Here is a 53,536-nt window from a genome sequence, read left to right as displayed (position 1 = left end):
CCCCGCGGGCCCGCCCGCCGCGCAGTTCCCGCCGCCGCCCGCGGCGACGCCGCCGGCTCCCCCGGCGGCCGCGCCCGGCGCCGGCAAGATCAGCCTCGACAAGGGCCGGGTGAACCTGCAGAAGAACCAGTCGGTCTCGCTGGTCAAGGCGGGCCGCCCGGTGCTGTCGACGGTCAAGATGGGGCTGGGCTGGGAGCCCGCGTTCGGCGGCCGGGCCATCGACCTGGACGCCTCGGTCATCGTCTACGGGCCGCAGCGCGAGCACCTCGCCACCTGCTACTTCGGCAAGTTGAGCGTCCTGGGCGGCGCGGTCCAGCACGCCGGGGACAACCTGACCGGCGCCGGCTCCGGCGACGACGAGGTCATCTCCATCAACCTCGGCGCGCTCCCGGCGAACGCCACCGGCCTGGTCTTCACCGTCAACTCCTACAGCGGGCAGAAGTTCAACAAGGTCGCGAAGGCGTACTGCCGGCTCTTCGACGCCGTCACCGGCGAGGAGATGGTGCGCTTCGACCTCACCCACGGGGAGGCGCGGCGCGGGGTGCTGATGGCCAAGATGGTCAAGCAGAACTCCGGCGAGTGGGAGATGACGGCGCTCGGCACCTTCGCGGACGGCCGCACCGCGAAGGCGATGGTCGAGCCGGGCGCGGCCGCGCTCTAGCAGCACGACGGGAGGGGCGCCGGCCGCGCGCCCCGACCCCGGATCGGCTGCCGCAACTCCGCGGCAGGGCCCTGGCGTTCGAACACACGGCCCGGTTCCCGTACGGAACCGGGCCGTTTCCATGCCGTCAGCGAACAAAATGTCATGGTCACCTAAAATTTACCGACGGCTGTCTACCCGCATAGACCGGAGACCGGGACGCTGGAGGGGCAACTCCCCCGCACCTTCCGACCCTCTAGTCACGGGAGCGCTCAGCCATGCCCAAAACCCGTCTCCTGCGCGGCATTTGCGCGTCAGCCGGGGCCGTCGTGCTCGCGGCCACGATCCTCCTCACCGGCAGCGGCACGGCGCAGGCCGCGCTGCCGACGCCCATCGCCGCCTCCACGGCGCGCACGTACCTCTCCGAGATGACCGCGACGCCCGAGACGCACGCGTCGACGTACGACCGCAGCCTCTTCCCGACCTGGATCACGATCTCCGGGACCTGCGACACCCGGGAGTACGTCATCAAGCGGGACGGCTCCGGCGTCGTGACCGACAGCGCCTGCAAGGCCACTTCCGGCAGTTGGACCAGCCCGTACGACGGTGTCACGACCACCGATCCGTCGACCTTCGACATCGACCACCTCGTGCCGCTCTCCGAGGCGTGGGACTCCGGCGCGTGGGCGTGGACCACCGCGCAGCGCCAGGCGTTCGCCAACGACACCACCCGCCCCCAACTCGTCGCGGTCTCCGCGCACTCCAACCGCTCCAAGGGTGACGACGACCCGGCGGAGTGGCTGCCCCAGGCGTCCTACCAGTGCACCTACCTGCGCGCGTACGTGCAGGTCAAGCACTACTACGGCCTGTCCGTGGACAGCGCGGAGAAGTCCGCGATCAGCTCGGTCCTGAACGGCTGCTAGCCGTAACGTTCCGCCTCGGCGGCGGCCGACCGGAACGTTCCGCCTCCCTCACCACGGGGGGAGGGAGGCGGAAGCCCGGGGGCGGGGTCCCGCGGGGCGGGCGCGACGCGGGCCCCGCCCCGGTCGCCCCCGGCCTGGACGGCTCGCGCCCGGTCAGGACAGGTCGCGCCCGGTCAGGACAGGTCGGTGATGACCACGCGCGCGGTCGTGCCGTCCTTCAGCGCCTCGTAGCCCTCCTCGATGTCGGCCAGGCCGATCTCCTTGGAGACCAGGTCGTCGAGGTTCATCCGGCCCTGGAGGTACATCGAGGCGTAGAACGGGATGTCCCGCTTGAGGTGGGAGGACCCCATGTAGACGCCCTGCACCTTCTGCGAGCCGCCCAGCGCCGCCATCGTGGAGACCTCGACGCCCGCGTCGTTGCCGGCGACACCGATGAGGTAGAGGCCGCCGCCGCTGCCGAGCATCCGCAGGCCCTGCGCCGTCACCGGGCGGGCGCCGACGAAGTCGAACACGTGGTGGGCGCCCCCGCCGGTGATGTCGCGGACCGCCTCGACCGGGTCCGTCTCGCGGGAGTTGACGACGTGCGTGGCGCCGAAGGCCCTGGCGCGCGCCAGCTTGCCGTCCTCGATGTCGGTCACGATGATCTTCCCGGCGCCGGCGAGTCGGGCGCCGCTGACCGCGTTCATGCCGACGCCGCCGGCGCCCATCACCACGACGGTCTCGCCGTGCTGGACGTTCGCGCTGTTCAGCACGGCGCCGGCGCCGGTGAGCACGCCGCAGCCGATGAGCGCGGCGGGCGCCCAGGGCATCTCGTCGGGTATGACGGCGAGTTGGTTCTCGTGGACGAGCGTCTCCTGGGCGAAGCCGCCGAGGCCCATGCCCTGCGCGACCGGAGCGCCGTTCCAGGACAGCCGGGGCGCCTCTTCGGGGGCGCGCAGCGTGTACTCGGGGTGCAGGCAGATGTGCGTACGACCGCTGAGGCAGTTCACGCAGGAGCCGCAGTACTGGATCAGGCTGCCGACGACATGGTCGCCGGTCTTCACCTGCGTGACGTCCGGACCGGTCGCGGTGACGACGCCCGCCACCTCGTGGCCGAGCACGACGGGGAACTCGCCGCCGATGAAGGTGGCGACGCTGAGGTCGGAGTGGCACAGGCCGGAGGCCCGTACCTGGACGCGGACCTCGTACCCGATCGGGGCGGCGAGCTCGACCTCCTCGACGACGAAACCCTGCCCCAGGCCCTTGGTGACGGATGCCTTCATGATGGTGCTTCTTTCGTGTGCGGACCGTCGGAGCCGCCGGGTGGGCGGCACCGGGAAGTAGGCCGCGCGGGGCCGGTGGGCTCGGCGAGTGTCGGCGCGGACGCGGTCGATGGGGCGCCCCCGCGAAGTGGTCGCAGGCAGCGCCGCCATGTTCGAAGTGTGGCACCGATGAGCCGAAAAGAAAAGAGACACCTGTCGATCAGCGCTTGTCAGGTACGGTACGGGCTACACTCCTGGTATGCCGGAGCCCTTGCCGCACACGCCGTCGCAGCCGTCGCAGCCGCCGCGAGCCTCGGAGTCCTCGCAGCGCCCTCGACCCTCGGCGTCCTCGCCGCCCGGCGCCGAAAGCCCCGCCCCCGAGGGTTCCGCCGCCGCGGGCCCGGCCGCGGATACCGTCGCCGCGGATACCGTCGACGTCCGGGTGCTGCGGACCCGGCAGCGGCTGCGCGAGGCCGTGCTGCTGCTGGCGTCGCGGCAACCGGTGGAGGAGATCGCGGTGGCGGACCTGGTGCGCGCCGCGCGGGTCAACCGCACCACCTTCTACAAGCACGCCGCGAGCCCCGCGCACGTCCTCGAGGAGGTGCTGTACGCGGAGCTGGACCGCATCCGGGCGAACTGGATCGCCGACACCGTCGCCGCCCGGCTGCCCGCGGACGAGATCTGGGAGCGCGCGTCCAACGAACTGGCCGACCACCTGGAGCGCCACGACGCCCTGTACACCGCGGGGCTCGCCGGGCAGCGCAGCGCGATCCTGTACCGCCTGCTCGTCGATCACTTCACCGCGTCCGTGCACGCCCTCCTCGCACGCGACCCGCATCTCCTGCCCGACGGCGAGGGGTCCGTCGCCTGGCGCACCGAGGCCCACAGCCGCTTCGTGGCCCACGGCGAGGCCGGCGTCGTCGAGGCGTGGATCTCCCTGCCCGCGCCCCGCGACCGCCGGCTGTTCGTCTCGGCGGTCGCCGCCGCACTGCCCGCCTGGCTCGTACCCGGCGCACCCGCCTCCCGGCCCGGGGCGCGCACCCCGGAGCCAGGGACCGAAAAGCCCTAGTTCCGGGAGCGGGAGCGGGCCTTGAAGGCTGCCTTGCGGGAGGCTTTGGCGGTGGGGCGGTCGGGGTGGAGGCGGCCGATCGCTTCGAGGACGGCGGCGGTGGCGGGGTGCTCGACCCGCCAGGCGTCGGCGAAGAACTCCTCGTGCCGGGCGACGAGTTCGGTGATGAGGGCGGCGAGTTCGTCGGAGTCGCCGTCGGCGGCGAGCTGGGCCGCGACGGTGTCGATGGTGAGCCAGTAGACCATGTCGGTGGTGGGCGAGGGGACGTCGGGCGCGTGCCGCTCGGTGAGCCAGACCCGGGCGAGCCCGCCGAGGTGCGGGTCGTCGAGGACGTCGCGGACCGCCGGTTCGGCCTCGGCGCCGAGCACCGCGAGCACCTGCTGGCAGACCAGCCGCCGGGTGGGCCCGTCCGCGCCGTCCCCCTTCGCGGCGGCGAGCAACTCCGCTGCCGCGGCGGCCGGTTCGCGCCGGGCGAGCCACGCCTCCGCCTCGATCCGCACCGCGTGGTCCGGGTAGGAGCCGAGCGCGCCCAGCAGCTCGTCCGCGCCGGCCTCCGCGAGGTCACCGAGCACGGGCGCGTACGCCCCCGCGTCGGCGAGCCGCTCGCGCACGCCGTACACGCCGAGCGGGGTCAGCCGGACCGCGCCGTAGCGGGCGATCTCGTCGTCGTCCGGCTCGCCGAGCGCCGCGGCGCCCTCGTCGTCGGCCTCCTCGATCAGCGCCTCGTCCATCGGCGTGTACGCCACCAGGCCGGTGGCCTCCAGCAGCCGGAAGTGCTCGTCCAGCCGCAGCATGACGGCGGTGACCTCTTCGAGGACGGCCTCGCTGGGCTGCTCCATCTCGTCGGGGAGCACCAAGGAGGCCGCGAGCACGGGCAGCGGCACGGCCCGGCCGTCCCGCGCACCGTCCCCGTCCGCACCTGCGGGCTCCGCGCTCGCTCCCCCGGTCTCCGCGTCCGCCACATCCAGCGCCGACAGCGCGTACAGGTTGACCAGTGCCGCGTCGAGGAGTTCGGCCTCCTCCTCGGCCTCCCGGTCGGCCTCCTCCGGGCTGATCGCCTCGCCGTCGCCGTCCGGGTCCCCGAGCAGGTTGTCGTAGTCGGGCGCGGTGGTCTCGGCCAGCGCGCACTCCACCGCGCCGAGCCACAGGTCGAGCACGTCGTACGGGTCCGCGCCGTCCGCCGCGCCACCCTGGCCGATCCGCGCGTACACCTCACCGGGCACCGCCTGCCCGGCCGCCTCGCCGGGCGGGGTGGACTCCTCGGCCTCCTCCTCGATCTCCAGCACGAGCAGCCCGGTGTCCACGGCAACACCCCACGCCTGCAAGGCGTCGAGCGGTCCCTCGTCACCGGTCAGGCCCAACGCCTGCACGGCGGAGGTGAGTTCGTCGTCCAGCAGTTCACCCATGCCGTCGACACGGCGCTGCTCCCCGGCCCACCGGGTCAGCCGCAGCGCGCGGTCCAGCAGCGGCGCGGCCAGCGCCTGCCGGGCGAGCACGTCCGCGGGCAGCAGCCGTACCGGTGGCAGGGCAAGGGGACTTGCGGACATCGTGCGGGCTCCCATTCGGCTGAGAGGGCGAGGATACGGGCAACGCGGCGGCGCGGCGCACCGCCGCGGCGGCCCGCGCCGGCGGCCACCCGGGCCCGGCAGGTTCGGCTGCGGCTCGGAACGGCCGCGCGGGACCAGCGTATTGCGACGGCGCCGCATCCCCGTACCCGCGAGTCGGCGGATCGTCGACGGCCCGCAGTATTCATCCATCCGCGGGACACCGTTCACCGCGCCTCCGGTGACCCGGGCCCGTACGCCGCCGCCCGGCACCGCACCTTACGGCCGTCAGGACCGCTCGCCGGCCCGCTGTCTCCGGGCCGGCCACCGGCCCGCCTCGCGTACGCTACGTGCCGCCCGGGGGTAGGAGTCCGCACGGAGTGCGGGACCGGACTCCGGGACGGGACCGCGGGACCGGGAAGCGGAACCGGACGGCGGGCGAGGCGCGAGGCGGGCGGCATGGGCGACGCGGGTGGCATGGTCGACACGGGCGGGGGCGGCGCGACGGGCGGCACGGGCCGTACCGGCGGGATCGGTCTCGAGGTGGCGGCGTACGGCGTGGGGCAGCGGGTGCGCGGCGGGCGGGAGACGCTGAGCGGGGTGCACCTGGCGGTCGCGCCCGGCGAGGTGCTGGCGCTGGCCGGCGGCAGCGGGTCGGGCAAGACCACCCTGCTGGAGATCCTGGCCGGCATCCGGCTGCCCTCGCGCGGCCGGGTGCTGCACGACGGCGCCGACCCGGCGGGACTGCGGCCCGCGCTGGGCTACCTGCCGCACGGCAACGTCATGCACGAGGACCTTCCGCTGGTGCGGGCGCTGTCCTACGCGGCGCGGCTGCGGATGCCGGCGGCGGCCGGCGCGGAGCGGCGTGCCGCGGCGGTGGACGGCGCGATGGCCGCGGTCGGGCTGTCCGCGCGGGCCACCCAGCGGGTGCGGACGCTGAGCGAGGGCGAGCGGCGCAGGGCCTGTATCGCGGTGGAGTTGCTGACCCGGCCGCGGGTGCTGTTCCTGGACGAGCCGACCACCGGGCTCGACCCGGCGACCGGCGCCGAACTCATGCGGACCCTGCGGGACTTGGCCGGCGAGGGGGTGACGGTCGTGCTGACCACGCACGCACCCGCCGACCTCGCCCGCTGCGACCGGGTGCTCTTCCTCACCCCCGACGGCCACCCCGGCTACCTGGGTCGCCCGCAGGACCTGACGCAGGCGTTCGCGGTGCCCACGGTCGAGGAGGTGTACGCGGCGGTGGCCCGCCGGGGCGCGCGGGAGCTGCCGGAGCTGCCCGAACCCGGCTTTGTGGCAAGGGAGTTGCCGGCCCAGTCCGCCGGCCGAACGTCCCCGGGCCTGGCCACGGACCCGGACCTGAACCCGGACCCGCACCACAACCCGAAGCTCAGCTTGGACCTCAGCCCGCACCCGGACCCGGATCGGCCCCTCGGCGCGGTCGGCCAGTGGTGGCTGCTGACCCGCCGCAGCACCGAGTTGATGCTGCGCAGCCGGTTGACCGCCGCCGTCGTGGTGGGTTCACCGGTGGTGATCGCCGCGATGTTCGCGCTGCTCTTCCGCCCGGGCGCCTTCGACCCGGCCGCGCCCAGCCCGGGTTCCGCGGCGATGATCCTGTTCTGGATCGCGTTCGGCGGCTTCTTCTTCGGGCTGACCTACGGCCTGCTCCAGGTCAGTACGGAACTGCCGGTGGTGCGCAGGGAGCGGCTCACCGCGCTGCGGCTGGGCCCGTACCTGCTGTCGAAGGCCGCGCTGCTGATGCCGGTGCTGGCCGGGGCGGACGCGCTGCTGCTCGCGGTGCTGCGCGGCCTCGACCGGCTGCCGGCGGCCGGCTGGGGCACGTACGGCTCGCTGTTCACCACGGTGCTGCTGGCGTCGGCCGCCGCGCTGGCGCTCGGGCTGCTGGCGTCGGCGTCGGTGGCCGAGCCGCAGCAGGCGACGCTGATGCTGCCGCTGCTGTGCTTCCCGCAGGTGCTGTTCTCCGGCGCCTTCGTACCGGTACCGCAAATGGCGTGGGCCGGGCGGGTGTTGAGCGCGGCGATGACCAACCGGTGGGCGTTCGAGGGGCTGGGCGGCGGCATCGGGCTGCCGGGGCTGTGGGCGCACGGCTCCTCGCCGCTGGGCCCGCCGCTGCTGGCGTCGTACGGGAACTCGTTCGGGCGCGCGGTGTGGGTGGACTGGCTGCTGCTGGCGGGGTTCACCGCGCTGTTCCTGGCCGGCGCGTGGGCGGTGCTGGCCGGCCGGTGCCGTACCGTCGGCCGGCCGGCGCCCCGGGCGGCCCCGGTGCCCGCGGTCGCGCTCAGCACACCAGCCGGGGGCTGAGTCCGCCCGGGTCCGGGGTGCGGTCGCGATAGCCGGTGGCCACGAAGTCCAGGAATGCCTCGACGTCCGTGCGGCTGGAGGACAGGCCGAGGGAGACCCGGACCGCGCCGCCTGAGGGCAGGCCGAGCCGGCCGAGGTAGTCGTCGATGGTGCCGGTGGCGGTGCGCACCGCGCCGCCCAGGGTGTGCCGGTCGATCGCGAACGCGGCCTCCCCGGTGCCGGGGTTGCAGAAGCAGCCGGTGCGCAGCGAGATCCGGCGGGCGGCGCTGTCACGGGCGACGATCCGCTCGTCGACGACCGTCCCGGCCGGGTCGAGCAGGTTGAGTGCCACGGTGCCGCCGCGGTCCTCGGTGTCGGGCGGGCCGTAGACGCGGGCCAGCGGTCCGCCGCCGGAGTGCCGCAGCGCGGCCAGCCCGGTCAGCAACTCCGCGGTGAGCGCGGTGACATGGCGGTGGATCGTGTCGGTGCCGATCGCGCGTACCCAGTCCAGGCCGAACTCGATGTCCGGAATGCTCAGGTAGTTGACGGTGCCGTCCTCGAACGCGGCCTCCCCGTCGGCCATGTGGTGCCACTGGCCCTGCGCGCTCGCGACGTGGATGGTGCCACCGGAGAACCAGGGGCGGCGCAGCCGGGCGAGCGCGTCCCGGCGGGCGAGCAGGCAGCCGACGCCGGTCGGGTAGCCGAAGACCTTGTACCAGCTCACCGCGACGAAGTCCGGGTGCACCGCGGACAGGTCCAGGTGGTTGGTCGGCACGTAGGCGGCCGCGTCGAGCAGCACGTCCCAACCCGCCGCCTTCGCCCGGGTGACCCACTCCAGCGAGTGCCGTACGCCGCTGAAGTTGCTCTGCGCCGGGTACGCCAGCAGGCCGCCGCCCGGCGGCGGGGTGGCCAGCACCGCGTCCATCGCCTCCGCGTCCACGCCGAGGCGAGGTGCCCGCAGCGGTACGTAGACCGTGTCGGCGCCGCGGCTTCTGGCGTACTCCCGCAGGCCGTTGACCGAGTTGTGGTTGTCCAGCGTCAGCACCAACCGGGTGCCCGGTGCGAACGGGTACGCCTCGCCGACGAGCCGGCACGCCCCGGTCGCGTTCGCCGTGAACACGACCGCGTACTCGGACGGGTCCGCGTCGAAGTGGGCCAGCACCCTGCGTCTCGCGCGCTCCACGAGTTCGCCCGAGGCCGCGGAGGCCGGGCTGACGGAGTGGGGGTTGCCGTAGCAGCCGGTCGTGATGCGTTCCGCGTGGGCCCACAGTTGGGCCCGCGCGGGCAGGCCCGCACCCGTGTGGTCCAGGTACACGTGGCCGCCCTCGTCCAGGTAGCGGTATCCGTCGGCCGCGGTGCGCAAAGCGTCGATCGAGTACATCCCCCGACCACCGTCCTTCCCCTCAGGGTTCCCTTTCCACGATGACGGCCCGACGAACACGGGTGGCTTGCCGCCGGGCTGAACCGGGCGACGCGCCGTGGTGGCGGACCCCCGCGGGTCGTGCGCGGCACGGCGCGCTCAGCGCCACCGGCCGGTGGTCCGGCGACTCCGCCGCGGGGGCCTGGCCGGCGGCCCGGCTCAGCCCGGCACGTGGCTGAGCGCGCAGTTCCCCGCGCCCCTGGGTCGGTGCGGGTCTCCCGCGGAATGCCCGCACCCCCAAACGGTGCGAGGGCGGCGGCGTGGACGATTTCACGTTCATTCGTGTGGTAATCACGCCGCGAATATCACCGAGGGGCCGTGCTTCACAAGGGTGCGCCGCTTACGTGGTGGCGCCGGTCGAAGGGGTGCGGGTGAGGGGTGGGTCACGGAAAGGGGGCGGTTGGTCGGGGGTCCGACGGGACTCTTGACACCCCTCGCGAGGGGCTCATAGTCTCCACGCCACAGAATCGACGTTAGTTTTCACATTCACGGATGATCATCTTCACGCCGTAGATGGTGTGAGAGGAGGACGTGCCTGTGCCCGCACTGCGGCCGTACGCCCTGCGGTGCGACCACCGCACCACCCCCATCGGCATCGACGAACCCGCCCCGCTGCTGTCGTGGCGGCTGGCGTCCGACCTGCGGGGCGACGCGCCCGCCGCCTACCGGGTCCGCGTCGCCGAACGGCCCGAAGCACTGGCCGAGGGCGGTCGACTCCTGTGGGACAGCGGCCGGGTGGAGGACCCCTCGGCGATCGGCGCCGGCTACGCGGGACCCGCCCTGCGCCCGAGGACCCGCTACCACTGGCGGGTCGAGGTGTGGTCGCAGGCAGCGGCAGCCGGCGAGGAACCCGCCGGCGCGGTCTCCTGGTTCGAGACCGGGATGACGGTGCCGTCGCGGTCGGCGGACCGCAGCGGCCCCGCCGAACCGGCGTGGCGGGCTTCGTGGATCACCCACGACCCGAACCCGATCGCCGTGATGGACGCCCCGACCGAGGGCGAACTCGCCCTGGACGACCACGGTCTGGCCCCCTGCCCGCTGCTGCGGCGGGCCTTTCCGGGCACGGCGCACCCCGCGGACTCCCCCGCCGCGTCCCCCTTGGTCCGCGCCAGGCTCTACGTCAGCGCGCGCGGCCTGTACGAGGTACGCCTCAACGGCACCCGCGTCGGCGACGCCGAACTCGCCCCGGGCTGGACCGACTACACCCGCCGCGTGCAGTACCAGACCTACGACGTCACGGAGTTGGTCGGCCCGGGCGAGAACGTGCTGGCCGCGACGCTCGCCGACGGCTGGTGGAGCGGCTTCGTCGGCTTCGAACCGCGCCGGGCGGGCGCGCACTACGGCACGTTCCCGCAGTTCCTCGCCGAACTGCACCTCACCCACGCCGACGGCAGCGTCCGCACCGTCGTCACCGACGACACCTGGGTCACCCGCACCGGGGCGATCCGGTACGCCGATCTGCTGAGGGGCGAGTGCCACGACCTGCGGCAGGCCGTCGACGGCTGGGAGTCGCCCGGATACGACGACGACGGCTGGTCACCGGCCCTGGTCGTGGACGCCGACCACCGGCTGCTGGTGGCGTCCGTCGACGAACCCGTGCGGGCGATGGCCGAGATCCGGCCGGTGTCCGTCACCCGCGTCTCCCCCGGCACGCACCTCGTCGACTTCGGCCAGAACCTCGCCGGGCGGATACGCCTCCGGGTCGACGACCTCGCCGCAGGCGCCCGGGTGGTGGTCCGGCACGCCGAGGTGCTGGACGACAAGCAGCGCCTGTACACGGCCAACCTGCGCACGGCCGCGGCCACCGACGTACTGATCGGCGACGGGCGCCGACACCGCACGTTCGAGCCGCGGTTCACCTACCACGGCTTCCGCTACGCGGAGATCAGCGGCATACCGGAGCTGCGCTCGGACGCCGTGCTGGCCGTCGCCCTGCACAGCGACACCGCGTGGACGGGCTCCTTCGACTGCTCGGACCCGGACATCCGCCGGCTGCACGCCTGCGTGGAGTGGGGCCAGCGCTCCAACTTCGTGAGCGTGCCCACCGATTGCCCGCAGCGTGACGAGCGGCTCGGCTGGCTGGCCGACGCGCAGGTCTTCCTCCCCACGGCGGCGCTCAACGCGGACGTGGCGGCCTTCTTCACCAAGTGGCTGCGCGACATCGACGACGCGAGGACGCCCGACGGCGGCTTCACCAACGTCGCGCCGCGGCTGGCCGGCGTCGCCGACGAGGGGGCGCCCGGCTGGGCCGACGCGGGGGTGGTCGTGCCGTGGCACCTGTACCGCACCTACGGCGACCCGCGGTTCCTCTCCCGCGCGCTGGACGGGATGCGCGCCTGGGTCGCCCTGATCCACCGGCACAACCCCGACCTGATCTGGCGGCACCGGGTGGGCCCGCACTTCTCGGACTGGCTCGCCCCCGGCGTCCCCACCCCGCGCGAGGTCATCGCCACCGCGTACTTCGCGCACAGCACCCGGCTCACCGCGCTGGCCGCCGAGGCACTGGGCCACCACGACGTGGCGCAGGAGCACCACCGGCTGGCGGCCGCCATCAGAGCGGCGTTCGTGGCACGTTTCGTCACCACCGGGGACGCCGATGGCGTCGAGCGAGCCGCGGATGCCGGGAGCACCGCACCAGCCGGGCGGACCGGGCGGACCGAACCCGCCGAGGACACCCCGCGCCCCGCCGGGCAGGTACGGCTGGCGGGCGACACCCAGACCGGCTATCTGGTCGCGCTCGCCTTCGGCCTGCTGCCCGAGCACCTGGCGGACGGCGCGGCCCGCCGGCTCGCCGAACTCGTCGAGGCGGCCGGGCCCGCCCTGCAGACCGGCTTCGTCGGGGTGGCACTCGCCGCCCCCGTACTCGACGCGTACGGGCGCGCCGATCTGGCCCACGCGCTGCTGCGCCGCACCGAAGTGCCGTCGTGGCTCTTCCCGTTGCGGCACGGCGCCACCACCATCTGGGAGCGCTGGGACGGCTGGACGCCCGAAGGCGGCTTCCGGGCCCCGGCGATGAACTCCTTCAACCACTACGCGCTCGGCTCCATCGGCGAATGGCTCTACCGGGGCGTCGCCGGTGTGGACCAGGACGCGGACTCCGTCGCCTACCGGCGGCTGCGCGTCCGGCCCCGCCCCGGCGCGCTCGGCCACGCGAGCGCCCGCTACGAGTCGGCGCGGGGCACAGTCGCCGCCGCCTGGCGGCGCGAGGGCGAGCGCCTGACCCTGCGCGTGCAGGTGCCGCCCGGCGCCACCGCCGAGGTCTTCGTACCCACCACCGATCCGCGCTCGGTCCGCGAACTCGCCGCGGCGCCCGAGGACGGCGCCCACTCCACGCTGATCGACACCGGCCCCGGCCACGCCCGCTACCAAGTGGCCTCGGGTTCCTACCACTTCACCGCAGCATTCTCTCCGGCGGCGCCCACGTCCGCCGGTCCCCAGGAGGAGGACACACCATGAGCACGGGTTCCCGCAGTCAGCCCGACCGGGGCACGGTGAGCCGCCGAGGACTGCTCCGCGTCGGCGGTGGGGTCGCGGCCGCGGCCGCGCTCCCTTCGGTCCTCACGGCGTGCTCGGGTTCGGGCGGCTCCGGCGGCAAGATACGGGTGGTCGGTGTCGCCGACGAGCAGAAGCCGATCACGGACCTGATCGCCGCCTACCGCAAGGGCCACACCGGCGTCTCGTTCAGCACCTCCTTCGCGCCCACCGACCAGGTGCAGACGGTGGTCCGCACCCAGCTCGCCGGCGGCAACGCCCCCGACGTGCACGTGCTCTACCCCGGCAGCGGCAGCGCGATGTCCATGGTCGAGCTGGCGAAGGCCGACCTGCTGACCGACCTCGACGACCAGGCGTGGACCAAGACCATCCCGAAGAGCTTCGACGCCGCCTACCGCCACGACGGCAAGACCTATCTGTACTCCGCGGGCAGCAGCGTCATCGGCACCATCTACAACAAGAAGGTGTTCGCCGACGCCGGGGTGACCCCGCCCAAGACCTGGGCCGAACTGCTCGACGTGTGCGGCACGTTGAAGTCCAAGGGTGTCGTGCCGCTGGCGCTCGGCGCGCAGACGCCCTGGGTCACCCAGCTGATCACCTACGCGCTGGTCCCCAACGCGGTCTACGCCAAGGACCCCACCTTCGACGACCAGATGGCGTCGGGGAAGGCGACGTTCGTCGGCTCGGGCTGGGCCGACGCGATGGGCAAGTACCAGGACCTGCAGAAGCGGGGCTTCTTCAACGACCACCCCGACGGCACCACGTTCGAGCAGCAGACCTCGATGGTCGCCACCGGCAAGGCGGCCATGGCCGTACAGGTGTCCTCGGTGCTGGCCAACTTCCGGCAGGCCGCCAAGTCCCCTGACGACCTGGGCATGTTCCCCTTCCCCGGCGGGGACGACGCGGCGAACCTGTGGATTCCGGCGGGCATCGTGGTGGGCCTGGGGGTGTCGGCGCGGGCGAAGAACGCGGCCAAGGGCAAGGCGTTCATCGAGTTCCTCGGCAAGCAGGAGAACATCAACGCCTGGGCGGCGGACGTCTCCGCCATCCCCTTCTCCCGCGACTCCAGCACCAAGATCGACCCGGTGCTCTCGGAGTTCCTGCCGATCATCGACGCCAACCACGCCGTGCCGTTCATGGACCAGCGCTGGCCCAACGCCGAAGTGCAGCCGGCCCACTTCGCCGCCGTGCAGGACCTGCTCGCCGGCAAGACCGACGTCAAGGGCGCACTGGCGCAGATGGACAAGGCCTACGGGAAGAAGTCGTGAAGGCACCGCGCGTCGCACTGCCCCGGCCCGGCCGCCGCGACCCGACCGTACCGCCGTGGATCTTCGTCGTGCCCGCGCTGGCCGTGTACGCGCTCGTGGTGCTCTACCCGAGCATCGCGGGCGTGGTCTACGCGTTCACCGACTGGTCAGGCATCGGGTCGTTCTCGTTCGTCGGCCTCGCCAACTTCCACACCCTGCTCGGCGACGACCGCGCCCTTCAGTCCATCAGCAACACGCTGCTGCTCACCGTCGCGATCGTCGTCGTGCAGAACCTCATCGGGCTGCTGCTGGCGCTCGGCGTGAACGCCAACATCAGGTCCAGGACGCTGCTGCGGGTGATCTTCTTCGCGCCCGCCGTGGTCAGCCCGGTGATGGTGGCGTTCCTGTGGAAGTACGTCTACAACCCCGACAACGGCGCGGGCCTCAACGGCATCCTCGGCGCGGTCGGCCTCGGCGGCCTGCGCCAGGACTGGCTGGGCAACCCGTCGATCACGCTGTGGTCGGTGGCCGCGATGGTGGTGTGGCAGTACGCCGGCTACTCGATGGTGATCTTCCTGGCCGGGCTCCAGGACGTGCCGGCCGAACTCCTGGAGGCGGCGCGGATCGACGGCGCGAGCAGCTGGCAGCGGTTCCGCTACGTCACCTGGCCGCTGCTGGCGCCCGCGCTGACCGTCAACCTGATGCTGTCGACCATCGGCGGCCTGAAGCTCTTCGACCAGGTGTACGCCGCGACCAACGGCGGACCCGGCACGTCGAGCGAGACGCTCTCCACGGTGCTCTACAAGGAAGCGTTCGTGTACGGGAAGTTCGGCTACAGCACGGCGGTGGCGCTGGTCCTCGCGCTGTTCGTGGCCGCCGTCTCGCTGGTCCAACTCCGCTATCTGCGCGCCCGGGAGGTCACCGCGTGAGTACCGTCACGGCCGGCGGGGTCAGTACCGGGGCCGAGCGCCCCGCCACCGCGCGCCGCAAACGGCGCCCCGGCTACGGGCGCTACCTGCTGGAGCTGGTGATGATCGCGGCCGCGGTCGTCTTCCTGTTCCCGGTGTACGCCCTGCTCACGCTCGCCCTGAAGAGCCCGTCGCAGATCGCCGACTCCCCGCTGTCGCCGCCGACTTCGCCGACCTTCCACAACTTCGACAACGCCTGGTCGTCGGCGTCCCTCGGGTCCGCCCTGGTGAACAGCGCGATCATCACCGCCGTCAGCCTGCTGCTGCTCATCGTGATCGGATCGACCGGCGCGTACTACCTGGCGCGGTGCGCGAGCGGCCTCGGCTACGGGCTGTACGTCCTGTTCCTGCTGGGGATCATCCTCCCGTTCCAGCTCGGCATGATCCCGCTGTACAAGCTGGTCGACGACCTCGGCTGGCTCGGCACCTACCAGGGCATGATCCTCTTCTACACCGGCATCCAGATGCCGTTCACCGTCTTCCTCTACACCGGGTTCATCCGGGCGCTGCCGCGGGACTACGCGCAGGCCGCGCTGATCGACGGCTGCGACCACCGGCAGGCGTTCACCCGGATCGTCTTCCCGCTGCTGCGGCCGATCACCGGCACCGTGATCATCCTGAACGCGGTCTTCATCTGGAACGACTTCTTCACCCCGCTGCTGTACCTGGGCGGCTCCGGCAAGGAGACCGTGCCGGTGGCGATCTTCTCGTTCGTGGGGCAGTACGTCTCCGACTACGGCCTGGTCTTCGCCGGTCTGGTGCTCGCCGCGCTGCCGATCCTCGTCATCTTCCTCTTCCTCCAGCGCTACGTGATCAAGGGGTTCGCAGGTGGCCTCAAGGGCTGACGCTCTCCCGGCGGACATCGCCGCGATCCTCGCCGAGCCCCCCAGGGCCTTCTCGCCCACCGCCATCTGGTGGTGGAGCGGGGAGCGGCTGGACCGGTCCCGGTTGCGGGCGCAGCTCCAACGCTTCGCCGAGGGCGGGGTGTTCAACCTGGTCATCCTCAACCTGGCGCCCTCGGGGCCGCTGTTCGGGTCCGACGCCGACGACCCGGCGTTCATGACCGACGCCTGGTGGGCGCTGCTCGACGGCGTCTGCGCGGACGCGGCCGAACTGGGCGTGTTCCTCTGGTTCTACGACCAGTTGGGCTTCTCCGGCGCCGATCTGCAGGCGCGTCTCGTCGACGAGCAGCCGCGCTACGCCGGGCGCGCGCTGGAGCGGGTACGCGCGGTCGTCGACAGCGATGGCGAGCTGGGCTGCCCGCCGCAAGGGCAGCCGGTCGGCGGCCACGCGGAACCGCTGGACGAGGCAGGCGAGATGACCGGCCCCACCGTCCCGCTCGCCGTCGACGGCCGGACCATCCGCCCGCCGGGGCCCGGCCGCTGGCGGCTGACGCTCCACCACCATGTGGCGCGCGGCTTCGACTACCTCGGCACCGAGGCGTGCGCCGCGCTGCTCGACCGGGTGCACGGCGCCTTCGAGCGGCGGCTGGGCGACCGGCTCGGCACGGTGGTCGTCGGCTCATTCCAGGACGAACTGCCGTCCCTGCCGACCTGGTCGGCCGGGTTCGCCGCGGACTTCCGGCGGCGGCGCGGCTACGACCTCGTACCGCACCTGGACGCGCTGTACGCGGACAGCGCGCGCCCGGACGCCGGTCGGATACGGCGCGACTACCAGCTGACCCGGGCGGAGGCGGCCGAGGAGGCGTTCTTCCGGCCGCTGGCCGGCTGGCACCAGCGGCACGGGCTGCTCGTCGGCTGCGACCAGCAGGACCCCGCCCGCGCCGGACACCCGGTCGGCGGGGTCGAGTTGTACGCCGACTACGCCAGGACCCACCGCTGGTTCTCCGCGCCGGGCTCCGACCACCACGGCGACGCCCGTATCCACTCCTCGCTCGCCCACCTGTACGGGGGCCGGCGCACCTGGATCGAGGCGTTCCACTCCACCGGGTGGGGCGGCACGCTGGAGGAGACGTTCGACTGGCTGCTGCCGTGGCTGCGCGCCGGCGCGACCCTCTACAACCCGCACGCGGTGTACTACACGACCAAGGGCGGCTGGTGGGAGTGGGCGCCGCCGGGCACCGACTGGCGCCAGCCGTACTGGCGCCACCACCGGGTCTTCGCCGACGCGGTGACCCGGCTCTGCGCGATCCTGAGCCTCGGCCACCACCTGTGCGACGTCGCGGTGCTGCTGCCCACCACGACCGCGCAGGCCGGCAGCGCCCTGGACGGCGTCTCGGCCGCCGCGGCCCGCGCGCAGGCGACGTACCTCGAACTCGTCGGCGACATGACCTGGTTCCGCACCAGGCCGGGGCTGCTCGACCGGCTCGGCCGCGACGCCGACGTCATCGACGACTCCTCCCTCGCGCGGGCGACGGTACGCGGCGGCGAGCCGGACGGCACCCGGTTGTGCGTCGCCGAGGAGCGGTACGCGACGCTCCTGCTGCCCGCGTGCACCGTCCTCGAAGCGGACACGGCACGGAAGTTGGTGGAGTTCGCGGCGGCCGGCGGGCGGCTGGTCGCGGTCGGTGCGGTGCCCGAGGAGGTGGTCGGCGCGGGCGCCGATGCCGCGCTCGACGCGCTGCGGGCGTGCTTCGCGGACGGCCGCGCGGTGTGCGTGCCCGCGGCGGACCGGCTGGCCGATCTGCCGCACGGGCCGGGTCCGGTCGTCGAGGCGACGGTCCCCGCGCTCGCCCGCCAAGTGGCGGACGCGACCGTGGTGTTCCTGACGGCGGCCGCTCCGCGCGCGACCATGGCCGCCGTCGCCGCGCCCGACGCGCGCGGAGCCGCGCTGGGCTGGCTCGACGCGCGCTACGACTTCGACCCCGGCCGCTACGCGCGCACCGCACGGGTCCGGGTCCGGCTGCGCGAACCGGCTGAACTCGCCCTGCTGGTCGACCCGTTCGGCGGTTCGCCCCGCGCCCTGCCGGTCACGGCGGTCCCCCGCGAGCCGGGCTGCCACGAGGTCGAGGTGCCCTTCGACGCCGGGCCGGCCGCGGTGCTGGTCCTCCCCGCCGGTCGCGCGCTCCGGCACCTGCCGCGGGAGGAGGCGGTGGCTGCCGATGCCACCGCGCGGGGCGGTGAGGTGCTCGTGATCCCCGACGACGCGGACTGGGACATGCGGCTCGTGCCGACGGCCGACAACACCTGGGGAGACTTCGACCGCCCCGCGGCCCGGCCGGACGGCCCGGCCCGCACCGAACTGCGCACCTTCCGCCACCGGGTGGAAGGACCCGGCGAGGACGGCGTGCGCGACGGGTGGGCGGTGCCGGGGAGCGCCGCGGTGCCGGCCGAGCCGTCCGCGCACGCCACGTTCGGGCCGCACGCCGTCCTGCGCGGCGCCGACGGGCAGACCGTCCGGACCCTGGAGTGGTCCGACTCCCGCGGCATCCACAAGGACCCGGTGCACCGCGAGGTGCTGGGCCCCAAGGGCCACGTGCCCGAGGAGTTCCTCCACCTCGGCCCGACGCCCGCGGGGGCGACCCGGCGGGTGGCCGTCGACCTGCTGCTCGCCGACGCCTTCGACGGCCACCTCGCGATCGGCGCCGCCGCCGCGAAGTCGGCCCGGCTGGCAGGACGCCCCGTCGCCCTGGACGACGGCGGCCATCTCGCCCTGGGCCGCGTGCGGTTGGAGCCCGGCCGGCAGCTCCTGGAGCTGTATCTGACACCGGATCAGGACACGGATCTGCGGGCGCACGTGGCGCTCGTACGGGACGCTGCACGCTACCGGCGACCCGAGTGGATCGCCGCGACTGCCGCCCCCGGCACGGCGGTCGAGGGCGACGCGGGCACGGCGGCGGGCGCGCCTGCAACGGCGGGCACAGGTACGGGCACGGCGGCGGGAGCGGGTACGGCTGCTGGCGCGGGTACGGGCACGGCGGCGGGTGCGGGTACGGCTGCTGGCGCTCCTGCAACGGCGGACACGGGCACGGGCACGGGCACGGGCACGGGCACGGGTACGGGCACGGGTACGGGCACGGGTACGGGTGCAGCGTCGGGTGCGCCTGCGACGGCGGGCACGGGTACGGCGGCGGGCACGGTTACGGCTGCTGGCGCGCCTGCGACGGCGGGCACGGGTACGGGCACGGCGGCGGGAGCGGGTGCGGGTGGCGCGGGCTCGGGCATCGTACGGGTCGGCACGACGCTGTCGCTGTCCCGGTCGCCCGCGCGCGCCGTGGTGCAGGTCGCCGCGCGGGGCCGGTGCGTGCTGCGGGTCAACGGTCGGGTGGTGGGCCGGCAGGGCGGTTTCGACCCGTACGCCGAGCACGCCGTGCCGCGCGTGCGGCGCCATGACGTGGCCGCGGCCCTGCGCGCGGGCGACAACGAGATCGTGGTGGAGAGCGCGGGCGGCGACGACCTCGCCGTCCTGGTGGACGCGGCCTGCCACGACGACGCCTCGGCCCTCGTCGCGACCGCGCACAGCGATGCCACCTGGTGGGCGGAACGCGACGGCGAGCGGGTGCCGTCGGTGGTACGCCGTGCGCCGGCGGGCGACCCCGCGGCCCTGTACCTGCGCCGCAGGCCCCACCCGCTGCCCGGTGCCGCCTGGCTGGACCCGGACGCCGACGACGGCACCGTGGTACCCGTCGGGTTCGCGGTGCCGGGCGGCCGGCCGTCGGTGGAGTGGCTGTGGTGCGAACTGCCGCCCGGCGCCACCCGGTTGACGGTGGAGGTGCACGGCGGCGGCACCGTGTTCGTGGACGGCGAGGAGCGCGGCAGCACCGCGGGCGGCGCGGGCCCGCACACCCTGACCGTCCACCTGGCCGGCGGCGAGGCCCCCACGGGCGTACGCTGCGCCGCCCTGCGGCTGGAGCCGGACCCGGGCCACGCAGGCGGGGCCGCCCTCGCCGGGCCGCTGCGCTGCGAGGTCGGCGCCGGCCGGATCAGGGCCGGCGACTGGGAGTCCCACGGCCTCGCCGAGTACAGCGGCGGCGTCCGCTACCGCCGCACCGTGCACCTGCCACCCGATGCCGCGGGCGGCCCGGTCACCCTCGACCTCGGCCGCGTGCGCGGCACCGCGGAGGTGTCCGTCGACGGCGTCCCCGCCGGCGTACGGATCTGCTCCCCTTACGTCTTCGACCTGACCGCCCTGACGGCGGCCCCGGGCCCCCACACCCTGGAGGTCACCGTGTTCGGCACCCTCGCCCCCCACCTCGACGCCTCAGGTCCCACCCACTTCGTCTTCCCCGGCCAACGCGTCTCCGGCCTCCTGGGCCCCGTCCGCCTCCTCACCGGCCTCGGGGGGTGCCGGGCCGATCAGGACTCGCCGGCGTGACAGCCGCGCCTGAAGGCGGTTCCCGAAGGGTGGAGACGGTTGCCCATGACGCGCGAGACGGCCGTCGCGTGGGTACGGAAGGTGATGGACACCGAGTGCGGCGACGATGGCCTTCCGAACGTGTTGGACCGGATCGACAGGGTGCTCGGCTGCCCGAGTGGCTACGTCTCCGGCTCGATCTTCTGGCCTGAGGGGCCCGGGCCGACCGCGGCACAGGGGGGCGACCGGGCACCGGCCCACCGACCTCTCGCGCGGTGAGGGCACCGCTCGGCAGCCCCGCTCGACGGCCCCACCCGACCGCGCGCGGGCGGGGCCGTACGACCGGACGGGCGTTCAGGGGCGGCCGGCTCCCCTGGCGTCGGCCGGGCCGGCCCAGCGGTTGCGGGCGCTCTCGACGCGGAACAGGTAGTCGGCGTAGGCGTGTTCGTAGTAGGCGACGCCCGCCGGGTCCGGGTCGATCACCGCTTCGGGGGCCGTCCACCGTGCCACGTCCAACTGCCGCCCGAGGGTGTCCCCGTGGGCGGCGACACCCGCCAACACCGCGCCGCGCGCGCCCGGTTCGGGACCCCGCGCGACCCGCAGCGGGCGGCCCAGCACGTCGGCGAACAGGCGCAGCCACGCGGGGTTGCGGGCACCGCCGCCGCAGACCGCCAACCGGCCGGTCAGGCCGGCCGCTTCGAGGCAGTGCCGGGCGGCGAAGGCGATCGCCTCGCACATGGCACGGACCAGGTCCGCGCGGGTGGCCCGCAGGTCGAGACCGGTGAACTCGGCGCGGGCGGCGGGGTCGACGAAGGGCACGCGTTCGCCCGACGGCGACAGGTAGGGCAGCGCGGCGACGCCCCGGGCGCCGCGCGGGGTGGCGTCGAGCAGTTCGGAGAGCTGGTCGTGGGTCGTGCCGGTGAGGCCGAGCACCCAGTCGAGCGCGACGGTGCCGGTCATCGCCGGCAGCGCCCGCATGTGGCGGTCCGGCCGGGCCGTGGCGAGGTGGAAGCCGACCGGGTCCTCGTCGAGGGCGACGCGCTCGACGACGACCTGGCAGGCCAGGGTCGTGCCGACGATGAGCAGCCCGTCCCCCGGCTCGGTCACCCCGGCGCCCGTCGCCGAGGCCGGCAGGTCGTAGGGGCCGCCGGTGACGGGGGTGCCGTCCGGCAGGCCCGCGATGTGCCCGCGCGCCTGCCCGTACGGCAGGGTCGCGGCGATCGGCGGCAGCAGGCCGGCCCGGTGGCCGAGGCCGAGGTCGGCGAGCGCTTCGGGGGCGTAGGTGCGGGTGCGCGGGTCCAGGAAGGGCACCGACGCGTCGGACAGGTCGGTGCCGCGCTCACCGGTCAGCCGCAGATGGACGACGTCCTTGCAGCAGGCGGCGGTGGTGGCCGCGTCGAGGGACTGCGGTTCGTGGCGGTCGAGCCAGGCCAGCAGCGGCCCGGGCGAGCCGGGGAAGAGCACGTTGCCGGTGCGCCGGTAGAGCCGCTCCGCGGTGCCGTCCGCCATCCAGCCGGCCACCAGCCCGCCGGCCCGGCCGTCCATCCAGGACATGGCGGGGCGTACGGCGCGGCCCCCGGCGTCCACCAGCCACAGCCCGTCGCCCTGGCCGGTGATGGCGACGAGCGCGGGCGCCTGCCCTTCGCTGACCGCGGCGAGGACACCCGTGGCGGCGCGCACCACCTCCTCGACGTCCTGCTCGACGTGTTCCCCCTGCCCGCCGAGCGAGATCGGCATCGATTCGACGCGCAGGGTCGCGCCGTCATCGGCGAAGGCCGCCGCTTTGACGACGGAGGTTCCCATGTCCAGTCCGACGAACACCGTGCGTTCCTTCCCTCGACTGAAAGACCTTCGGCTGAAACACCTTCAGGGGACGAGAACTTGAAGTGGCGAGGACTTCAAGCAGCGCAAGCTTCAAGCGACGCGAGCATCGAACGACGCGAACGACGCGAACGGCGAGCGAGGCAAGCGCGGCAAGCGCGGCAAGCAAGGCCAGCGGCCGAAGGCAGGGAGCCGAAGCCCGCGGCCCGCGCGTCACGCGACAGGAGCCACTCCGCCGCATCCCCGCCGCGAGCGCCTCACACGACGCGGTGCGCGAGCGGCTCGCCGCGCAGGAACCGCCCCACCTCCGCGGCCGCGATCCTCGCCGCGTTGTGCGCGACGGAGGTGTTGGCGCCGGCCAGGTGGGGCGTCATGACCAGCCGGGGCGCGGTCCGCAGCCGCGAGTCCGGCGGCGGGGGCTCCACCGCGAACACGTCGAGCCCCGCCGCCGCCAGCCGCCCCGACTCCAGGGCGTCGCAGAGCGCGTCCTCGTCCAGCAGCGCGCCCCGCGCGCAGTTGACGACGACCGCGCCCTCCGGCAGCAGCGCCAGCTCGCGCGCGCCGAGCAGCCCGCGGGTCTCCGGTGTCAGCCGCGCGTGCAGCGACACCACGTCGGAGCCGCGCAGCAGGTCGTCCAGGTCGGCGACGGGCTCACCGGACTCGCGCAGCACCCGCTCGTCGGCGTACGGGTCGTACAGCCGCACCCGCGCGCCGAGCGCGGTCAGGGCGCGCGCCACCCGGCTGCCGACGGCTCCGCACCCGATGAGCCCGACGGTCGCACCGTCGAGCCCCGGCCCGCAGTTGTCGTACGTGTAGAACTCGCCGGCCCAGCGCCCGGCGGCGAGCGCGGCGGACGTCTCGGGGATGCGGCGCATCGCCGCGAGCATCATCCCGACGGTGTACTCGGCGGTGGCGGCCGCGTTGCGCCCGGGGGTGTTGCAGACCTGGACGCCGTGCTCCTTCGCCGCTTCGAGGTTGACGTTCACCGGGCCGCCCCTGCCGATCACCACCAGCCGCAGATCGGGGGCGCCTTCGAGGATCTTCCGGGTCACCGGCGCCATCTGGGTGACGCACACCTGCGCCCCGCGCAACGCGGTGACCATGGTGTCCTCGTCACCCGACGCCTCGTCGACCTCGGCGACCCGGCCGAAGGGGGTGAGCGGCCACGGCAGCCGCAGTTCGGCGATGGAGTGACCGGTGCCGATCTCGGCGGTCAGCTCCCGGGTGAACAGGTCGGGAGCGACGAAGTGGTCGCCCGCTGCGAGGATTCTCATGGCCGAGGTCTCCTTCATGCCGGGGTCGGAGCGGTCTCGTAGGGGACGCCGCTGTCGTCGAGGGAACGCAGGACGTCGGGCGGGGTGCGGTCGTCGATCAGGATGAGGTCGAAGGTGGTCAGCGGGGCCAGCCGGTGCAGCGCGGTGCGCCCCAGCTTGGAGTGGTCGATCATCAGCACGCTGCGGTTGGCCGCCTTGAGCATCGCGCGCTTGACCGCCACGATCCGCTGCTCCTGGTGGAAGGCGTAGTCGCCGTACACCGACGAGGTGGAGACGAAGCACAGGTCCACCCGCAGTGCCTCGACCGCCTCCACGCAGGGCACGCCGAGGAACGAGTCGTGCAGCCGGTCGTAGTCGCCGCCGAGCGCCATCAGGTGCAGCCCGCGTTCGTCGGCGAGCAGGTTGAGCGCTTCGAGGAAGTTGGTGACCACGGTCAGCGGCTCTATGCCGGGCAGCAGCCGGGCGAGTTCCAGCGCGGTGGTGGAGTCGTCGATCATGACGGACATGCCGGGCTCGATCAGCGTCGCCGCCTTCGCCGCGACCGCCGCCTTCTCGGCCCGCATCGTCTTCTTGCGGAACGCCACGTTGCTCTCGAAGACGCCGGACGGCTGGACCGTGACCCCGCCGCGGAACTTGCGCAGGATGCCTTCCCGCTCCAGCTCGTCGATGTCGCGGTAGATGGTCATCAGACTCACCCCGAACCGCTCGGCCAGATCGGACGCGGAGACCGAGCCCTCGGCCAGCACATGGTCCGACAGCTCGCGGCGCCGCTGCGACGGCCCCCGGCGGTTCTTGTCCTGTGACATCCCTCGGCCCTGTTCCGATCCGTCGACCCGACAATAACAGTCTGCACTGTGGATATAACATTCAATGCTGATGTAACGTTCGGCAGTGTTCACTACCGGCGGCCGTCAGGTCAACCCGTCGAGTGACCCACCCGGCGGTCTCTCACCAGGTGAGAGCCGAGATGGGAACCCGCCGGCACCCCGCGGGCAGGCACCCGACCGGGGCTGTGGTCACGGTGTGAAAAAGCGCCCCCCGCCACCGCACGACGAACGAGAGGACCGGAGCCCGTGACGGACACACCCGACCAGGACCTGTGGCTGGGGATCGACCTCGGGACGCAGGGCGTACGGGCCCTCGCCGTGACGGGCGACGGCCGGGTGCTCGGCCGGGGCTCCGCCCCGCTCATCGGCACCCGGGACGGCGACCGCCACGAACAGCTCCCCTCCGACTGGTGGGACGGCGTCGGCGCGGCGGTCCGCGCGACGCTGCGCCCGCTGGAGCCCGCGCGGGTACGGGGCCTGGCGGTGTGCGGCACCTCCGGCACCGTGCTGCTCACGGACTCCCGCGGCACCCCGGTGACCGCCGCGCTGATGTACGACGACAGCCGGGCCGCCGCCGAGGCGCGCCACGCCCAGGAGACCGCCGCCGACGTGTGGGACACCCTCGGCTACCGCATCCAGCCGAGCTGGGCGCTGGCGAAGCTGCTCTGGCTCGTCCGCCAGGACGGCGGCGACCCGGCGCCGCTCCGGGGCGCCCGGGTCTGCCACCAGGCGGACTTCGTCACCACCCGGCTGGTCGGGCACCCGGTGCCGACCGACTCCAGCCACGCCCTCAAGACCGGATACGACCTGCACGGCCGCCGCTGGCCCCGTGCGGTCCACGAGCAACTGGGCCTGTCCGGGCTGGACTTCCCGCCGGTGGTGGCGCCCGGCACCGTGCTCGGCACCGTCTGCGCCGAGGCGGCCGACCTGACCGGACTCGCCGAGGGCACCCCGGTCGTGGCCGGCATGACGGACGGCTGCGCGGCCCAACTCGGCTCGGGCGCCTGGGACATCGGGCAGTGGAACATCGTTCTCGGCACCACCCTCGTCATCAAGGGCGTCACGGCGCGCCCGCTCGCCGACCCGGCCGGCGTGCTCTACAACCACCGCTCGGCGGACGGCAACTGGCTCCCGGGCGGCGCCTCCAGCGTCGGTGCCGGCGCGCTGGCCCGGGCGTTCCCCGGGGCCGACCTGGCCCGGCTGGACCGGGCCGCCACCGCGCACGAGCCGGCGAGCGTGCTCTCCTACCCCCTCGTCTCGCACGGCGAGCGCTTCCCGTTCCTGGCGCCCGACGCCGAGCCCTTCACCCTGGGCACCCCCGCCGACGACGGCGACCTGCACGCCTCCCTCCTCCAGGGCGTGGCGTTCGTGGAACGCCTGTGCCTCTCCTACGTACGGCAGTTGGGCGCCCGGATCGAGGGGCCGGTCGCCTTCACCGGGGGCGCCACCGGTAGCGCGTACTGGAACCAGTTGCGCGCCGATGTGCTCGGCCGGCCGGCCACCATTCCCGAACAGGCCGACTCGGCCCTCGGGATGGCCGTGCTCGCCGCGCACGGCGTCCGATCCGCGGGCGGCTCCGAGCCGGCGGCGTGGTCGGACCTGCGGCCGATGGTGCGGCTGCGTACGACACTTGAACCGCGGCCCGAGGTGAGCCGGCGGTTCGACGAGCCCTTCGTGGCGCTCGTGGACGAATGGGAACGCCGCGGCTGGCTTCCCACGGAGACGGCCGCCTACGCACGGGAGCACGGATGACCACCGCCGCCACGACCCTTTTCCTCACCCGGCACGGTGAGACCGTCTGGCACGAGGAGAACCGCTACACCGGGGTCAGCGACATCGCGCTCACCCCGCGCGGGCTCGAACAGGCCGAGGCGCTCGGGGCCTGGGCGGCGGGCGCCGGGCTCGACGCCATCGTCACGTCCCCGCTGTCCCGTGCCCGGCGCACCGCCGAGCCCGCGGCGCGGGCCACCGGAATCGCTCCCGTCGTCGAACCGGACCTGCTGGAGGTCGACTTCGGCGTCGCCGAGGGCCGTACCCTGGGCGAGCTCCGCGCCTCCCACCCCCGCGAGGTCGACGCCTTCCTCGACGATCCCGCCGCCCACCCCTTCCCTTCCGGCGAGGACCCCCGCTCCGCCGCGGCCCGCGGCGCCGCCGCGCTTCTGCGCATCCCCCGTGACCACCCGGGGCAGCGTGTCCTCGTCGTCGCCCACAACACCCTCTTCCGCCTGGTCCTCTGCCGCCTCCTCGGCCTCCCCGAAAGCACCTACCGCCGGGTCTTCCCCGGCCTCCACAACTGCGCCCTCACCGAACTCCGCCTCACCCCTGCCGGCGCGTCCCTGATCACCCTCAACGTCCCCACCTGGCCGCTACCGCCTGCCTGAGCCCGCACGGCCCACCACCACGGACGACGTTCACCATCCAGGGGCGCGACAAGCCGCCCACCGGCCGGTGGTCCGGCGAACTCGGCGCAGGGGCAGGGCCCGCGGGCCGGTTGCGTGAGCGGGGAGCGGGGGGCGACGCTGTGGGGGTGAGCGAGTCGGGGGGCTGGAACGAAGAGTTGACGCGTGCGTTCGTGGCGGCGGAGGGCACCCGGCAGACGCTGGCGGTGCTGCTGCCGGTGCGGTTGACGGCGGACCCGCCGTGGCCGAAGGGCCCCCTTCCGATCGCGGACCACGGCGCGGCCGCCGAAGAAGCCGCGCGCCGACGGCTGTTCACGGCCTCGGCCGGCCGCGCGCTGTACGACCGCCGGTGGCACACCCGTACGGACCCGGCCCCCGTCCAGGGCCAGATGCGCCTGGACGGGATGGAGCTGCTCCGCACCCCCAGCTCCCGCTCCCCCGAACAGGCCCTGGCCGTACTGCACTTCACGGTGACCGGCGCGCCCCTGCTGCCGCTGCTGCGCGCCCTCGGCAGGAGGCGCGGGGAGACCGCCCCGGACCCGCTGCAAGGACCGTTCGCCCCGGCGACGCTCCTCGCGGGCGTCGCCGACCCGGAGGTCCCGGCCGGACCGTTCGCACTGGCCCGCCCGTACACCGTCGCGTTCCTGACGCCGCCCGCCGACCTCAGCCGGGTGATGCGGGACCCCGGCACCGCCGAACTGCCCCTCGCGGCGGACCTGTTGCTGCACGCGCTCGCGTCACGCGCCACCCCGACGGATCTGCCGCCGGCACCGGAGTCGCTGCCCGCCATGCGGGCGGAGGTGAACCGGATCTCCGCGGACTGGAGCGCGCTGGTGCTGCGCCAGGGCGCCGCGTTCCTGGGGCACCGCCCGGACACCGGCCCGGGTGACTTCTACGAGTACGCGCTCGGCAACGCCCGCGGCACCTACCTCGACGCGCTGCTGCTGGGCACCGCCCAGCGCAACCACATCGACGAGTTGACCGACGACCTCTCCGCGGTGTTCGGCGATGCGGGCCTGGCCCGCCGCGTCACCGACCTGGAACGCCGTATCGCGGTCTTCCGGAGCACCTACTGGCGCCAGCACCTCAGCGCGCACGGCCCGGCCAACCACCTGCTGCTCGCGTTCCACGCCAGGTACCGGCTGCCGGAGCGCTTCACGCAGATCCTCGCCGAAGCCGCGGACTACGCGCGGCTCGCGCAGAACCAGGAGAGCCAGCAGATCGCCGGGGCGCTCGGCGTCCTGACGGTGCTGGGCCTCCCGGTGTCCACCGCGCTGGCCATCCTCCAGGTGCTCGGCGACACCAGCGCCACCGATCTGGTGGTGGCGCTGGCCGCCTCGCTCGCCGCGACGGCGGCCGCGCTCACCACCCGCTACGGCCGCCTGGTCCTGTCGTCCCTGCGCGGCAGCCGCTCATGAACGGCTCGGCCGGGAGAGCCGCTTGACGGTCCGTCAGTTGTGGCTGTGCAGGGCCGCGTTGAGGCCGCCCCAGGAGCCGGTGCGCTGGAGGACCTCGACCTTGCCGGTGGTGGAGTTGCGGCGGAAGAGGACGTTGTCGGCGCCGGACAGCTCGACGGCCTTGACGATCTGGCCGTCGGGAAGGGTGACGCGGGTGCCCGCGGTGACGTAGAGGCCGGCCTCGACCACGCAGTCGTCGCCGAGCGCGATGCCGAGCCCGGACTCGGCGCCGAGCAGGCAGCGTTCGCCGACCGAGACGCGCTGGGTGCCGCCGCCGGAGAGGGTGCCCATGATCGACGCGCCACCGCCGACGTCGGAGCCGTCGCCGATCACCACGCCCTGCGAGATGCGGCCCTCGACCATGGAGGTGCCGAGCGTCCCGGCGTTGAAGTTGCAGAAGCCCTCGTGCATGACGGTGGTGCCGGCCGCGAGGTGCGCGCCGAGCCGGACCCGCCCGGCGTCCGCGATCCGTACGCCGGCGGGCGCCACGTAGTCCGTCATCCGCGGGAACTTGTCCACGCCGAAGACCGTCAGGTGGGTGCCCTCGGCCCGCGCGGCGAGCCGGGCGTCCTCCAGGCCCGCCACCGGCACCGGGCCGAGCGAGGTCCACGCTACGTTCGCGAGCAGGCCGAAGATGCCGTCCAGGTTCTGCTCGTTCGGCCGGACCAGGCGGTGGCTGAGCAGGTGCAGCCGGAGGTACGCGTCGTGCGCGTCGAGCGGCTTGTCGTCCAGCGAGCCGATCACCGTACGGACCGCGACGACCCGCACCCCCCGGCGCGGGTCGGGGCCGAGGGCTTTCGGCGCGGCCGCGCCCAGCAGTTCCGCCGCGCGCTCGGCGGTCAGGTGCTCGGTCCCTGCCGGGCCGGGCTGCTCGGCCAGCTCCGGGGCGGGGTACCAGGTGTCGAGGACGGTGCCGTCGTCAGCGACGGTGGCAAGGCCGACGGCTACGGCGCCGGGACGGGTATCAGTCATGATCAGCACGCTAGTCGCTCGCCGCGAGCTGAGCGAACCCGCCCGGGGGGTGCCGGACCGCCCGGGTACGTGGCGCCGTCGACCCCGGGACCGGTGGGGGCTGCCGGCGCGGTTCCCCGCGCCCCTGGGCTGGTGCGGCTCGCCCATGCCCCTGGCGGGGGCGTGAGGTTTTCCGCGAACGGCAAGCACAGCAGGGGCGCGGGGAACCGCGCGACAGGCCACCCACCGGGCGCGAGGTCCCTCGAACCAGGGGACGGGGCGGCCGGGCGGGTCCGGCACCGTCAGGGAGCCAGTTCCACCACGCGGGAGAAGCTGTTCTGCGCGGAGGTGATGACGATGCGGAGCTGCGTGGTGGTGACGGGGGTGTCGAAGGGTATCCAGCGGCTGACCGCGGAGTTCCCCGAGACGGTGGCCCGGGTGGCCCATTGGGAGCCGTCCCAGGTCTGGACGGTGAAGTCGGTGGGGACGCCGTCGGGATGGGAGACGAAGGAGACGCCGTCGAGGGTCACGGCGGAGGGCGTGGTGATCGTGAGGGTGTCGGGATAGACGTCCTGCGTGTCGTCGTTCCAGAAGGTGGCGGGGTCACCGTCGATGGCGTTCCCGGGCACGTAGGTGCGGGTGGCGCCGTCGACGACGTTGGGCGCGTGGAAGCTGGAGGCGGCCGCGGTGGTGCCGGCCGGCCAGCTGCCGAAGACGGAGACCTGCACGGTGCTGGTGGCGAGCGTGCCGTCGGGCGCGCGTACCTGGATCGGCACCGCGTGCACCCCGCTGGCCGCGTCGGCGGGCACGGTGAGCTTGACGGTGGCGAGCGTGACCGTGGCGGCGGGGGTGATCGGGATGGCGGCCGGGGTCGCGGTCGCGGTCCACCCGGCGGGCACCTGGGCGCCGACCACGGCGGAGCCGGACTTCGTGCCGGCCGCGGAGACGACCACGCTGATGTCGCCGCTCGCGCCGGCCTTGACGGGCGCGGCGGCGGTCGCGGTGACGGACAGGTGGGTGACCGAGGTGCTCGGCGGGGTGACGGTGAAGGTGTAGTCGCCGGAGCCGGCGGTCAGCGTCAGGGTCTGTCCGGTGGCCTTGCCGACGGTCAGCCCGGGGTCGGACTGTCCGGCGCGGCCCGCGGTGTAGAGGGTGCGGCCGCTCTCGCGGACCGTGGAGGCAGTACCTCCCAGCAGCGGCAGCCGGATGGTGGCGGTGGCGCCGACCGGGACGACCGCGTGGTAGGTGAGCTTGCTGCCGTCGCGCTGCCAGGAGCTCTCGACGGTGCCGCGGACGGTGTGCTGGGTGGCCGAGACGTGGGTGAGGTCCCCGACGACGCTGGGTGCGAGCGTGAGCCGGCCGTATCCGGCGCCGGCGGCCGAGTCGCCGGGCTGGATGCCGGCGAGCTGCTGGTAGAACCACTGGCCGATGGAGCCGCCGAGACCGATGTGGTCCTTGGACGACGTGCCGTCGGGGGCCGAGGAGTTCGGCCACTTCTCCCAGATGGTGCCGGGGCCCTGGTCGACCATGTAGCCGAAGCTCGGGTAGTCCTCGCGTTCGGCGAGGGCGAGGGCGACGTCGTTGCGGCCGTAGGCACCGAGCGCCTGGTAGACGTAGGTGGTGCCGACGAATCCGGTGGTGACGTGGTCGCCGTGGGCGGCGATGTCCTGCACCAGCCGGTCGAGGCTGGTCTGCTCGTGGCCGGCCGGGACCAGGCCGAGCGCGAGCGGCATCGCGTAGGACAGCTGCGAGCCGTTGCCGAAGACGCCGGTGGCGGCGTCGAAGTAGCGCTTGAGGAAGCCCGCCTTCACCTGGTCGGCGACGGCGCTGTAGTGGGTCGCGTCGGCGGTCTTGCCGAGCACGGTCGCCATCTTCGCGAGCAGGGTCGCGTCGAGGTAGGAGAAGGCGGTCTGGAAGTAGTCGTGCGGGGTGCTGACGGTGGCCAGCCAGTCGTCTCCCCACGAGGTCGGGGAGTCCACCACCACGTGGTCGGCGTCGCTGATCGTGCCGAGGTAGTCGACCCACGCCTTGACCTGCGAGTAGTTGGCGGTGATGGGCTGCTTGTCGCCGTACTGCGTGTAGGTGTCCCAGATGATCTGCGGGTAGGCGGTGCCCCAGGCCGGGTCGGTGGCCCAGGAGCCCTGACCGCCGTTGGCGGGTGCCACGGACGGGATGCTGCCGTCGGCGTTGGCGCTGGTAGCGATGTCACCGAGCCACTTGGCGTAGAACGCCTGCATGTCGTAGTTGCTCATCGCCTCCTGGTCGGTGTCGCCCGCGTCGCCGAGCCAGCCGTGCCGCTCGCGGGTCGGGCAGTCCATCGGGATGGACTCCAGGTCGTTGAGCTGGGTCTGGGCGACCGCGTCCTGGATCTTGTCGAGCAGCGGGTTCGACGTGCTGAACTGCCCGGTGGTGGGGACGTCGGAGTGGACGACCTGCGCGGTCACGGTGACCTGGGCGTCGTCGGGCAGGCCGGTCAGCTCCGCGTAGCGGAAGCCGGCGTAGGTGAAGTGCGGGGCGTACGTCTCGGTGCCGGTGCCGGCGAAGGTGTAGCGGTTGGTCTGCCGGGGCGGGTCGGAGGCGGAGAAGCTGATGTTGGAGGTCGTCACCTGGCCGCTCGCGTCCAGGATCTCGCCCTGGGTGAGGGTCGCGGTGGTGCCCGCGGGCTGGGCGGCCTTGATGGTGACCCAACCGGTGCGGTTCTGGCCGAAGTCGTAGACGCGCTCGCCCGCCGCGGGGCGGGTCTCCTTGACCGGGGTGACGGTCTGTACGACGCGGGTCGGGGGTGTCACGTCGGCCCGGAGCGCGGTCATGGCGTCGTAGCCGGTCGCGGGGTGGGCGCCGTAGACGCCGAGTTCGGCCAGCCGGAAGGTGCAACCGGCCGCGTTGCAGGGCAACTTGGTGGCGGTGACCCGGACGTAGCGGGCGGTGGTGTCGGTACTGAGGGTGACCGGCGAGGTGCCGGGGTTGGCCTGGTCGGCGCCGGTGCGGTCGGCGACGGTGGTCGCCGTGGCGAAGGTCGGGTCGTCGCTGACCTCGACCTTGTAGCGGACCGGGAAACCCGCGCCGACCAGGTCGCCGGCCGTGTCGTTGGTGGGACGGGCCGGGAAGAGGGTGAGGGTGCGCAGCCGCTGCTCGGAACCGAGGTCGGTCTGCACCCACTTGGTGGTGTCGGCGGTCGTCTCGATCTTCGAGTGGTAGCCCTCGGAGGCGTCGACGGAGTTGTCGATCCCGTCGGTGAGGGCGGCCGGTGACCAGCCGGCGGTGGTCGTGGTGTCCAGCGCGGTGACCGGCTTGCCCTGGGCCAGGCTCACCGGGTGCGCGACCGGGAAGAGCGCGTGCGCGGCCGTCCAGCCGCTGTCGTCGTGGCCGGGCGCGTCCCAACCGGGCGCGGCCTTGCGGGCGTCGTAGGTCTCGCCGTACCAGAAGTCGTCACCGGTCACCGGGCCCGCGGTGCTCTGCCATGACGGGCTGGTGCCGAAGGTGGCGGTGGAGCCGTCGGTGTAGGTGAGGTCGAGTTGGGCGACGAAGACCGGCCGGCCGCTGAACTGGCCCTTGCCCGCCATGAATCCGAGGGTGTTGGCGCCCTGGCGCAGTTGCCTGGTGACGTCGAGGTCGCGGTAGAGCACGCGTGAGCTGTAGTCGGTGACCGAGGAGTCGAGGACCTCGGAGGGTTGCACGCGGGCGCCGTTGAGGTGCGGTTCCACGATGCCCTGCGCGCCGAAGTACAGCCGGGCCCGGGCGACCGGCTTGGCCACCGTGAAGTCGCCGCGGGTCAGCGCGCCGTCGTCGGTGCGCAGCCACCAGGCCGACCAGTCGGTGGCGTTCAGCAGCCCGGTGTCGAAGGAGGCGGGGGCCGACCAGGGGGACGCGGCGCCCTCCTTGTTCCAGGTCCTGACCGTCCAGGTGTACGTCCGGTCGGCGGCGAGCGCGGGACCGGCGTAGGAGACGGCGGTGGAGTCGGCGGACCTGACCCGGCCGGAGTCCCAACTCCCTCCCGCCGCGGGCTTTCCGCCGTTCCGGGCGGGCGCGACCCGGAGTTCGTAGCCGGTCTGGGCCTCGGCCCGGCCGGTGTCACGCACCGTCCAGGCGAACGACGGGTGGGCGGCGTCGGTCAGCGCGTCCGACGCCTGGCCGTCGGCGCGCAGCCCGACCGGAGCGAGCGGCCCGCCGGAGCCGTGCCCGGACGAGGGTCCGCCCGACTGCCCGCCCGGCGCTCGCGCCGACGCGGCGGTGGGTACGGCCAGCGCGGTCGCGACGAGTGCGGCGAGCACCGCCGCCCGTCTCCTGTGGCCTCTTCGACGTCCGAACACGGTCATGCGGTGTCTCCCCACTGGGACCACTCTGGGAACCATAACGTTTCATGCGCGAGGCCACGTCCTACCGGTAATCCCGCCCCAGGGACAAGGGTGCGGACACGGATCGGTACGGGGCGAGGAAACCCGGCGATCGGATTCAGGCGGTATTGCGGCAGTAAGTTCCCTGCCGATCCCGCGAGTTGTCCGAAAACTGGTCGCCGCACGACTGTTGCCGTGCCGGTGCACCGTGGATAGCGTGTCCACCGATCAGAGCTGAATCATTTCAATCCGGTGCGTCGATCGCGGACCGCGACCGCATCCGGGACCCCCTCGGGCCACCTCAGCGCCCCGACAGGAGCGAACCATGTCGAACAGCACGGAACCGGGCGCCGGGCCGAAGCGGAGGATGCTCCTCCGCGCGGGCGCCGCCTCGGTGGTCGCCGCCGCGGCGATGCGCGGCGTGCCGGCCGAGGCGGCGGCGCCCGAAGCCGCGGCCGGCACAACCCCCGCGGGCGGCAACGGCGTTGTGCCGGCCAGCGCGTCGTCGGCCACCGCGTCCGCGGCCGGCGGCAAGGCGTCCGGCGTGCACGCCGCTCCGAGCGGCCGGTGGGACGCCTTCAAGCTCTCCCCCGCGACCCGCACCGTCTCCCCGGTCGCGGTGCACGCCACCACCGGAACCGTCGGCAACGCCAAGGACCTGGTGCGCAAGGCCGGTTCGGCCGCCACAAGGCTCAGCGGCGCGGGCTCCTCGGTCACCCTCGACTTCGGCAAGGAGGTCGGCGGCTACGTCACCCTCACCCTCGGCGCCGGCTCGGACGCCGACCAGAAGGTGGGCCTGACCTACAGCGAGTTGTCCACCTACGTCAGCACCACGTCGAGCGACGGCTCCAACGGCGGCTCCAACAACGAGCCCCCGGTGTGCTACACCGCGCAGCCCGCCGGCCGGATCAGCACCCAGACCTCCGTGCCCGTCTCCGGCACCGACGCCGCCGACAACCCGGCCGGCCAGCTGCGCGGCGGCTTCCGCTACCTGACGATCGTCAACCAGACCGCCGGCGCCGTGGAGCTGACCGGGGTCAGCGTGGAGATCGCCTTCGCCCCCAACGCGGCCGACCTGCGCGCCTACCCCAACTACTTCTCCTGCGACGACGACCTGCTCACCCGCATCTGGTACGCGGGCGCCTACACCGTGCAGACCAACATCGTGGCGAACAACCAGGGCCGGGTGTGGGGCCCGCCCGCGGTCGGCTGGAACAACGGCGCCCGGATCGGGGAGTCCGGCGACACCGTGCTCGTCGACGGCGCCAAGCGCGACCGTACCGTGTGGCCCGGCGACCTCGGCATCTCCGTGCTGACCGACTACGTCTCGCTCGGCGACATGCGGACCGTGCGCGACTCCCTCCAGACGCTCTACAACCACCAGGCCGCGAACGGCGCCCTCCCCTACGCGGGCCCGGCCGTCGACTTCATCGGCAACTCCGACGCGTACCACCTGTGGACGCTCATCGGCACCGCCTCCTACCTGCAGTTCACCGGTGACACCGGTTGGGCGACCGGGATCTACCCCAAGTACAAGGCCGCGCTGGACTACATCACCGCCAAGATCGACAGCGACGGGCTGCTCGACGTCACGGCGAGCGCCGACTGGGCGCGGACCGACTCCGACGGCAAGAACATCGAGGCCAACGCCATCATGTACCGCGCGCTGGTCACCGCGGGACCGTTCGCCCGGGCGGCCGGCGACACCGCGACCGCGGCCGGCAGCGCCGCGACCGCCGCGAAGCTCAAGTCCGCGGTGGAGGCGGCCGGTTACTGGGACGGCGGCGCGGGTCTCTACCGCGACAAGCCCGGCTCCACGCTCTACCCGCAGGACGGCAACGCGCTGGCCGTGTGGTTCGAGCTGGTGCCGGACGCGGACCGGGCGAGCGCGGTCAGCAAGGCGCTCGGCGCGCGCTGGACGCCGGTCGGCGCGCTCACCCCGGAGAAGAGCGCCGAGGCGGTGCACCCCTTCCCCGGCGGCATGGAGGTGCACGCGCACTTCGCGGCCGGCCGCGACAGCACCGCGCTCGACCTGATCCGCCGCGAGTGGGGCTACATGCTCAACGCGCCCCAGGGCACGGCCAGTACGTTCTGGGAGGGCTACCGCACCGACGGCAGCTCGGACTACTCCGGCTCCTACATGAGCGCCGCCCACGGCTGGTCCACCGGGCCGACCTCGGCGCTGACCTTCCGGCTGCTGGGCATCGCACCCGCCGACGACGGCGGCACCGCCGGCTACCGCGTCGCCCCGCACCCGGGCGGAGTCGGCCGCGCGGAGGGGCAGTTGACCACTCCGGCCGGCGTGATCGGGGTGTCCTGGCGGGACCGCGGCCGCGGCGAGTTCGACCTGACCGTCACCGCCGCGAGCGGCGCCGTCGGCGAGATCGCGGTGCCGGTGCCGGCCGACGGGTCCTACATCGTGAAGGTGGACGGCAAGACCGCGTGGGACCGCGCACCGCGCCTCTACTCCGCCCGCAGGGAGGGGAGTTACGTCCTGCTGACCGGCGTGCCGGCGGGCAGCAGGACGGTCACGGTCCGGCGCGGCTGAGCGGGGCCGAACCGCCGAACGCCAAACCGCCCGAACGCGAACCGCCGACCGGCCGAACCGCCGACCGGACAGCGCGGGGCCCGTCGAGCCGGAATGCTCGACGGGCCCCGACACACGCCGCGGGCAAGGGGGTTCGTACGCCTCGCCGCTCGGCGTCAGACGACGGCCGGCGGCACCGGCCCCTCCCATGCCGCCGCGCCCCGGGCCCCGGCGCCCAGCACCGCGCAGCGCAACCAGTGCTCGCCCGGCTCCAACCGGCCGGTGAGCGTGGGCAACGCGGTGCGGCGGGCCAGCAGGTTGGTGCCCGGCAGCGTGTGGATGACCTGCCCGGTGCGGGCCTCTCCGTCGCCGAGGTCGCGCAGCCCGCTGAGGTCGCCCGCGGTGGACACCGCCACCGCGCTGCCCGCCGCGCCCTCGGACCGCACCAGCCCGGCGTCGCGGTCGACGGCGAACCCGCCTTCCGCGGTGTGCAGCGGCCGGGCGGTGCGGATGCGGTGGGTGCGCAGATGCCAGGGTGCGGCGGCGCTCAGCCAGGTGGTGATCTCGACGTCGGGCCAGGGGTGCCAGGTGCTGGACACGGTGCCGTCGGCCGCGGTCCGCGGCTCCGCGTTCCCCTCGCGGACCCGGAAGTGCGTCGGCTCGGCGTCCGGGTCGTCGTCGCTGACCGCGAGCACCGAGTCGTACGCCCCGTGGATCAGGCCGAGTTCACCGGACGGGACGCTGAAGCCGAAGCGGGTGGAGTAGGCGAACTTGGCGTACTTCGCCGAGCCGGCGCGCGCCCAGGTGCCCTGCTGGAGCCCGCTGAGCAGGGTCACGTCGCCGCCCGAGCGCAGCAGGACCGCGCCGGCGTGCGGCTGCGTGGACGCCTCCGGCGCGGCGGCCTGCCCGCTCGGCTCGGCCGACCCGGTGGACACCTCGGCCGCGTGCGGCTCCTCCCCCGCCGTCCAGAAGTCGTGCTCGGCCGGCAGCGCGAGCGGCAGGAACGCCTTCATCGCCCAGTACGGCGACCCGGGCGCGTTGTACTGCTCGGCCATCAGCGGGTGCGGGTAGGCGTAGCCGACCGAGAGCACCCCGCCGGGCGCGATGTCCGCCTGCCGGGCCCGCCACCAGCGCAGGTGCCGCAGCAGCAGGCCCTTCACCTCGCCGTACGACAGCGCGTCCACCCCCGCGTACGGCAGCGCGCCCCAGAAGGAGCCCTGCGCGAAGCGGTAGGTGAGGCTGCGGCCGAAGGGCACCGCGGCGCCGTCGTCGGCGAACCAGTGCCGGAAGTCCGCGGCGAAGGAGGCCGCGCGCTGCCGGAAGCGCTCCGCCCTGGCCGGGTCCTCCTGACCGCCGAGCGCCGCGTAGATCAGGCCGTAGAAGTGCATCGCCCACGGGATGTAGTAGTCGCGCTGCGGGGTGGGTCCGTCGCTGTACCAGCCCTCGCCGAGGGCGTACGTCTCCAGGGCGTCCAGGCGGGCGTGCCGGGCGTCGCGGTCGTGGGCGTAACCGACCCGGTCCAGGCCGAGGCTCACCATGACCGGGAAGAAGTTCCAGTTGTTCGGCGGGGTGGCGCGGTCCAGCGACCCGGCCAGCCAGCGGCCGACCCGGTCGCGCGCCTTGCCGTCGAGCGGGTCCCACAGGCGCTCGGGGGCCAGCGCGAGCGCGAAGCCGAGCGCGGCGGTCTCCACCTGGCGCTGGTCGAAGCCGCCGATGTCGCCCCAGTACTCGGGGTGTTCGGGGTCGGTGCCGGCGGCCAGCCCGCGGGCCCACAGCTCCCAGTGCGCGAAGTCGCCGCCGCCCGCGGCCAGCGGCGCCAGCCCCCACAGCGGCCGGGCGAACCCCTCCAGGCCGGCGGCCTCGTCGCCGTAGGCCGCGACGTTCACCCCGGGCACGATCCGCGCGCCTCCCGGGCTCGCGTGCGGCACCAGCGCCGCGGCCAGTTCCCCGACGTACGCCTGAAGGTCCGCGCGTGCCTGCGCGCCGTGGCCGATCCCGCTGGTCATGGATACCGCCTCCACAGTGAAGTTGCGATAATTTTCGCAACTCTTTCGAGGGCCGTCAACGGCATTCGTCCCGCGGGCGACTCCTCCCCGGCGGGTGACCACGGGCGACGTGGTGGTCCTGCACGACCCGCAGACGCTCGGGCTGGCCCCGGCGGTCAAAGCCGCGGGCGCGCGGGTGGTCTGGCACTGCCACATCGGGGCCGAGGTCGCGCCCGAGCGCGGCCCCGGCGCGGTGTGGCGGGCGTTCGCGGCCGAACTCGCCGCGGTGGACGCCGTCGTGACCACGATGCCCGGGTTCGCCCCGCCGCGCACGCGCGCGCTGTTCATGGTCCCGCCCGCGGTCGACCCGGCGGCGACGAAGAACCGCGAACTCACCGGGGACGAGGTCGCCGCGGTGCTCGCCGGGACCGGCCTCACCACCGGCCGGGCCGGGGCCGGCGTGACGGTCCGGCAGGACCGGCCGCTGCCGGCCGGCGCGCGGGTCGTGCTGCAGGTGTCGCGCTGGGACCCGCTCAAGGACATGCCCGGGGTGGTGCGCTGCGTCGTGGGCCTCCCGAAGGACGTGCACGTCGTGCTCGCGGGCACCGAGCCGGCGGAGATCGCCGACGACCCCGAGGGCCTCGCCGTCCTCGCCGAGGTGACCTCCGTGCTGAACGGGCTGCCGGACGAGGACCGCGCACGGGTGCACCTGGTGTGCATCTCGCTCAGGGACCCGGAGCGCAACGCGCTCGTGGTGAACGCCTTGCAGCGCAGGGCCGACGTGGTCCTGCAGAAGAGCCTGGAGGAGGGCTTCGGGCTCACCGTGACCGAGGCGATGGTCAAGGGCCGCCCGGTGGTCGCGTCCGACGTGGGCGGGCTGCGGTTGCAGGTCACGCACGGGCACAACGGCCTGCTCGTCGATCCGGCCGACCTCGCGGGCGTGCGTACCGCGCTCACCCGGCTGCTCGACGACCCGGCGCTGTGCCGGGAGCTCGGCAGGCGCGCCAGGACCGGCGCGCTGGAGCGCTACACGATGCGACGGTTCGCCGCGGACTACCTGAAGGTGCTCCACCGGGCGCCGTGACGGGCCGGCCCGCCGGACCGCGCCGGGCGCACGTCGTACGTCGTACGGACGGGCGGCGGGCAGCGGCGGCGGGCCGGGCCGGGGCCGTCAGCTCGGCAGGGTCCAGCTCTGCGCGGCGGTTCCGTTGCAGTCCCAGATCCGCAACTGCGTCCCGTCGGCCGTCGAACTGTTCGGGTCGTCCAGGCAGCGCCCGGACTCCGGGTTGACCAGCGAGCCGTTCGCCCCGGCCAGCCAGCGCTGCGCACCGCTGCCGTTGCACTGCCACCACTGCACCAGCGTGCCGGCGACGGTACCGCTCCCGCTCACGTCCAGGCAGCCGCCCAGCGCGCGCAACGTGCCGCCCTCGCCCGGCACGACCGTCCAGTTCTGCGCGCCGGTGCCGTTGCAGCCCCACAGCTGCACGTGCGTGCCGTCGGTGGTCCCGGAGTTGGCGACATCCACGCACTTGCCCGGGATGCCGGAGGTGACGGGGCCGGTACGGGTCTGCCCGCCGGACGCCAGCGCGGACTCCACCAGCGCGGCCGCGCCGCTCATCCCGGCCTCGTTCGGGTGGTACTGCGAGCGGCCCGCCGCGGGCGTGTACGTCTCCACCCACGGGACGGCCGCACACGCGTCGTGGCCGTGACTCGCGGCGGCGAGGTCCACCAGCGTCGCGCCCGTCGCGGTCGCCGCGGTGCTCGTCGCGTCGACCAGCCGGGAGGCGATGCTGCGCTCGTACGCGGCCTGGTCGGCGGTGAGCGGCACCCCGGTGCAGACACCGGAGTCCGGCAGGATGGTGAAGTAGTCGACCAGCAGCACCTTCGCCTGGGGCGCGGTGGCGTGCACCGCGTCGACCACGTTCTCGATCCGCCCGGCCAGCACCCCGAAGGTCTGGTCGATCGAACCCTGGTCCACGCTCCCGCAGTTCGACCCGCCGCTGGTCTGGCAGGAGTACGCGTCGATGCTGCCCAGGTAGTCCACGTCATTGCCGCCGATGGTGACGGTGACGAGCTGGGTGGCGCTGGTGACCGCGTCGATCTGCGGCGGCTGCCCGGCCTGGCCGGTGGTCAGCACGTTCGCGGTCGTCGCGCCGCTGCACGAGGCGTCGGTGAGGTTCGCGCCGATGTCCCGGGCCAGCACGCTCGCGTAGTTGTTCTGCGACCGGGCGCAGGCGGCCGCTCCCGTGCCGGTCTGGGCCGGCGGGATGCCCGGCCCGGCGGCGAAGGAGCTGCCCATGGCCACGTAGTTCAGCCCGGCGTCGTCCGCCGCGGCGGCGGCCGTCGTGCCCGCCGCCGTTGTACCCGAGGGCGTCGCCGGCGCTGCGGCGACCGCCGCGGGGGCCAGGAACACCGCCACCGCCGCGACCGCCGCCGCGATCCCGACGGGCAGCAGCGCCCGCCGCCGCCCGACCGCCGGCCTCCCGCTCCCGCTCCCGCTCCCGCTCCCGCTCCCGCTCCCGCTTTCGCTTTCGCTGATCCTGCGCGACATTCCCACGCCACCTCCCACCGTAGGGAGCCGCACCGCGGCTCCAAGGACCCTGCGCGCTGTGCTCTGTTGGGCTGACTCGCCGCGCACCGGGGCCTGACGCACCCGGTGCGCGGGAGAACGGGTGGGCGGCCGTCAACCGCCGAGGGTGATCTCCACCGTGTGGTGGCCGGTGGCGCCGGCCGGCACGAGCGGCGCCGCGCGGCGGCCGTCCACGGTGCACGCGCGCACGCGGGTACCGGCCCCCTTGAGCGTGATGTCGACGGTCGCGCCGCGGTACGGCAGCCCGCCGAGCGTCACCGGCCCCCAGCCGTCCGGCAGGGTCGGGGACAGCCGCAGGCCCTGCTCGGTGCAGTCCACCCCGAACAGCCCGGCGAGGATCATCCGCAGGTATCCCGTCGCCGACCACGCCTGGTCGGGTTGCGAGGTGAAGTGGGAGGCGGTGCCGTCGCCACCGGTCTGCCAGCCGCCGTCCACCGCGCCCGACAGCGAGTCGTACAGCTCGTAGAAGCTGTTGTCGCTGCCCCGCACCAGCGCGGCCAGCTCCCCCACCGCCCGGGCGAACAGGTCCGCCCGCCCCACGGCGGCCGCGGCGTGGCCGAACATCGAGTGGACCATGGGCCACACGAGGACGTTGTGCCGTCCGGGCTTGTCGTCGCTGAACCGCTCGAAGTGCGGCCACACGTTCACGATGCCGTGCGGCTGCCAGTGCGCGGCCCCCACCACCCGGCGCGCACGGTCGGCGTCGGCCACCCCGAGCAGCACCGCGAACGCCAGGCCCGCGCCCTCCTGGGAGGTGTCCAGCCGGCCCGCCGAAGCGTCCTGGCCGTGCACGAAGTAGCCGTACGTCCCGGCGTCCTCGCGCCACAGGTGCGTGTCGATCGCCTCCCGCACGGCCTGGGCGGCGGCGCGGTGGGCGGCGGCGTCCGCCGGGTGCCCCAGCGTCTGCGCCATCTCCCCGGCCGCCCGGTAGGCCCCGTAGTAGAGGCAGTTGGTGGACAGGCACATCAACTCGTCGGTGTGCGGATAGTCCAGCACGAACGACGAGTCGACCCCGGTGGTCCACGGCGGCGCCGGGTAGCCGGCGATGCCGTCGTTCATGAACGATGGGCCCTGGTAGAGGCCGAAGTCGGCGTTGAGGTTCTTCGCCTTGCGGGCGGCCAGGGTGTGCGCGGCCGTGGCGTACGCGTCGGCCAGGAACTCCCGGTCGCCGGTGACCAGGTAGTGGTTCCAGGCGCCGAGCACCCAGACCACCTGGTCCCACCACTGGTTGTCCTGCTGCACGATGAGGCCGGCGTCCGCCCGCTCCACCACGGACCACAGGGTGTTGCGGCCGATCACCGGACCGAGCAGGCTCGCCGCGTTCCACGCGTTGACCGCCGCGTCGCGCGTCCACCGCTGCGGCAGCGGATACCCGCCGCCGGCCCGGATGAACGAACCGCTGGGATACGTCACCAGCCCGGCCGCGTCATACGTCCCGGGGTCCGCGTAGGCGGTGTTGATGCCGAACAGGTCGGTCAGCGCCGACTCGTAGGCGGTGCCGACCAGTTGCTGGGTCGAGGAGTCGCCGAAGGTCAGGGTCGGCAGGGTGTAGCCGATCCGCGCGCCGCCCGTCCCCGAAGCCGGGGACCCCGAACCGCCGCCCTGCGCAGGGGAGTCGGCGTGTGCCTCGACCGTCCCCAGACCGCCCAGGCCGGCAGCGGCGAGCGTGCCCGCCACGATGCCGGTGCCGGCGGTCCCCAGGACGCCGCGTCTGGTGAGGCGCCGCGCCTGCCGCCCCGCTTCCCGTCCCGGCTCTTCCGCGGCCGCACCCGAGTCCATGGCGTCCACTCCCTTCACGCCCGCGCGCCACCACCGCGCGGCACGCTGCACGGAACGCTGCCGCCCACCGCCGTCCGGCATCCCGGGCACGCCGGATCGACGCACCGACGGTGCCGTGACGCATGATGGCAACGTTGTCAAAGTGTCAACGTGGAAGCTAGCAGCCCGCGTTGACACCGCCAAGGGGTCCGACCACACCTCCTCGCCCGGCGGATGGAGCCGCCACGGCGGCTACTTGTTGCCGTGCACCGCGCCGACCCGCAGGTTCTGGATCGAGGAGCCGACGCACTCCTGCCGGTTCCAGGGGATGTTGAGGGACTCCTTCTGGTTCGGCGGGTAGACCCGCAGGGTCGGCACCGTGGTCAGGTCGCACTGCGCGGCGGAGTAGCCGCTCTGGCCGTTGACACTCAGCGCGTCGGCGTACGCGTGGGCGCCGGGGATCAGCGTGACCCTGGTGGCGGGGGTGTCGCTCGTGCGCGCGGCCGCCTTGCCGAGCTGGATGTTGTGGATCTTCACGAAGGAGACACCGGGGTAGCCGGAGAGGGTGCACGGCGAGGAGCCGGTGTTCTGGAAGACGATCTGGAAGCCGGCGGTCCCGGCGCCGGCCGAGAAGTCGCCGACGGTGGCCGACAGCTGGTTGGTGGTGCAGTCGGGCACGGAGGTGCCGGCCGACGCGGTGCTGCCGGACCCGCCCGACCCGCCGGACCCCGATGACGTGCCGCCGACGGTGGCCGGGTTCGCCGTCTCGCCGCCCGCCGAGTCGTCGCCGGGCGCGGACGACGTACCGGACGACGTCCCGGACGGCGCCGAGGTGGCGGAGGACGACGAGGCCGAGGAGGAGTCGGACGCGTTGCTGTCGTCCGGTCCGCACGCCGCGAGCGCGAGGCCGGCGGTGGCGAGCATGACGACGAGTGTTCCGGTCCGGACGGTCCTGGTACGCATAGTCCTTGCCTTTCCTGTGCGATCACTGAGGCGGGTGATGCGCCTTCGATGATCGTGTACCCACAGAACCGGCGATGTCAGCGGTCGTCGGCGAGCCGTTACTCCCCGGGGACACAACGGGTCATCCGCCGCGACATTCACCCGACAATCATCACGGAAGTGGCTGGTCCGGCGTCCGCTCCATGGCCGCTCCGGTGCCCCGCCGCAACGCCGACGGGCGGCCACCGCGTGCTCACGCGGTGGCCGCCCGTCGGCGGCGGAGATCCGGAACGGCGGTCCCTCGGCTCAGACGTTGAAGCCCAGGGCGCGCAACTGCTCGCGGCCGTCGTCGGTGATCTTGTCCGGGCCCCACGGCGGCATCCAGACCCAGTTGATCTTCAGCTCGCGCACGATGCCCTCGGTGGCGGTCTGCGCCTGCTCCTCGATGACGTCGGTCAGCGGACAGGCCGCCGAGGTGAGGGTCATGTCGAGGGTGGCGGTGTTGGTGTCGTCGATGTGGATGCCGTAGATCAGGCCGAGGTTGACCACGTCGATGCCCAGTTCGGGGTCGACGACGTCGTAGAGCGCCTCGCGCACCTCCTCCTCGGAGGCCGGGGTGGTGCTCAGGCCGTTGGGCACGGTGTTGTTCGTCATACGGGCTTCCCTTCGGCCAGCGCCTGGGCGGTGGCGTCCTTCCAGGCCATCCAGCTCAGCAGGGCGCACTTCACGCGCGCCGGGTACTTGGAGACGCCGGCGAACGCGACCGCGTCCTCCAGCACCTCCTCCATCGCGTCGTCGGGCTCGATCCGGCCGCGGGACTGCATCAGCTCCAGGAAGGTCTCCTGGATCTTCTGCGCCTCGGCCAGCTCCTTGCCGACCAGCAGCTCGTTGAGCACCGAGGCGCTGGCCTGGCTGATCGAGCAGCCCTGGCCCTCGTAGGAGACATCGCCGATGACACTGCCGTCCAGCCGCACCCGCAGCGTGATCTCGTCGCCGCAGGTGGGGTTGACGTGGTGCACCTCGGCCTGGCCGTCGCGCAGACCGCGGCCGTGCGGGTGCTTGTAGTGGTCCAGGATCACGTCCTGGTACATCGAGTCGAGTTTCACAGCAGCACCACCATCAGCCGAAGAAGTTCCGGACCTGCTCCAACCCCTCGACCAGGGCGTCGACCTCGGCCGGAGTGGAGTACAGATAGAACGACGCTCGGGTGGTCGCGGGAATTCCGTACCGCAGGCACACCGGGCGGGCGCAGTGGTGGCCGACCCGGACCGCGATGCCCTGTTCGTCCAGCACCTGACCGACGTCGTGCGGGTGGATGTCGCCGAGCGTGAAGGAGATCGCCGCGCCGCGGTCCTCGCCGGTGGTCGGGCCGATGATCCGCAGATCGGGCACGTCCAGCAGCCGGGTCAGGGCGTACTCGGTGATCGCGTGCTCGTGCGCGGCGACGTTCTCCATGCCGAGCGCGCTGAGGTAGTCCACGGCCGCGCCGAGGCCGACCGCCTGGGCGATCGGCGGGGTGCCGGCCTCGAACTTGTGCGGCGCGGGCGCGTAGGTGGAGGAGTGCATCGAGACGGTCTCGATCATCTCGCCGCCGCCGAGGAAGGGCGGCAGGTCCTCCAGCAGCTCCTGGCGGCCCCACAGCACGCCGATGCCGGTCGGGCCGAGCATCTTGTGGCCGGTGAAGGCGACGAAGTCCGCGCCGAGCGCCTGGACGTCCAGCGGCATGTGCGGGGCGGCCTGGGAGGCGTCGATCAGGACGAGCGCGCCGACCTGCTGGGCGCGGCGCACGATCGCCTCGACCGGGTTGACGGTGCCGAGGATGTTGGAGACCAGCACGAAGGAGACGATCTTCGTCTTCTCGGTGATCACCTGCTCGATGTCGGACAGGTCGAGCCGGCCGTCGTCGGTGAGGCCGAACCACTTCAGCTTGGCGCCGGTGCGCTGCGAGAGCAGCTGCCACGGCACGATGTTGGAGTGGTGCTCCATCTCCGTGATGACGATCTCGGTGTCGCCGTCCACCCGGTAGGGCTCGTCGGCCCATCCCAGCATGTTCGCCACCAGGTTCAGCGACTCCGACGCGTTCTTGGTGAAGATCACCTCGTCGCGGCTGGGCGCGTTGATGAAGGCGGCGACCTTGTCGCGGGCGCCTTCGTACAGCGCGGTGGCCTCCTCGGCGAGCACGTGGACGCCGCGGTGCACGTTGGCGTTGGACTGCTCGTAGTAGGCGCTGAGGGTGTCCAGCACCTGGCGCGGCTTCTGCGAGGTGGCCGCGTTGTCGAGGTAGACCAGGCGGCGGTCGTCGTGGACCAGGCGGTCCAGGATCGGGAAGTCCTTGCGGATCGCCTCGGTGTCGAGGAGGCCGGCCGGCACCCTGCCGATCGGCGAGGTCGATGTCACGCGGCAGCGCCACCCTTCACGTAGGACTCGTAGCCCTCTTCCTCCAGCTTGTCGGCGAGCTCGGCGCCGCCGGACTCGACGATCCGGCCGGCCGAGAAGACATGCACGAAGTCGGGCTTGATGTAGCGCAGGATGCGCGTGTAGTGCGTGATCAGCAGGGTGCCGACCTCGCCCCGCTCGCGGACCCGGTTGACGCCTTCGGAGACGATCCGCAGGGCGTCGACGTCGAGGCCGGAGTCGGTCTCGTCGAGGATCGCGATCTTCGGCTTGAGCAGTTCGAGCTGGAGGATCTCGTGGCGCTTCTTCTCGCCGCCGGAGAAGCCCTCGTTGACGTTGCGCTCGGCGAAGGCGGGGTCCATGTGCAGGTGTTCCATGGTCTCCCGGACCTCCTTCACCCAGGTCCGCAGCTTGGGGGCCTCGCCGCGGATGGCGGTGGCAGAGGTGCGCAGGAAGTTGGAGACCGACACCCCGGGGATCTCGACCGGGTACTGCATGGCGAGGAAGACGCCGGCCCGGGCCCGCTCGTCGACGGTCATCGCCAGCACGTCCTCACCGTCGAGGGTGACGGTGCCGCCGGTGACGGTGTACTTGGGGTGCCCGGCCAGGGAGTAGGCCAGGGTGGACTTGCCGGAGCCGTTGGGGCCCATGATGGCGTGGGTCTCGCCCTGTTTCACGGTGAGGTCGACGCCCTTGAGGATTTCCTTGGTGGCGTTGTCGGCTTCGACGGTGACGTGCAGGTCGTGGATTTCAAGCGTGGCCATGGGTGACTCAGGACTCCTGGGTGACGGAGACGAGCACGTCGTCCCCAACGATCTTGACGGGGTATACGGGGACGGGCCGCGTGGCGGGCAGTCCGGAGGGCTTGCCGGTGCGCAGGTCGAAGCTGGAGCCGTGCAGCCAGCACTCGATCTGGCAGTCCTCCACCTCGCCCTCGGAGAGCGAGACGTTGGCGTGCGAGCAGATGTCGTTGATCGCGAACACCTCGCCCTCGGTGCGGACCACCGAGATCGGCACGCCGTCGATCTCGACCCGGCGCGGGGTGTCGTCCTCCAACTCGCTGAGCGCGCAGGCGCGGACGAAGGGCACGGTGCTGGTCATCCGACCGCCGCCTCCAGTTCCGCGTCGATCTTCGCCATCAGCCGCTCCTCCAGGTCGGGCAGTCCGATCTGCTGGACCAGCTCGCCGAAGAAGCCGCGTACCACCAGGCGGCGGGCGTCCTCGGTGCGGATACCGCGGCTCATCAGGTAGAAGAGCTGCTCGTCGTCGAACCGGCCGGTCGCGGAGGCGTGTCCGGCGCCGACGATCTCGCCGGTCTCGATCTCCAGGTTCGGCACCGAGTCGACCCGGGCGCCGTCGGTGAGGACGAGGTTCCGGTTCAGCTCGTAGGTGTCGGTGCCCTCGGCCGCGGCCCGGATCAGCACGTCGCCGATCCACACCGCGTGCGCGTCCTGGCCCTGGAGCGCGCCCTTGTACGCCACGTTGGACCGGCAGTGCGGCGTGTCGTGGTCGATGAACAGGCGGTGCTCCTGGTGCTGGCCGCGGTCGGTGAAGTACAGCCCGAACAGGTCGGCCTCGCCGCCGGGGGCGCCGTAGACGACCCGGGGGTGCAGCCGGACCAGGTCGCCGCCGAAGGTGACGACGACGGACTTGAAGCTCGCGTCACGGCCGACCAGCGCGGTGTGCTGGGCGGCGTGCACGGCGGTGTCGGCCCAGTCCTGGACGGACACCACGGTGAGCTTGGCGCCGTCGCCGATCAGGAACTCGACGTTGGCGCCGAGGGTGGTGTCACCGGTGTGGTCCAGCACCACCACGGCCTCGGCGAACGCGCCGACCTCCACGACCTGGTGGCCGTAGGCGACGCCGCCCTCGCCGTGCACGGAGATCCGGATCGGCTCGGTGAGCACGGTGTCCTTGGGGACGCTGACCACCGACGCCTTCTCGAAGGCGCTGAACGCCTGGGCGGCGACCCGGTCCACCGGCTTGCCGGCCTTGCCGACCCGCGGGTCGGTGCGGTCCACGGTCTGCACGACGACGCCGTCGGGCGCGGTCACCTCGACCCGCAGCGAGCCGGTCGCCTCCGCGGTGCCGTCATGCAGCCCGCGCAGCCGCGCCAGCGGCGTGAAGCGCCATTCCTCCTCGCGCCCGTTCGGCACGGGGAAGTCGGCCACGTCGTAGGACGGGGCGGCGCTGACCCGGGCGTCGGCGGGCTGCTCGGTCGGCTGCCCCACCGTGATGGCACCGTCCGTGGTGCTGCCCGCAGGGGTGTTCTCGGCCATGGGTGTACTGCTGCTCCTCTTGGATTGCTTCGATCGGTGCGGGAAGGCGGGGCGCCGGAGTGAACCGGGTCAGCCGACCGCGCCTTCCATCTGCAGCTCGATCAGCCGGTTCAGTTCGAGGGCGTACTCCATCGGCAGCTCCTTGGCGATCGGCTCGACGAAGCCGCGCACGATCATCGCCATGGCCTCGAACTCGGTCATCCCGCGGCTCATCAGGTAGAAGAGCTGGTCGTCGGAGACCTTGGAGACGGTCGCCTCGTGGCCCATCGACACGTCGTCCTCGCGCACGTCCACGTACGGGTACGTGTCGGAGCGGGAGATCGTGTCGACCAGCAGGGCGTCGCACAGCACGTTGGACTTCGCGCCGGAGGAGCCCTCGCCGATCTCGATCAGGCCGCGGTAGGAGGTCCGGCCGCCGCCGCGCGCCACCGACTTGGAGACGATGTTGGACGAGGTGTTCGGCGCCATGTGCACCATCTTGGCGCCCGCGTCCTGGTGCTGGCCCTCGCCGGCGAAGGCGATGGAGAGCGTCTCGCCCTTGGCGTGCTCGCCCATCAGGTAGACCGCCGGGTACTTCATGGTCACCTTGGAGCCGATGTTGCCGTCGACCCACTCCATGGTCGCGCCCTCGTAGGCGACGGCGCGCTTGGTGACCAGGTTGTAGACGTTGTTCGACCAGTTCTGGATGGTCGTGTAGCGGCAGCGGCCGCCCTTCTTCACGATGATCTCGACCACCGCGGAGTGCAGCGAGTCCGACTTGTAGATCGGCGCGGTGCAGCCCTCGACGTAGTGGACGTACGCGTCCTCGTCGACGATGATCAGGGTCCGCTCGAACTGGCCCATGTTCTCGGTGTTGATCCGGAAGTACGCCTGCAGCGGGATCTCCACGTGCACGCCCTTCGGCACGTAGATGAACGAGCCGCCGGACCACACCGCGGTGTTCAGCGAGGCGAACTTGTTGTCGCCGGCCGGGATGACGGTGCCGAAGTACTCCTGGAACAGCTCCGGGTGCTCGCGCAGCGCGGTGTCGGTGTCCTGGAAGATGACGCCCTGCTCCTCCAGGTCCTCGCGGATCTGGTGGTAGACGACCTCGGACTCGTACTGGGCGGCGACGCCGGCGACCAGGCGCTGCTTCTCCGCCTCCGGGATGCCGAGCTTGTCGTAGGTGTTCTTGATGTCCTCGGGCAGGTCCTCCCAGGACTCCGCCTGCTTCTCCGTGGACCGCACGAAGTACTTGATGTTGTCGAAGTCGATGCCGGTGAGGTCGGAGCCCCAGGTCGGCATCGGCTTCTTGCCGAACAGCCGCAGCCCCTTCAGCCGCATCTTCAGCATCCACTCCGGCTCGGACTTCTTGCCGGAGATGTCGCGGACGACCTCCTCCGACAGACCGCGCTTGGCGGCGGCGCCGGCGGTGTCGGAGTCGGCCCAGCCGTACTCGTAGGTGCCGATGCCTTCGAGCTCCGGGTGAGTGGTCTCCGTGGGAGCAGTCATGCGGGGTTCCTCCCGGACGTGCTGACTGGTGCGTGGTCTGTGCGTGTGGGTACTGCGGGTTCTGCGAATTCTGCGGGTCCTGCTGCCGATACCGGGGCCGCGGGTCCTGCGGGGGACGCGGACTTCGCGGCCGGATCGGGTGGTGCTGCGGGTGGTCGTACGGGTGGTGCGGGTGCTGCCGGTTCCTCGGGTGCCGCGGCGGGCCGGCCCTGGTGGGCCTGCGGGATGAACGTGGTGCACACCCCGTCGCCGTGCGCGATGGTGGCAAGCCGCTGGACGTGGGTCCCGAGCAGGCGGGAGAAGACCTCGGCCTCCGCCTCGCAGAGCTGCGGGTACTGCTCGGCGGCGTGAGCCACCGGGCAGTGGTGTTGGCACAGCTGCTCCCCGGCCGGGCCGGGGGCGCTCCGCGCTGTTGCAGCGTACCCGTCCGCGGTCAGGGCGCGGGCCAGCGCCTGGGCCCGCTCGTCGGGCGCGGCGGCGTCGATCAGCTCGCGGTACCGCTCGGCCTGGGCGGCGACCCGGGCCCGCGCGAACGCGGTGACCGCGGCCTCGCCCTGCTCTCCGCCGCCGGCGGACTGGGCGATCCAGCCCAGGGCGTCCGCGGCGAGCTGGTCGTATGCCTGGTCGAAGGCGTCCCGGCCGCAGTCGGTGAGCGCGAAGACCTTCGCGGGGCGGCCGCGGCCGCGGCTGCCGTAGACCCGCTGATCGCGGGCTTCCACGATGTTCTCCGCGACGAGCGCGTCCAAGTGACGGCGCACCGCCGCCTGGGTGAGGCCCAGCCGCTCGGCGAGGTCCGCGGCGGTGGAGGGCCCGTGGCCCAGGATGGAGCTGGCGACGCGGTTGCGGGTGCGCCGCTCACCGGTCGTCTGCTCCTCCGCCGCCGCGCGGGCAGCACCGCCTACGTATTTCACAACGCCATTGTTGCTTAATTCGGCGGGCAGGGGCAAGCTCGGCCCTTCACCTGCACGGTGGGCTACATCACTTAGGGTCACCTCACTTCCGGGCCCGGCACGGCCCCGGACCGTCCGGGTTCCGCCCTGCCGCCGTGGCGCCCCTCCGCGCTCCCTAGACTCGTCGCCATGCGAAACGAGTCCGCGGTCGAGGTGACCGGTCTGGTCAAGCGGTACGGCACCAGGACCGCGGTCGACGGCCTCGACCTGACCGTGCCGCGCGGCTCCGTCACCGCCGTGCTCGGCCCCAACGGCGCGGGCAAGACCACCACCGTCGAAGTCTGCGAGGGCTACCGGCGGCCCGACGGCGGCACCGCCCGCGTCCTCGGCCTCGACCCGGTCACCCAGGGCGGTGAACTGCGGCCGCGGATCGGCGTGATGCTCCAGTCCGGCGGCGTCTACCCGGGCGCCCACGCCGAGGAGATGCTGCGGCACGCGGCGACCCTCCACGCCCACCCCGTCGACCCGGCGCTGCTCATCGAGCGACTCGGCCTGGACGGCTGCGGCCGCACCACCTACCGGCGGCTGTCCGGCGGCCAGCAGCAGCGCCTGGCGCTGGCCATGGCGGTGGTCGGCCGCCCCGAACTGGTCTTCCTCGACGAGCCCACCGCCGGCCTGGACCCGCAGGCCCGGCACGCCACCTGGGACCTGGTCCGCGAACTGCGCGCCGACGGCGTCACCGTGGTGCTCACCACCCACTTCATGGACGAGGCCGAGCAACTCGCCGACCAGGTGGTGATCATCGACGCCGGCCGCTCGATCGCCGCCGGCAGCCCCGAGGAGCTGTGCCGCGGCGGCGCCGAGAACACCCTGCGCTTCACCGGCCGCCCCGCCCTGGACCTCGCCTCACTGCTCAACGCCCTGCCCCCCGACACCCGCGCCGGCGAGCTCTCCCCCGGCTCGTACCGCATCGAGGGCACGGTGGACCCGCAACTGCTGGCCACCGTCGCCTCCTGGTGCGCCCAGCACGGCGTCATGCCCGACCACCTCGCGGTGGAGCGGCGCACCCTGGAGGACGTCTTCTTGGAACTGACCGGCAGGGAGCTGCGGGTATGAGCGTCACCACCGACACCGCGCACGTCACCGGCGAGGGCGAAGGCGCCGGCGTCTTCGCCCCCGCGCCCGGCGCGGCACCGCTGCCCCGGATGATCCGGGCGCAGGCGCTGCTGGAGACGAAGATGCTGCTGCGCAACGGCGAGCAGCTCCTGCTCACCGTGGTGATCCCGGCCCTGCTGCTGGTGCTCTTCAGCGCGGTGGACATCGTGGACACCGGCCCCGGCAAGTCCGTGGACTTCCTCGCCCCCGGCATCCTCGCGCTCGCCGTGCTGTCCACGGCGTTCACCGGCCAGGCGATCGCGACGGGCTTCGAGCGCCGCTACGGCGTGCTCAAGCGCCTCGGCGCCTCGCCGCTGCCGCGCTGGGCGCTGATGACCGCGAAGACCTGCTCGGTGCTGGTCACCGAGGCGCTCCAGGTCGCCCTGCTGGTGGTGATCGCCTTCGCCCTCGGCTGGTCGCCGCACGGCGACCCCGCCGCCGTCCTGCTCCTCCTCCTGCTCGGCACCGCCGCGTTCTCCGGGCTCGGCCTGCTCATGGCCGGCACCCTCAAGGCCGAGGCCACCCTCGCCGCCGCGAACCTCGTCTTCCTCCTCCTGCTGGTCGGCGGCGGCGTGATCGTCCCGATGTCCAAGTTCTCCGGCGGCGTCCAGGACGTCCTCAAGCTCCTGCCGATCTCGGCACTCTCCGACGGCCTGCGCGACGTCCTCCAGAACGGCGCCGGCATCCCCTGGTCCGACCTCGGCATCCTCGCGGTGTGGTCCGTCGTCGGCCTCGCGGCGGCGGCCCGCTTCTTCCGCTGGGAGTGACGTCTCCCTTCCGACGCCCCCCGGCCCCCTTCACCCGAGCGCGCCCGCCGGGTGAGGGCCGGCGGTCAGGTCTCCGAGGGGACGCCGTCCTGATCGGTGGGCGTCCAACGCCCAACCCCGCAGGCCCCGTACTCCGTCTCGAGGTCCACCGGCCGGAAGTCGTCCAAGCGCATCATGAGCTGGGCGGCCTGCATCCACGGCATGCGGTCGTCACCGAAGTCCATGCCGCCCACGTCGTGCGGCACGGGCCGTGGAAATCCGGGCCGGTACAGCACGCCGTGCACGCCACTGAGCGCGTAGCGGCGGACGCGCACCGCCGTGTATCGCTGACGCGCGAAGTGCACCTTGCCGTACTGCGGCTTGCCCTTGCCGGGAGTGCTCGGCACTCGGCGCCACAGGATGCCGTTGCTGTCCCGGTCGTACGGGCGCTCCTTGAGATACGCCAACCGTCCGCGACGCATGGTGACTTCGGGCTGCGCCGCCGACTCCGAGGACCAGGACGCGATGAACGGCACGAGCCCGGCAACGGGCAGGGTGCCGATCGGGCGGCGGTCGGGGGCCGAAGTCCTTGCGACCCGCCGACCAGGTGACTTGTGCACGATCTCTTCCCTCCGCGCGGACACCGCGGACAGGGGCCACCTGTGGGTGAGCCGCGTCCGCTCGGCAAGCCCATCGGAAGCGAGCAGCCCGAACAGGCGCTCCAACAGCCGGCCCCTATGCTGTCTAGAGAGGAGAGGACGAAGCCGTATGAGCAACGCGGGCGGACATCACCGGCCCAAGTACCAGCGGATCGCCGGCGCACTGCGCGAGGCGATCCAGCGCGGGGAGTACGGCCCCGGCGATCGGCTCCCTGGGGAGAACGACCTGATGGCCACCTACGAGGTGGCGCGGATGACCGCGCGGCAGGCGCTCGGGGTGCTCCAGAGTGAGGGGATCGCCGAGTCCCGCAAGGGCGCGGGCGTCTTCGTCCGCTCGTTCCGACCGCTGCGGCGGCGTGGGATTCAGCGGGTGGCCGGCAGCCGGTGGGGCAACGGACAGTCGATCTGGGCGGCCGACACCGAGGGCCGGGAACTCGTCGTCGACCAGGTCGAGGTCACCGAGGAGAAGGCGCGCGAGGACATCGCAGCCGTCCTGGGGCTCAAGGTCGGCGACGCGGTCTGCGTGCGCAACCGCCGCTTCGTACTCGACGGCAAGCCGGTGCTGCTGGCGACGTCGTATCTGGCCGCGTCCCTCGTGGCGGGGTCGGCCGTCACGCGGACCGACACCGGGCCCGGCGGGATCTACGCACGGCTCGCCGAACTCGGCCACAAGCCGGTGCACTTCCGCGAGGAGGTCCGCTCGCGCATGCCCTCCGCCGAGGAGTCCGAGCGGCTGGAGCTCGCCGCGGGGACGCCGGTGGTCCTGGTCTGCCGAACGGCTTTCACGGATGACGGGCACGCCGTCGAGGTCAACGAGATGGCGCTGGACGCGGCGTCCTACGTGCTGGAGTACGACTTCGACGCCTAGGCCGTGTTTTGGAAGTCCCGCCTGGCCCGTGGCGCCTGGCACGCACGCTCGCTTCGTTGTCGGGCTTGTCCGAGTAGGCCCACTACGAGGA

The 53,536-nt window shown here is 73.3% G+C and carries 38 protein-coding genes; 17 read left to right on the top strand and 21 right to left on the bottom strand.

Annotated elements, in window-relative coordinates; translation table 11 throughout:
• Positions 1–661, top strand: a 661-nt coding sequence (locus AB0399_RS27815) for a TerD family protein (RefSeq protein WP_366413217.1), incomplete at its 5' end; no start/stop codon positions are given.
• 257 nt (positions 662–918) lie between these two features.
• Complete coding sequence (locus AB0399_RS27810; RefSeq protein ID WP_329370649.1) at positions 919–1,563, top strand: HNH endonuclease family protein; 645 nt, start codon at positions 919–921, stop codon at positions 1,561–1,563.
• A gap of 173 nt (positions 1,564–1,736) precedes the next feature.
• Here the strand turns inward: AB0399_RS27810 and AB0399_RS27805 are convergent, their stop codons facing one another.
• A complete protein-coding gene (locus AB0399_RS27805; RefSeq protein WP_366413216.1) occupies positions 1,737–2,825 on the bottom strand; it encodes a zinc-binding dehydrogenase in 1,089 nt (362 codons plus the stop codon).
• 238 nt (positions 2,826–3,063) lie between these two features.
• On the opposite strand from AB0399_RS27805, the gene AB0399_RS27800 reads away from it, so the two are divergent.
• Entirely contained in the window at positions 3,064–3,873 is an 810-nt protein-coding gene (locus tag AB0399_RS27800; protein WP_366413215.1) for a TetR/AcrR family transcriptional regulator, read from the top strand.
• Here AB0399_RS27800 and AB0399_RS27795 read toward each other — a convergent pair.
• On the bottom strand, positions 3,870–5,420 hold the full coding sequence (locus AB0399_RS27795) for a hypothetical protein (protein ID WP_366413214.1): 1,551 nt from the start codon (positions 5,418–5,420) through the stop codon (positions 3,870–3,872). The two genes, AB0399_RS27800 and AB0399_RS27795, sit on opposite strands and share 4 nt — an antisense overlap.
• A 456-nt stretch (positions 5,421–5,876) precedes the next feature.
• On the opposite strand from AB0399_RS27795, the gene AB0399_RS27790 reads away from it, so the two are divergent.
• Positions 5,877–7,739 (top strand): ATP-binding cassette domain-containing protein, encoded by a 1,863-nt coding sequence (locus tag AB0399_RS27790; RefSeq protein ID WP_366413213.1) that lies wholly within the window; start codon positions 5,877–5,879, stop codon positions 7,737–7,739.
• Here AB0399_RS27790 and AB0399_RS27785 read toward each other — a convergent pair.
• Positions 7,717–9,099 (bottom strand): aminotransferase class V-fold PLP-dependent enzyme, encoded by a 1,383-nt coding sequence (locus AB0399_RS27785; RefSeq protein WP_366413212.1) that lies wholly within the window; start codon positions 9,097–9,099, stop codon positions 7,717–7,719. The genes AB0399_RS27790 and AB0399_RS27785 overlap by 23 nt on opposite strands.
• Positions 9,100–9,669: 570 nt before the next feature.
• On the opposite strand from AB0399_RS27785, the gene AB0399_RS27780 reads away from it, so the two are divergent.
• From AB0399_RS27780 to AB0399_RS27760, 5 genes are read left to right on the top strand one after another with little or no spacing between them, the layout of a single operon-like run.
• On the top strand, positions 9,670–12,594 hold the full coding sequence (locus tag AB0399_RS27780; RefSeq protein WP_366413211.1) for a family 78 glycoside hydrolase catalytic domain: 2,925 nt from the start codon (positions 9,670–9,672) through the stop codon (positions 12,592–12,594).
• On the top strand, positions 12,591–13,898 hold the full coding sequence (locus tag AB0399_RS27775) for an extracellular solute-binding protein (RefSeq protein WP_366413210.1): 1,308 nt from the start codon (positions 12,591–12,593) through the stop codon (positions 13,896–13,898). The genes AB0399_RS27780 and AB0399_RS27775 overlap by 4 nt, the downstream gene beginning before the upstream one ends.
• Positions 13,895–14,806, top strand: a complete 912-nt coding sequence (locus AB0399_RS27770) for a sugar ABC transporter permease (RefSeq protein WP_329370639.1) — start codon at positions 13,895–13,897, stop codon at positions 14,804–14,806. Before AB0399_RS27775 ends, AB0399_RS27770 begins: the two co-directional genes overlap by 4 nt.
• Positions 14,803–15,690 carry a carbohydrate ABC transporter permease gene (locus tag AB0399_RS27765; RefSeq protein WP_366413209.1) on the top strand — a complete coding sequence of 296 codons (888 nt, stop codon included), beginning with the start codon at positions 14,803–14,805 and terminating at the stop codon, positions 15,688–15,690. The genes AB0399_RS27770 and AB0399_RS27765 overlap by 4 nt, the downstream gene beginning before the upstream one ends.
• On the top strand, positions 15,674–20,119 hold the full coding sequence (locus AB0399_RS27760) for a glycosyl hydrolase (RefSeq protein WP_366413208.1): 4,446 nt from the start codon (positions 15,674–15,676) through the stop codon (positions 20,117–20,119). Before AB0399_RS27765 ends, AB0399_RS27760 begins: the two co-directional genes overlap by 17 nt.
• A gap of 333 nt (positions 20,120–20,452) precedes the next feature.
• Here AB0399_RS27760 and AB0399_RS27755 read toward each other — a convergent pair whose 3' ends face one another.
• From AB0399_RS27755 to AB0399_RS27745, 3 genes are all read right to left on the bottom strand, one after another.
• A complete protein-coding gene (locus AB0399_RS27755; RefSeq protein WP_366413207.1) occupies positions 20,453–21,919 on the bottom strand; it encodes an FGGY-family carbohydrate kinase in 1,467 nt (488 codons plus the stop codon).
• A gap of 257 nt (positions 21,920–22,176) precedes the next feature.
• Entirely contained in the window at positions 22,177–23,193 is a 1,017-nt protein-coding gene (locus AB0399_RS27750) for a 2-hydroxyacid dehydrogenase (RefSeq protein ID WP_366413206.1), read from the bottom strand.
• Positions 23,194–23,207: 14 nt separating this feature from the next.
• Positions 23,208–23,999 (bottom strand): DeoR/GlpR family DNA-binding transcription regulator, encoded by a 792-nt coding sequence (locus tag AB0399_RS27745; RefSeq protein WP_328462710.1) that lies wholly within the window; start codon positions 23,997–23,999, stop codon positions 23,208–23,210.
• Positions 24,000–24,266: 267 nt separating this feature from the next.
• Here AB0399_RS27745 and AB0399_RS27740 point away from each other — a divergent pair, with 267 nt between their 5' ends.
• The 3 genes from AB0399_RS27740 (at position 24,267) to AB0399_RS27730 (ending at position 27,837) form a co-directional block, all read left to right on the top strand.
• Entirely contained in the window at positions 24,267–25,772 is a 1,506-nt protein-coding gene (locus AB0399_RS27740; protein ID WP_366413205.1) for an FGGY family carbohydrate kinase, read from the top strand.
• Positions 25,769–26,401, top strand: a complete 633-nt coding sequence (locus AB0399_RS27735; RefSeq protein WP_366413204.1) for a histidine phosphatase family protein — start codon at positions 25,769–25,771, stop codon at positions 26,399–26,401. The genes AB0399_RS27740 and AB0399_RS27735 overlap by 4 nt, the downstream gene beginning before the upstream one ends.
• Positions 26,402–26,547: 146 nt before the next feature.
• On the top strand, positions 26,548–27,837 hold the full coding sequence (locus AB0399_RS27730; RefSeq protein ID WP_366413203.1) for a hypothetical protein: 1,290 nt from the start codon (positions 26,548–26,550) through the stop codon (positions 27,835–27,837).
• 33 nt (positions 27,838–27,870) lie between these two features.
• Here the strand turns inward: AB0399_RS27730 and dapD are convergent, their stop codons facing one another.
• Together dapD and AB0399_RS27720 are read right to left on the bottom strand one after the other, a co-directional pair.
• A complete protein-coding gene (gene dapD / locus AB0399_RS27725; protein ID WP_329370630.1) occupies positions 27,871–28,848 on the bottom strand; it encodes a 2,3,4,5-tetrahydropyridine-2,6-dicarboxylate N-succinyltransferase in 978 nt (325 codons plus the stop codon).
• A gap of 281 nt (positions 28,849–29,129) precedes the next feature.
• Positions 29,130–33,143 (bottom strand): family 78 glycoside hydrolase catalytic domain, encoded by a 4,014-nt coding sequence (locus tag AB0399_RS27720; RefSeq protein ID WP_366413202.1) that lies wholly within the window; start codon positions 33,141–33,143, stop codon positions 29,130–29,132.
• 343 nt (positions 33,144–33,486) lie between these two features.
• On the opposite strand from AB0399_RS27720, the gene AB0399_RS27715 reads away from it, so the two are divergent.
• Positions 33,487–35,709, top strand: a complete 2,223-nt coding sequence (locus AB0399_RS27715) for an alpha-L-rhamnosidase (RefSeq protein WP_366413201.1) — start codon at positions 33,487–33,489, stop codon at positions 35,707–35,709.
• A gap of 155 nt (positions 35,710–35,864) precedes the next feature.
• On the opposite strand, the gene AB0399_RS27710 is transcribed toward AB0399_RS27715, so the two are convergent.
• Positions 35,865–37,694: a DUF2264 domain-containing protein gene (locus tag AB0399_RS27710; RefSeq protein WP_366413200.1), complete on the bottom strand. Its 1,830-nt coding sequence runs from the start codon at positions 37,692–37,694 to the stop codon at positions 35,865–35,867.
• 94 nt (positions 37,695–37,788) lie between these two features.
• Here AB0399_RS27710 and AB0399_RS27705 point away from each other — a divergent pair, with 94 nt between their 5' ends.
• A complete protein-coding gene (locus AB0399_RS27705) occupies positions 37,789–38,757 on the top strand; it encodes a glycosyltransferase (protein ID WP_366413199.1) in 969 nt (322 codons plus the stop codon).
• 87 nt (positions 38,758–38,844) lie between these two features.
• On the opposite strand, the gene AB0399_RS27700 is transcribed toward AB0399_RS27705, so the two are convergent.
• From AB0399_RS27700 to AB0399_RS27650, 11 genes are all read right to left on the bottom strand, one after another.
• Positions 38,845–40,224 (bottom strand): ricin-type beta-trefoil lectin domain protein, encoded by a 1,380-nt coding sequence (locus AB0399_RS27700; RefSeq protein WP_366413198.1) that lies wholly within the window; start codon positions 40,222–40,224, stop codon positions 38,845–38,847.
• Between the two features lie 132 nt (positions 40,225–40,356).
• The gene (locus AB0399_RS27695) at positions 40,357–42,042 is read right to left on the bottom strand and encodes a hypothetical protein (protein WP_366413197.1); all 1,686 of its coding nucleotides are present in this window, start codon (positions 42,040–42,042) and stop codon (positions 40,357–40,359) included.
• A gap of 231 nt (positions 42,043–42,273) precedes the next feature.
• Positions 42,274–42,984 carry a DUF4232 domain-containing protein gene (locus AB0399_RS27690; protein WP_366413196.1) on the bottom strand — a complete coding sequence of 237 codons (711 nt, stop codon included), beginning with the start codon at positions 42,982–42,984 and terminating at the stop codon, positions 42,274–42,276.
• 285 nt (positions 42,985–43,269) lie between these two features.
• The gene (locus AB0399_RS27685; RefSeq protein ID WP_328462730.1) at positions 43,270–43,617 is read right to left on the bottom strand and encodes a metal-sulfur cluster assembly factor; all 348 of its coding nucleotides are present in this window, start codon (positions 43,615–43,617) and stop codon (positions 43,270–43,272) included.
• Positions 43,614–44,069, bottom strand: coding sequence for a Fe-S cluster assembly sulfur transfer protein SufU (gene sufU / locus AB0399_RS27680; protein ID WP_328462732.1), 456 nt, complete (start codon positions 44,067–44,069; stop codon positions 43,614–43,616). Before sufU ends, AB0399_RS27685 begins: the two co-directional genes overlap by 4 nt.
• 13 nt (positions 44,070–44,082) lie before the next feature.
• Positions 44,083–45,342 carry a cysteine desulfurase gene (locus AB0399_RS27675; protein ID WP_329374386.1) on the bottom strand — a complete coding sequence of 420 codons (1,260 nt, stop codon included), beginning with the start codon at positions 45,340–45,342 and terminating at the stop codon, positions 44,083–44,085.
• Positions 45,343–45,356: 14 nt separating this feature from the next.
• Positions 45,357–46,121 carry a Fe-S cluster assembly ATPase SufC gene (gene sufC / locus AB0399_RS27670; RefSeq protein ID WP_329370616.1) on the bottom strand — a complete coding sequence of 255 codons (765 nt, stop codon included), beginning with the start codon at positions 46,119–46,121 and terminating at the stop codon, positions 45,357–45,359.
• A gap of 7 nt (positions 46,122–46,128) precedes the next feature.
• Positions 46,129–46,446 carry a bifunctional 3-phenylpropionate/cinnamic acid dioxygenase ferredoxin subunit gene (locus AB0399_RS27665; RefSeq protein WP_328473958.1) on the bottom strand — a complete coding sequence of 106 codons (318 nt, stop codon included), beginning with the start codon at positions 46,444–46,446 and terminating at the stop codon, positions 46,129–46,131.
• Between the two features lie 8 nt (positions 46,447–46,454).
• Positions 46,455–47,636: a Fe-S cluster assembly protein SufD gene (gene sufD / locus AB0399_RS27660; protein ID WP_329370614.1), complete on the bottom strand. Its 1,182-nt coding sequence runs from the start codon at positions 47,634–47,636 to the stop codon at positions 46,455–46,457.
• A 69-nt stretch (positions 47,637–47,705) separates the two neighbouring features.
• Positions 47,706–49,127, bottom strand: a complete 1,422-nt coding sequence (gene sufB / locus AB0399_RS27655; RefSeq protein WP_328462738.1) for a Fe-S cluster assembly protein SufB — start codon at positions 49,125–49,127, stop codon at positions 47,706–47,708.
• Entirely contained in the window at positions 49,124–50,038 is a 915-nt protein-coding gene (locus AB0399_RS27650; RefSeq protein ID WP_366413195.1) for a metalloregulator ArsR/SmtB family transcription factor, read from the bottom strand. Before AB0399_RS27650 ends, sufB begins: the two co-directional genes overlap by 4 nt.
• Positions 50,039–50,206: 168 nt before the next feature.
• Here AB0399_RS27650 and AB0399_RS27645 point away from each other — a divergent pair, with 168 nt between their 5' ends.
• Entirely contained in the window at positions 50,207–51,133 is a 927-nt protein-coding gene (locus tag AB0399_RS27645) for an ABC transporter ATP-binding protein (protein ID WP_328462742.1), read from the top strand.
• Positions 51,130–51,939: an ABC transporter permease gene (locus tag AB0399_RS27640; RefSeq protein WP_366413194.1), complete on the top strand. Its 810-nt coding sequence runs from the start codon at positions 51,130–51,132 to the stop codon at positions 51,937–51,939. The genes AB0399_RS27645 and AB0399_RS27640 overlap by 4 nt, the downstream gene beginning before the upstream one ends.
• A 65-nt stretch (positions 51,940–52,004) precedes the next feature.
• On the opposite strand, the gene AB0399_RS27635 is transcribed toward AB0399_RS27640, so the two are convergent.
• The gene (locus AB0399_RS27635) at positions 52,005–52,538 is read right to left on the bottom strand and encodes a hypothetical protein (protein ID WP_366413193.1); all 534 of its coding nucleotides are present in this window, start codon (positions 52,536–52,538) and stop codon (positions 52,005–52,007) included.
• Between the two features lie 148 nt (positions 52,539–52,686).
• On the opposite strand from AB0399_RS27635, the gene AB0399_RS27630 reads away from it, so the two are divergent.
• A complete protein-coding gene (locus tag AB0399_RS27630) occupies positions 52,687–53,445 on the top strand; it encodes a GntR family transcriptional regulator (protein WP_366413192.1) in 759 nt (252 codons plus the stop codon).
• The last annotated feature ends 91 nt before the right edge of the window (positions 53,446–53,536 follow it).

It is taken from the genome of Streptomyces sp. NPDC088194, assembly GCF_040702025.1.
Lineage (GTDB): Bacteria > Actinomycetota > Actinomycetes > Streptomycetales > Streptomycetaceae > Actinacidiphila.
The sequence above is the reverse complement of the archived record's forward strand: the minus strand, read 5'-3'. Positions and strand labels throughout refer to the sequence as shown.

Bases quoted from the DNA above. Each gene is read 5' to 3' on its own strand.
- AB0399_RS27630 (WP_366413192.1), top strand. From the start codon at position 52,687: ATGAGCAACGCGGGCGGACATCACCGGCCCAAGTACCAGCGGATCGCC.
- dapD (WP_329370630.1), bottom strand. From the start codon at position 28,848: ATGACTGATACCCGTCCCGGCGCCGTAGCCGTCGGCCTTGCCACCGTC.
- AB0399_RS27800 (WP_366413215.1), top strand. From the start codon at position 3,064: ATGCCGGAGCCCTTGCCGCACACGCCGTCGCAGCCGTCGCAGCCGCCG.
- AB0399_RS27645 (WP_328462742.1), top strand. From the start codon at position 50,207: ATGCGAAACGAGTCCGCGGTCGAGGTGACCGGTCTGGTCAAGCGGTAC.
- AB0399_RS27745 (WP_328462710.1), bottom strand. From the start codon at position 23,999: ATGTCACAGGACAAGAACCGCCGGGGGCCGTCGCAGCGGCGCCGCGAG.
- sufB (WP_328462738.1), bottom strand. From the start codon at position 49,127: ATGACTGCTCCCACGGAGACCACTCACCCGGAGCTCGAAGGCATCGGC.
- AB0399_RS27810 (WP_329370649.1), top strand. From the start codon at position 919: ATGCCCAAAACCCGTCTCCTGCGCGGCATTTGCGCGTCAGCCGGGGCC.
- sufC (WP_329370616.1), bottom strand. From the start codon at position 46,121: ATGGCCACGCTTGAAATCCACGACCTGCACGTCACCGTCGAAGCCGAC.
- AB0399_RS27685 (WP_328462730.1), bottom strand. From the start codon at position 43,617: ATGACGAACAACACCGTGCCCAACGGCCTGAGCACCACCCCGGCCTCC.
- AB0399_RS27790 (WP_366413213.1), top strand. From the start codon at position 5,877: ATGGGCGACGCGGGTGGCATGGTCGACACGGGCGGGGGCGGCGCGACG.
- sufD (WP_329370614.1), bottom strand. From the start codon at position 47,636: ATGGCCGAGAACACCCCTGCGGGCAGCACCACGGACGGTGCCATCACG.
- AB0399_RS27750 (WP_366413206.1), bottom strand. From the start codon at position 23,193: ATGAGAATCCTCGCAGCGGGCGACCACTTCGTCGCTCCCGACCTGTTC.
- AB0399_RS27710 (WP_366413200.1), bottom strand. From the start codon at position 37,694: ATGACCAGCGGGATCGGCCACGGCGCGCAGGCACGCGCGGACCTTCAG.
- AB0399_RS27805 (WP_366413216.1), bottom strand. From the start codon at position 2,825: ATGAAGGCATCCGTCACCAAGGGCCTGGGGCAGGGTTTCGTCGTCGAG.
- AB0399_RS27785 (WP_366413212.1), bottom strand. From the start codon at position 9,099: ATGTACTCGATCGACGCTTTGCGCACCGCGGCCGACGGATACCGCTAC.
- AB0399_RS27695 (WP_366413197.1), bottom strand. From the start codon at position 42,042: ATGGACTCGGGTGCGGCCGCGGAAGAGCCGGGACGGGAAGCGGGGCGG.
- AB0399_RS27715 (WP_366413201.1), top strand. From the start codon at position 33,487: ATGTCGAACAGCACGGAACCGGGCGCCGGGCCGAAGCGGAGGATGCTC.
- AB0399_RS27735 (WP_366413204.1), top strand. From the start codon at position 25,769: ATGACCACCGCCGCCACGACCCTTTTCCTCACCCGGCACGGTGAGACC.
- AB0399_RS27795 (WP_366413214.1), bottom strand. From the start codon at position 5,420: ATGTCCGCAAGTCCCCTTGCCCTGCCACCGGTACGGCTGCTGCCCGCG.
- AB0399_RS27690 (WP_366413196.1), bottom strand. From the start codon at position 42,984: ATGCGTACCAGGACCGTCCGGACCGGAACACTCGTCGTCATGCTCGCC.
- AB0399_RS27700 (WP_366413198.1), bottom strand. From the start codon at position 40,224: ATGTCGCGCAGGATCAGCGAAAGCGAAAGCGGGAGCGGGAGCGGGAGC.
- AB0399_RS27640 (WP_366413194.1), top strand. From the start codon at position 51,130: ATGAGCGTCACCACCGACACCGCGCACGTCACCGGCGAGGGCGAAGGC.
- AB0399_RS27720 (WP_366413202.1), bottom strand. From the start codon at position 33,143: ATGACCGTGTTCGGACGTCGAAGAGGCCACAGGAGACGGGCGGCGGTG.
- AB0399_RS27775 (WP_366413210.1), top strand. From the start codon at position 12,591: ATGAGCACGGGTTCCCGCAGTCAGCCCGACCGGGGCACGGTGAGCCGC.